Annotated in this window: 56 protein-coding genes and 2 tRNA genes (1 of these 58 only partly in view); 39 read left to right on the forward strand and 19 right to left on the reverse strand. The window is 63.1% G+C overall.

Going from position 1 to position 56169, the window contains the following annotated elements; genetic code table 11:
* Window positions 1-236 (reverse strand): transposase (locus tag M511_RS03835; protein ID WP_139824526.1); only part of this gene is annotated, 236 nt, incomplete at its 3' end.
* 154 nt (window positions 237-390) lie between these two features.
* Between M511_RS03835 and M511_RS03840 the strand changes: the two genes are divergently transcribed.
* Window positions 391-2106, forward strand: a complete 1716-nt coding sequence (locus M511_RS03840) for a DUF4365 domain-containing protein (protein ID WP_217809571.1) — start codon at window positions 391-393, stop codon at window positions 2104-2106.
* Complete coding sequence (locus M511_RS03845) at window positions 2103-2363, forward strand: tetratricopeptide repeat protein (protein WP_217809572.1); 261 nt, start codon at window positions 2103-2105, stop codon at window positions 2361-2363. The genes M511_RS03840 and M511_RS03845 overlap by 4 nt, the downstream gene beginning before the upstream one ends.
* 173 nt (window positions 2364-2536) lie before the next feature.
* Here the strand turns inward: M511_RS03845 and M511_RS03850 are convergent.
* The 4 genes from M511_RS03850 to M511_RS03865 all read right to left on the reverse strand — a co-directional run bounded on the left by M511_RS03850 (window position 2537) and on the right by M511_RS03865 (window position 5133).
* A tRNA-Ser gene (locus M511_RS03850) sits at window positions 2537-2624 on the reverse strand.
* A gap of 123 nt (window positions 2625-2747) precedes the next feature.
* Entirely contained in the window at window positions 2748-4076 is a 1329-nt protein-coding gene (locus M511_RS03855) for an ATP-binding protein (RefSeq protein WP_010398400.1), read from the reverse strand.
* On the reverse strand, window positions 4076-4738 hold the full coding sequence (locus M511_RS03860) for a response regulator transcription factor (RefSeq protein ID WP_085501412.1): 663 nt from the start codon (window positions 4736-4738) through the stop codon (window positions 4076-4078). Before M511_RS03860 ends, M511_RS03855 begins: the two co-directional genes overlap by 1 nt.
* Window positions 4735-5133, reverse strand: a complete 399-nt coding sequence (locus M511_RS03865) for a PepSY domain-containing protein (RefSeq protein ID WP_010398394.1) — start codon at window positions 5131-5133, stop codon at window positions 4735-4737. Before M511_RS03865 ends, M511_RS03860 begins: the two co-directional genes overlap by 4 nt.
* Before the next feature lie 129 nt (window positions 5134-5262).
* Between M511_RS03865 and M511_RS03870 the strand changes: the two genes are divergently transcribed.
* The 7 genes from M511_RS03870 (at window position 5263) to M511_RS03900 (ending at window position 14961) form a co-directional block, all read left to right on the forward strand.
* On the forward strand, window positions 5263-6108 hold the full coding sequence (locus M511_RS03870; protein WP_010398390.1) for a hypothetical protein: 846 nt from the start codon (window positions 5263-5265) through the stop codon (window positions 6106-6108).
* 222 nt (window positions 6109-6330) lie between these two features.
* Complete coding sequence (locus tag M511_RS03875) at window positions 6331-7851, forward strand: OpgD/OpgG family glucan biosynthesis protein (protein WP_010398387.1); 1521 nt, start codon at window positions 6331-6333, stop codon at window positions 7849-7851.
* A 5-nt stretch (window positions 7852-7856) separates the two neighbouring features.
* Window positions 7857-10025, forward strand: coding sequence for a glucans biosynthesis glucosyltransferase MdoH (gene mdoH, locus M511_RS03880; protein WP_237701534.1), 2169 nt, complete (start codon window positions 7857-7859; stop codon window positions 10023-10025).
* Window positions 10022-11155: an OpgC domain-containing protein gene (locus tag M511_RS03885; protein ID WP_085501413.1), complete on the forward strand. Its 1134-nt coding sequence runs from the start codon at window positions 10022-10024 to the stop codon at window positions 11153-11155. The genes mdoH and M511_RS03885 overlap by 4 nt, the downstream gene beginning before the upstream one ends.
* Before the next feature lie 69 nt (window positions 11156-11224).
* The gene (locus tag M511_RS03890) at window positions 11225-12898 is read left to right on the forward strand and encodes a formate--tetrahydrofolate ligase (protein ID WP_029372400.1); all 1674 of its coding nucleotides are present in this window, start codon (window positions 11225-11227) and stop codon (window positions 12896-12898) included.
* 3 nt (window positions 12899-12901) lie between these two features.
* Window positions 12902-13504, forward strand: coding sequence for a nicotinate-nucleotide adenylyltransferase (locus M511_RS03895; protein ID WP_010398379.1), 603 nt, complete (start codon window positions 12902-12904; stop codon window positions 13502-13504).
* Window positions 13504-14961, forward strand: coding sequence for a D-alanyl-D-alanine carboxypeptidase/D-alanyl-D-alanine-endopeptidase (locus M511_RS03900; RefSeq protein WP_085501414.1), 1458 nt, complete (start codon window positions 13504-13506; stop codon window positions 14959-14961). The genes M511_RS03895 and M511_RS03900 overlap by 1 nt, the downstream gene beginning before the upstream one ends.
* A 33-nt stretch (window positions 14962-14994) precedes the next feature.
* Here the strand turns inward: M511_RS03900 and M511_RS03905 are convergent, their stop codons facing one another.
* On the reverse strand, window positions 14995-15417 hold the full coding sequence (locus M511_RS03905) for a tellurite resistance TerB family protein (protein ID WP_010398374.1): 423 nt from the start codon (window positions 15415-15417) through the stop codon (window positions 14995-14997).
* Window positions 15418-15506: 89 nt separating this feature from the next.
* Here M511_RS03905 and M511_RS03910 point away from each other — a divergent pair, with 89 nt between their 5' ends.
* Both M511_RS03910 and M511_RS03915 read left to right on the forward strand, forming a co-directional pair.
* Complete coding sequence (locus M511_RS03910; protein ID WP_085501415.1) at window positions 15507-17099, forward strand: lysine--tRNA ligase; 1593 nt, start codon at window positions 15507-15509, stop codon at window positions 17097-17099.
* 138 nt (window positions 17100-17237) lie between these two features.
* A complete protein-coding gene (locus M511_RS03915; RefSeq protein WP_085501416.1) occupies window positions 17238-19532 on the forward strand; it encodes a glycosyl hydrolase family 28-related protein in 2295 nt (764 codons plus the stop codon).
* Between the two features lie 38 nt (window positions 19533-19570).
* Here the strand turns inward: M511_RS03915 and M511_RS03920 are convergent, their stop codons facing one another.
* The 6 genes from M511_RS03920 to M511_RS03945 all read right to left on the reverse strand — a co-directional run bounded on the left by M511_RS03920 (window position 19571) and on the right by M511_RS03945 (window position 25644).
* Window positions 19571-20056 (reverse strand): HugZ family pyridoxamine 5'-phosphate oxidase, encoded by a 486-nt coding sequence (locus M511_RS03920; protein ID WP_085501417.1) that lies wholly within the window; start codon window positions 20054-20056, stop codon window positions 19571-19573.
* A gap of 56 nt (window positions 20057-20112) precedes the next feature.
* A complete protein-coding gene (locus tag M511_RS03925) occupies window positions 20113-21126 on the reverse strand; it encodes an oligopeptide/dipeptide ABC transporter ATP-binding protein (protein WP_085501418.1) in 1014 nt (337 codons plus the stop codon).
* Window positions 21123-22127 carry an oligopeptide/dipeptide ABC transporter ATP-binding protein gene (locus tag M511_RS03930; protein WP_085501419.1) on the reverse strand — a complete coding sequence of 335 codons (1005 nt, stop codon included), beginning with the start codon at window positions 22125-22127 and terminating at the stop codon, window positions 21123-21125. The genes M511_RS03925 and M511_RS03930 overlap by 4 nt, the downstream gene beginning before the upstream one ends.
* Window position 22128: 1 nt before the next feature.
* Entirely contained in the window at window positions 22129-23052 is a 924-nt protein-coding gene (locus M511_RS03935; protein ID WP_010398362.1) for an ABC transporter permease subunit, read from the reverse strand.
* 3 nt (window positions 23053-23055) lie between these two features.
* Window positions 23056-23973 (reverse strand): oligopeptide ABC transporter permease OppB, encoded by a 918-nt coding sequence (gene oppB, locus M511_RS03940; protein ID WP_010398359.1) that lies wholly within the window; start codon window positions 23971-23973, stop codon window positions 23056-23058.
* A gap of 66 nt (window positions 23974-24039) precedes the next feature.
* Entirely contained in the window at window positions 24040-25644 is a 1605-nt protein-coding gene (locus tag M511_RS03945; RefSeq protein WP_010398357.1) for a peptide ABC transporter substrate-binding protein, read from the reverse strand.
* A gap of 140 nt (window positions 25645-25784) precedes the next feature.
* Between M511_RS03945 and cobU the strand changes: the two genes are divergently transcribed.
* The 5 genes from cobU (at window position 25785) to M511_RS03970 (ending at window position 30655) form a co-directional block, all read left to right on the forward strand.
* The gene (gene cobU / locus M511_RS03950; RefSeq protein WP_029372396.1) at window positions 25785-26303 is read left to right on the forward strand and encodes a bifunctional adenosylcobinamide kinase/adenosylcobinamide-phosphate guanylyltransferase; all 519 of its coding nucleotides are present in this window, start codon (window positions 25785-25787) and stop codon (window positions 26301-26303) included.
* Window positions 26300-27268: a nicotinate-nucleotide--dimethylbenzimidazole phosphoribosyltransferase gene (cobT, locus tag M511_RS03955; RefSeq protein WP_085501420.1), complete on the forward strand. Its 969-nt coding sequence runs from the start codon at window positions 26300-26302 to the stop codon at window positions 27266-27268. Before cobU ends, cobT begins: the two co-directional genes overlap by 4 nt.
* The gene (gene cobS, locus M511_RS03960) at window positions 27261-28028 is read left to right on the forward strand and encodes an adenosylcobinamide-GDP ribazoletransferase (RefSeq protein ID WP_085501421.1); all 768 of its coding nucleotides are present in this window, start codon (window positions 27261-27263) and stop codon (window positions 28026-28028) included. The genes cobT and cobS overlap by 8 nt, the downstream gene beginning before the upstream one ends.
* Before the next feature lie 129 nt (window positions 28029-28157).
* Window positions 28158-28781 carry a TRAP transporter small permease subunit gene (locus tag M511_RS03965; RefSeq protein WP_010398348.1) on the forward strand — a complete coding sequence of 208 codons (624 nt, stop codon included), beginning with the start codon at window positions 28158-28160 and terminating at the stop codon, window positions 28779-28781.
* Window positions 28778-30655 (forward strand): TRAP transporter large permease, encoded by a 1878-nt coding sequence (locus tag M511_RS03970; protein WP_085501422.1) that lies wholly within the window; start codon window positions 28778-28780, stop codon window positions 30653-30655. Before M511_RS03965 ends, M511_RS03970 begins: the two co-directional genes overlap by 4 nt.
* A 102-nt stretch (window positions 30656-30757) precedes the next feature.
* Here M511_RS03970 and M511_RS03975 read toward each other — a convergent pair whose 3' ends face one another.
* Complete coding sequence (locus M511_RS03975) at window positions 30758-31864, reverse strand: TRAP transporter substrate-binding protein (protein WP_176224510.1); 1107 nt, start codon at window positions 31862-31864, stop codon at window positions 30758-30760.
* 260 nt (window positions 31865-32124) lie between these two features.
* On the opposite strand from M511_RS03975, the gene nrdR reads away from it, so the two are divergent.
* Window positions 32125-32589, forward strand: a complete 465-nt coding sequence (gene nrdR, locus M511_RS03980) for a transcriptional regulator NrdR (protein WP_010398342.1) — start codon at window positions 32125-32127, stop codon at window positions 32587-32589.
* A 14-nt stretch (window positions 32590-32603) separates the two neighbouring features.
* Window positions 32604-33581, forward strand: coding sequence for a bifunctional diaminohydroxyphosphoribosylaminopyrimidine deaminase/5-amino-6-(5-phosphoribosylamino)uracil reductase RibD (gene ribD / locus M511_RS03985; protein WP_085501504.1), 978 nt, complete (start codon window positions 32604-32606; stop codon window positions 33579-33581).
* Here the strand turns inward: ribD and M511_RS03990 are convergent.
* The 3 genes from M511_RS03990 to M511_RS04000 form a co-directional block, all read right to left on the reverse strand.
* Window positions 33578-35569: a capsular polysaccharide biosynthesis protein gene (locus M511_RS03990; protein ID WP_085501424.1), complete on the reverse strand. Its 1992-nt coding sequence runs from the start codon at window positions 35567-35569 to the stop codon at window positions 33578-33580. The genes ribD and M511_RS03990 overlap by 4 nt on opposite strands.
* A 5-nt stretch (window positions 35570-35574) precedes the next feature.
* On the reverse strand, window positions 35575-36681 hold the full coding sequence (locus M511_RS03995) for a polysaccharide biosynthesis/export family protein (RefSeq protein WP_010398336.1): 1107 nt from the start codon (window positions 36679-36681) through the stop codon (window positions 35575-35577).
* A gap of 170 nt (window positions 36682-36851) precedes the next feature.
* Window positions 36852-38279, reverse strand: coding sequence for a capsule biosynthesis protein (locus tag M511_RS04000; protein ID WP_085501425.1), 1428 nt, complete (start codon window positions 38277-38279; stop codon window positions 36852-36854).
* A gap of 265 nt (window positions 38280-38544) precedes the next feature.
* Here M511_RS04000 and M511_RS04005 point away from each other — a divergent pair, with 265 nt between their 5' ends.
* The 8 genes from M511_RS04005 to M511_RS04040 all read left to right on the forward strand — a co-directional run bounded on the left by M511_RS04005 (window position 38545) and on the right by M511_RS04040 (window position 44449).
* A complete protein-coding gene (locus M511_RS04005; protein ID WP_010398332.1) occupies window positions 38545-39138 on the forward strand; it encodes a riboflavin synthase in 594 nt (197 codons plus the stop codon).
* The gene (locus M511_RS04010) at window positions 39138-39704 is read left to right on the forward strand and encodes a hypothetical protein (RefSeq protein WP_085501426.1); all 567 of its coding nucleotides are present in this window, start codon (window positions 39138-39140) and stop codon (window positions 39702-39704) included. Before M511_RS04005 ends, M511_RS04010 begins: the two co-directional genes overlap by 1 nt.
* Window positions 39694-40812, forward strand: coding sequence for a 3,4-dihydroxy-2-butanone-4-phosphate synthase (ribB, locus tag M511_RS04015; RefSeq protein ID WP_010398328.1), 1119 nt, complete (start codon window positions 39694-39696; stop codon window positions 40810-40812). The genes M511_RS04010 and ribB overlap by 11 nt, the downstream gene beginning before the upstream one ends.
* Window positions 40813-40815: 3 nt before the next feature.
* Window positions 40816-41370 carry a 6,7-dimethyl-8-ribityllumazine synthase gene (locus tag M511_RS04020; RefSeq protein ID WP_010398325.1) on the forward strand — a complete coding sequence of 185 codons (555 nt, stop codon included), beginning with the start codon at window positions 40816-40818 and terminating at the stop codon, window positions 41368-41370.
* Complete coding sequence (gene nusB / locus M511_RS04025) at window positions 41367-41861, forward strand: transcription antitermination factor NusB (protein ID WP_010398323.1); 495 nt, start codon at window positions 41367-41369, stop codon at window positions 41859-41861. The genes M511_RS04020 and nusB overlap by 4 nt, the downstream gene beginning before the upstream one ends.
* 106 nt (window positions 41862-41967) lie before the next feature.
* Window positions 41968-42273 (forward strand): hypothetical protein, encoded by a 306-nt coding sequence (locus M511_RS04030; RefSeq protein ID WP_085501427.1) that lies wholly within the window; start codon window positions 41968-41970, stop codon window positions 42271-42273.
* A gap of 410 nt (window positions 42274-42683) precedes the next feature.
* A complete protein-coding gene (locus M511_RS04035; protein WP_085501428.1) occupies window positions 42684-43619 on the forward strand; it encodes a DUF481 domain-containing protein in 936 nt (311 codons plus the stop codon).
* 353 nt (window positions 43620-43972) lie between these two features.
* Window positions 43973-44449, forward strand: a complete 477-nt coding sequence (locus tag M511_RS04040; protein WP_029372386.1) for an MmcB family DNA repair protein — start codon at window positions 43973-43975, stop codon at window positions 44447-44449.
* Here the strand turns inward: M511_RS04040 and M511_RS04045 are convergent.
* A complete protein-coding gene (locus tag M511_RS04045; RefSeq protein ID WP_010398313.1) occupies window positions 44430-44660 on the reverse strand; it encodes a DUF6324 family protein in 231 nt (76 codons plus the stop codon). The genes M511_RS04040 and M511_RS04045 overlap by 20 nt on opposite strands.
* Window positions 44661-44774: 114 nt before the next feature.
* Between M511_RS04045 and M511_RS04050 the strand changes: the two genes are divergently transcribed.
* Together M511_RS04050 and dusA are read left to right on the forward strand one after the other, a co-directional pair.
* Window positions 44775-44851 (forward strand) — tRNA-His (locus M511_RS04050).
* 149 nt (window positions 44852-45000) lie between these two features.
* Window positions 45001-46008 (forward strand): tRNA dihydrouridine(20/20a) synthase DusA, encoded by a 1008-nt coding sequence (gene dusA, locus M511_RS04055; RefSeq protein WP_085501429.1) that lies wholly within the window; start codon window positions 45001-45003, stop codon window positions 46006-46008.
* On the opposite strand, the gene M511_RS04060 is transcribed toward dusA, so the two are convergent.
* Window positions 45992-46939, reverse strand: a complete 948-nt coding sequence (locus tag M511_RS04060; protein ID WP_010393845.1) for a phosphotransferase family protein — start codon at window positions 46937-46939, stop codon at window positions 45992-45994. The two genes, dusA and M511_RS04060, sit on opposite strands and share 17 nt — an antisense overlap.
* Entirely contained in the window at window positions 46911-47714 is an 804-nt protein-coding gene (mazG, locus tag M511_RS04065) for a nucleoside triphosphate pyrophosphohydrolase (RefSeq protein WP_085501505.1), read from the reverse strand. Before mazG ends, M511_RS04060 begins: the two co-directional genes overlap by 29 nt.
* Window positions 47715-47926: 212 nt before the next feature.
* Here mazG and yajC point away from each other — a divergent pair, with 212 nt between their 5' ends.
* The 11 genes from yajC to M511_RS04120 all read left to right on the forward strand — a co-directional run.
* On the forward strand, window positions 47927-48259 hold the full coding sequence (gene yajC, locus M511_RS04070) for a preprotein translocase subunit YajC (protein ID WP_010393850.1): 333 nt from the start codon (window positions 47927-47929) through the stop codon (window positions 48257-48259).
* A gap of 16 nt (window positions 48260-48275) precedes the next feature.
* Window positions 48276-49940, forward strand: a complete 1665-nt coding sequence (gene secD / locus M511_RS04075; RefSeq protein WP_085501430.1) for a protein translocase subunit SecD — start codon at window positions 48276-48278, stop codon at window positions 49938-49940.
* A gap of 12 nt (window positions 49941-49952) precedes the next feature.
* Window positions 49953-50945, forward strand: coding sequence for a protein translocase subunit SecF (gene secF / locus M511_RS04080; RefSeq protein WP_010393856.1), 993 nt, complete (start codon window positions 49953-49955; stop codon window positions 50943-50945).
* Window positions 50945-51301 carry an Mth938-like domain-containing protein gene (locus M511_RS04085; RefSeq protein ID WP_010393858.1) on the forward strand — a complete coding sequence of 119 codons (357 nt, stop codon included), beginning with the start codon at window positions 50945-50947 and terminating at the stop codon, window positions 51299-51301. Before secF ends, M511_RS04085 begins: the two co-directional genes overlap by 1 nt.
* Window positions 51298-51930: a heme ABC exporter ATP-binding protein CcmA gene (ccmA, locus tag M511_RS04090; RefSeq protein WP_085501431.1), complete on the forward strand. Its 633-nt coding sequence runs from the start codon at window positions 51298-51300 to the stop codon at window positions 51928-51930. Before M511_RS04085 ends, ccmA begins: the two co-directional genes overlap by 4 nt.
* Before the next feature lie 10 nt (window positions 51931-51940).
* On the forward strand, window positions 51941-52597 hold the full coding sequence (gene ccmB / locus M511_RS04095) for a heme exporter protein CcmB (RefSeq protein ID WP_010393862.1): 657 nt from the start codon (window positions 51941-51943) through the stop codon (window positions 52595-52597).
* A gap of 63 nt (window positions 52598-52660) precedes the next feature.
* Window positions 52661-53386 carry a heme ABC transporter permease gene (locus M511_RS04100; RefSeq protein WP_010393865.1) on the forward strand — a complete coding sequence of 242 codons (726 nt, stop codon included), beginning with the start codon at window positions 52661-52663 and terminating at the stop codon, window positions 53384-53386.
* Complete coding sequence (ccmD, locus tag M511_RS04105; protein WP_010393867.1) at window positions 53383-53526, forward strand: heme exporter protein CcmD; 144 nt, start codon at window positions 53383-53385, stop codon at window positions 53524-53526. Before M511_RS04100 ends, ccmD begins: the two co-directional genes overlap by 4 nt.
* 13 nt (window positions 53527-53539) lie before the next feature.
* Window positions 53540-54058, forward strand: coding sequence for a DsbE family thiol:disulfide interchange protein (locus M511_RS04110; RefSeq protein ID WP_085501432.1), 519 nt, complete (start codon window positions 53540-53542; stop codon window positions 54056-54058).
* A 150-nt stretch (window positions 54059-54208) separates the two neighbouring features.
* Window positions 54209-55312: a histidinol-phosphate transaminase gene (gene hisC, locus M511_RS04115; protein ID WP_085501433.1), complete on the forward strand. Its 1104-nt coding sequence runs from the start codon at window positions 54209-54211 to the stop codon at window positions 55310-55312.
* Window positions 55312-56169 carry the 5' portion of a prephenate/arogenate dehydrogenase family protein gene (locus tag M511_RS04120; RefSeq protein WP_085501434.1) on the forward strand. 78 nt of this gene lie beyond the right edge of the window, so the window shows 858 of its 936 coding nt (coding positions 1-858); the start codon lies at window positions 55312-55314; the stop codon falls past the right edge of the window. The genes hisC and M511_RS04120 overlap by 1 nt, the downstream gene beginning before the upstream one ends.

Here is a 56169-nt window from a genome sequence, read left to right on the forward strand (position 1 = left end):
CCCGCCATCATCTTCGCGAAGATGCCTTTGTCGCTCCAACGCTTCCAGCGGTTGTAGAGCGTCTTATGTGGGCCGTACGCACTTGGTGCGTCGCGCCACCTTAAACCATTGCGATTGACGAAGATAATGCCACTCAGCACGCGTCGATCGTCAACGCGAGGTTTGCCATGGGACTTCGGGAAGAAGGGCTCCAGGCGCGCCATCTGCGCATCCGTCAGCCAGAAAAGATCAGACATGTTCACCGCTCGATTTTCGAACCGTGAATCACGCCGACAAGCGTAAATCAATGGGTCCTGACCCTAACCTGCCCGACTTCAACGAGAGCTGGCGGGAATTGTCCGCGAAAGCAGGCGCCACAGACTTCGCTTTCATTACGCGCAGGTGATAGGGATGGCTGACGATATGGGCCATCTCGACGACCTGCCGAAGCGTGACGCTAATCATGTCGCAGAAGAGAAGGCGGAAGCGGCCTTACAGGCACGCCTAGCGGCGAGCGGTCGCTTCATCCTCCAACGCTCTGACCGCAAGGACTATGGAACGGACTGTGAGATCGAAGTTGTCGATCAGGAGCAGGCGACCAATGTCAGAGTCCACGTGCAGCTCAAAGGGACCGAACGCCCGCTCAACGCAGATGCCTCGCTCAGCATTGAGGTCAGCCGCTCGAATCTGAATTACCTACTGATGCACCCGCACAGCTTCTACGCCGCTTATCATATCCCGACGTCGTCGCTGCGCATCTGCCCAGCGGAGACTGTTCTCCACCAATACGAGCATGCGGGAAAAAACTGGACCCACCAGCAATCGCTCACCGTCAATTTCACTGACGAGCTGACAAACGAGCGGCTGAATCGGCTGGCCACGTTGGCTAGATCCGCGGCGCGGGCGGCGCGCGATCGTCGGGTCGAGCAGACCCGGGCGGCGCCTGGCAACGTCGCTGGTCTCGTTCGGCGCGGTATTCCGGACATCCATATTCCGGACGATCCGGCCCTGGCCGGCCAACTCCTTGCGCTCCTCTACAATCAGGACGCCGACGTAGCTATCAGCGCAGCCTTCGATCGGTTTGCGGCAGTGCTCGGGGTAGACAGCGAAGCCATGGGCCCCGCTTACATGGCTGAGGTCAATCTCGGGATGGCGGGATTAAGTCGGTCGCGCGCACGGATCGAAGCCGCGGTGAACTTTTTCAGGAATCAGCTCGACCTAGGCCGCTACGAGCGGGGCAGCCTTCAATACACGGTCGGCAATGCCTTCTCGGCGCTCGGCCAAGAGGAAGACGCCAAGGCCGCTTATGAGGCGGCTCTTGCCGATCCCGCGTTTGCCCACACGCCGGATCTAGCATCCCAAGGCCATAAGAACCTCGGGACGAGCTTTGAGCGGCTCGGAGATGAGAAGCGAGCAGTCGAGCACTACCGCGAAGCCTTGCGGCTGAACCCGCACCTTCCTGAAGCCCACAATGCCATAGCCCAATTCTACGTGCGCCATGGCGAGTGGAAGCACGCCCTCGCGCATCTGGATCAGGCCGTCTTCACCGACCCTGCGCGCGCCAAAGCGGCCGGAGTCGCGGGGTGGAGAGCCAACGTCCTTTTCAACATGGGAGAGGGAAGCGCGGCGTTCCGCGAGATCAATAGCCTCCTAGTCCAAGCTGACTCCGAGCCATGGATCTGGCCGTTTTCGCACGGCTGGTGGCGAGCTTCGGTCGTACAACGACGGAGAATGCGCGCCAAGCGCTGGGCTTCTGGCACCGCTATGTCAGCGCCCACCCCGAGACCTCCGGAGGTCGTCGCGAGCTGCTGTTGGCCACTTTGTACCTGCGAGCGGAGGGAGAGGATGTTAGCCGCGCCTACGCGGAATTCCGTGCCGAGTTCGATCGCCAAATCGAGCACGTCGACGACAAGGATGAAGTCGCCTTCTTATGGGATCGCCTTGGGCACTGGGCGCAAGATGAAGCGGACTGGGCCGAGGCTGAGCACTGTTTTCGGAAGGCCTACGATCTGGCGGGCGGTCACTACGGCTACTGCCTTGGGACCGCCCTCAACTTTCTCGGTCGGTTTGAAGAGAGCCTGCCAATCTTGCGCGAACAGGCCGAGTGCATCCAGCCTGACGCCATGAGCTGGTTTCAGCTCGGCGCGGCCTACGGCGACCTTGGCCAGTCCGCGCAGGCCATTGACGGCTATGAGAAGGCGCTCGCGCTGGATCCCGATTACGATTTGGCGATGTTCAATCTCGGCGGCGCTCACTGGAACAGCGGGGAGAAGATTGAGGCTTTGGCAATTTGGACGACGGCCATCGACCGCTTCCCAGATCACGAGCTCGCCGCGAAACTCCGACGTAATATGCCGGCCTTCTTTCCACCTCACCAAGATTAACGAGGCCTATCTGCATAGGAGCCTGTGGCGTAGAATCGGCGGCGTACCGGCAAGGTGGCCCAACTGGTTGGGCATGCGAAAACCATTCCCCGTAACTCAAACGCCTCGTAATTAGCTATCCGATTGATAATAAAAGAAATAACTCGCCATTTTGTGCGGCAATCGGCGGCCAATGGCGGATGGAGTGGGATTCGAACCCACGGAACCTTTCAGTTCGCTGGTTTTCAAGACCAGTGCCTTAAACCACTCGGCCATCCATCCGCTGCAAGCGCCTTGCGTCCTCTGACAGCCACCGGGGAAGGAGGCCGCTTGCGCCAAGCATCACAGAACCGACACAGACGGCGAAGTCAAGCGGTCCTGTGCTCTTATCCCACTCGTCTGCTGTCACGACCCTGCGACCACAATTCCAGGCAGCAGCAGACCCGCGCGCAGCCCGCCCAGTTCCGAACTGTCGAGCGTCAGTTTGCCGCCATGCAGCGCCGCAAGATCGGCGACGATGGCAAGGCCAAGACCGCTGCCGGGCGGGCCGGTTTCGTCAAGACGTGCGCCTCGGGTAAGGGCCAGCGCGTGATCCTCATCCGACATGCCGGGACCGTCGTCCTCGATCAGGATATGCAGCTGACCACCCTTGGGACGGGCCGAGATGCGCAGACAGGTCGAGGCCCATTTCACCGCGTTTTCGACCAGATTGCCGATCATTTCCTCAAGATCCTGCCGCTCACCTGCAAAAGCAGGGGCGGTCTCGGCCTGCGTTTCGACCTGCAGACCCGAATCACGGATCGGGCTGCGGAGCACCATCAGGATGTCGCCGATAACCGGGGCAACCGGGGTAAATTGTCCCAGCAGTCGCGGTGCGGCCGAACTGCGGGCACGGCGCAGGTGCCAGCCGATCTGGCGGTCCATGCGCGTGATCAACGCGTGGCCGGGATGATCGGGCGGCAGTGCGTTCCCAAGCGCAGCCAACGGCGTCTTTAACGAATGGGCCAGATTGCCGACATGTTCACGCGACCGGGCAAGCACGGCGCGGTTCTGTTCAAGCAGCGCGTTGATCTCGGCCGCGACGGGGCGCAACTCGGCCACAGCGGGCAGGGGCAGGGCCTCGGCTTGCCCCGCACGGATGCGCCGCAGGTCGCGGCCAAGCCGGTCAAGGCTGCGCAGCCCCGCCGCGACCTGCACCAGACTGGCAAGCGCAAGCACCAGCCCCAGAACGGCAAGCGAAATCCCAAGAGGCCGGCGAAGGCGGGACATCGCGGTGTCGATCTCGGCCCGGGGGGCGGTCACGGTCACAGCCAGGGTCGAAGTGGAATCGGGCAGGGTAAAAACATGGCGCGTGACCCTTAGCGGCTCGGCCGCCGGACCAAGGCCACGTCCCCCCTGAAAATCAGCCTCGGGCGGGTTCAGCACATTGTCAAACAACGAGGAGGACTTTGCCACCACCCTGCCATCCTGCGTCAACTGCCAGAACCAGCCTGACAGCGGCATCTGAAACCGCGGATCGGCGGGTTCGGGACCGGCGATCAACCGGCCGTCACCGTCAATGGCAGCGCCTGCGATCAGCGCATCGGCGACCGCTTCGGCTTCGGCATCGAAGCGGCCGGTGATGAAATCCTCAAGGATAGAGGCGATGACCAGATAACCCGCGATCAGCGCCACGCCAATCAGCAGCGCCGCCAGCCCGATCAGTCGTGCCCGTATCGAATCTCGGGGCAGCATCAGGCCCCGCCGCGCAGCACATAGCCTTCGCCGCGCCGGGTTTCGATCAGACCCTCGCCAATTTTGCGGCGCAGACGCCCGATGACCACCTCGATCGACTTGAAGTCTCGGTCGGCAGCGGAATCGTAAAGATGATCCGACAGCTCGCTGCGGCTGACCACGCGGTTCTGGTGGTGGATGAGATAGGAAAGGATGCGGGTTTCGAACGCCGTCAGTTTCAGCGCCAGCCCGTTTCGGGTGATGACGCCAAGCTGGGTATCAAGCTGAAGCGGCCCGGCCTTGATCACCGCCTGAGCATGGCCGGCCGCGCGACGCACAAGGGTCTGGGCCCGCAGCACGACCTCTTCCAGGCGGAAAGGTTTGACGGCGTAGTCATCAGCTCCGGCGCGGAAACCGGCGACCTTGTCGGTCCAGTCGCCGCGCGCGGTCAGGATCAGCACCGGCATGGTCACGCCCGTCTCGCGCCAGCGCGTCAGCACCTCGATTCCCGGCATCCCCGGCAGGCCCAGATCGAGAATCGCCAGATCATAGGTCTCGGTCGAGCCCAAAAACTCGCCCTTGGTGCCATCGGCGGCGATGTCAGAGGCAAAGCCGCCGTCGCGCATCGCCTCGGCAAGCTGACTGGACAAAAGAGGGTCGTCCTCGACGATCAGGCATTTCATCGGTCTTCGTCCTTCCGGCGGGCTTTGGTCAGACCCTTGCCCGCCACCTCAAGAAACTTGCCATCATGCGCGTCAAGCCTGACCACCAGTACATCCCGCGATGGGGTAAGCAGGCGCAGCTCATGCACCAGGACAACGCCGCGCGCGCGCTCATCCGGGCGGGGTGGCATCAGGCGCGCGGCGATCAGCCGGCCGCGAAAACGGCTCTGGACGATCTCGGCCGCGCGACGCAGGGGCAGGATGCGCAGATCGCGCTGGGTCAGGCTTTCGAACTCGGGGGCCCAATCCTCGGGCCAGGGGTGGCTGTCGTGCCCCTTGTGATTATCGGCCGACGCGGGCAGGGCCAGCGCCAGCGCGGTCAGACAGCCAAGGATCGGGATGCGCAAACGGTTCATCACACTAACCTAATGCGCGAAATCCAAACGAAAGCCAAACGTGTCGTTGGCTTTTGGTTGGTTCGCGGCAGGCTATTGACCGATTCGTCAGGGGCCGATCAGGATGCCCCGCGAAGGAAGGAACCAGAGATGAGCAGAAAACTCTCGACCTCGATCGCAGTCTCCGCCCTGCTGGCAGTGCTGGCGGCGCCGGTGCTGGCGCAGGAGGCACAGCCCGCACAGCCCCCCGCCGCCGAGGCGCAGGCGCCGGTCACGCTGCCCAAGGTCCTGCAGGACGCCGGGCTGACCGATGTGAAAAGCAAACGCGGCCCGCGTGGCAGCAGCCGCGTCGAGGGCAAGCTGGCCGATGGCACGCAGATCGACGCCATGCTCGACGACAAAGGCGAGCTGCGCGGCCTGCGCGCCCGGGGCGAGGCCGTTCTGCCCGAAACGCTGACCACCCAGCTTGTCCCCCAATCGGTGCGCGACAATGCCGTGTTCGGCGAGCTGGGCAAGCTCAAGGCCGTGTTCTCGGGCGAGCGAGGGGTAGCACTCGCGGGGCAGGATGACGAAGGCAACAAGATCCGCGCCGCTTTCGCCCAGGACGGCACCCTGCTGCGATTTGGCAGGGGCGAGGCGGAACGCGACAAGGGCTGGCACGGCAAGCGCCATCATCACCACTGGAAAGGCGGCCATGACCGTCACCGCGGCGATTGGGGGCCAGGTCCGCGTCACGGCCGCGGGGGACCAGAGGGCGACATGCCTCCGCCTCCGCCGCCCGCAGGTGACGCGCCCGAGCGTCAGGGCGCACTCTCGCCCGAGCAGATCAACCACGACGGCCTGCGCCGCGAACTTGCCTCGGCCGGCTACAGCCGCATCGGCGAAATCATGCAGGACGGGCCGCGACTCGCGGCACGCGCCGTCAACCCTGAGGGTGAGCCGGTAACGGTCGAGCTAAGCCCGAAAGGCGAAGTGATGCGGGAAATCAATCAATAGGCGGGATTTACCGTCGAGCAGGCCGCGCGGGTTATGCGCCCGCGCGGCTCATTTATCGGACGAATGCGATCAACTCTTGGCAAGAGCTTGCCTTTCGGCGCGAAAAGGCTTGCCTGATCGGCGCGGCAATGCGAAATCCGCTCGAAATTTCCGGGCCTTTCTGCCCGAAACTGGGGTTGGTCAATGCGTCGTCGAGAATTTGTTCTTTGTGCCGGTGCAGCTATGACGGCAGTCAACGCGCTGTCTTCCTCGCTGGGGGCGGCAGTCGCGCAAGAGCTGCCTGAAGAGGCGCAGGCAGCAGCCGAGCCCAAGCCCTTTGGCTTTGAGGATGTGGCAGAGATGGCCAGAGAGTTGGCCGCCAATCCGTACCAGCAACCGGGAACCGAGCTGGTCGGCAGTTTCGCCAATCTGAGTTATGATCAGTATCGCGGCATCCGCTTTCGCCGCGACCGCGATCCATGGGCCGGCAGCCGCGATTTCGCGCTGGACCTGTTGCCCCCGGGGGCGATCTACCGCGAGCCGGTCGATATCAATCTGGTCGACGAAGGCGTGGTGATTCCGCTGAAGTTCGACCCGCACATGTTCGATTTCGACCCTGCGCAATTCCCCGATGGCGTCGATTACGAAACGATCGGCAGCATGGGCTGGTCGGGTTTCCGCCTGCGCGCGCCGCTGAACCGTCCCGATGTCATGGACGAGATCGCGGTCTTTCAGGGCGCAAGCTATTTCCGCGCAGTGTCGCGGGGCACGCTGTACGGCCTTTCTGCGCGCGGCCTTGCCATCGGCACTGGCAGCGCCGAAGGCGAGGAATTCCCGCTGTTTCGGGCGTTCTGGATCCACAAGCCCAGCGAACAGGACCGTTCGGTCCTGATCTACGCGCTGCTCGACAGCCGCTCGGTGTCGGGCGCTTACGAATTCCGCATCACTCCCGGTGCCGAGACGATCTTTGACACGCGCGTCGCATTGTTCCCGCGGCAAGAGATGCGCAATATCGGCATCGCGCCGCTGACCTCGATGTATTGGTTCGGCCCGACCGACCGTTCACGCGTCGACGATTACCGCACCGCCGTTCATGACAGCGACGGGCTGCAGATGCTGACAGGCGGCGAACAGCGGCTGTGGCGCGTGCTTTCCGGCCACGGCACGCTGCAAATCTCGGCCTTTATGGACCATGATCCGCTGGGCTTTGGCCTGGCGCAGCGGGCGCGCGACTTTGAATCCTATAAGGATGCCGAGGCGCGTTACGAAAAGCGCCCCTCGGCCTGGATCGCACCACAGGACAGCTGGGGCAAGGGCACCGTCACGCTGGTCGAAATTCCGGTCGATAACGAATTCAACGACAATGTCGTCGCGTTCTGGCAGCCATCGGACCCGCTGCTGGGCGGCAGTCGATATGACTTCAACTATATCCTGACATTCTCATCAGAAGTTCCTGATAGTGCACCAATTTCGCGGGTCGTCGAGACCATGTCGGGTCGGGCGGTGAACAATTCCAACGCCCGCTCGTATATCGTCGATTTCGACCTGGGCCTGTTTGGTGCCGAGGATCCTGTGCCGCAGATCCGCGCCTCGGCAGGGCGGATCGGGCACAGCTACCTGCTGCGACTGCCCGAACAGGGGCGGATGCGGCTGGCCTTTGAATACCTGCCCGAAGGGGCCAAATTCGCTGACCTTTCGGCAGTGCTGAACGGCCCTGGCGGGGCGCTTAGCGAAACCTGGATTGCCCGTTGGACCCGCGAGTGAGCGACGTGAGCAGCATATCAAGCCCGCCGGGATCGTCCCCGGCCAGCGAGATCCGCAACCTGCCGCTTTCCGCCGAAGAAAGCTGGGAAACACTTGGACTGTCGCAGTCCAGAGGCCCCGCAACCCCGCCCGAGGCTCCGCTGGAGATGCCCGAGCAGGACTTTCGCGCCCGCCCGCCACAAGGCCCAGACAGTGGCTGGCCCTCGCCAGGCACAATCCTTGCCCGACTGGTTGCCTTTGGCGGCGCGGCTGTGATCGCGTGGATCGGCTGGCGTCAGATGGTGCTGAGCTTTGGCGCCAATATGACCTGGCTGCAATCGGTGCTGCTGGTGCTTTTTGCACTGACCTTTACCTGGGTCGGGTTCTCGTTCACCTCGATGATCTCGGGGCTTTTCGCGCGGCCCTTGCGCACGCCCGAAGGGCCTAATGATGCAAAAATCGCCGTGATCATGCCGGTCTATCACGAAGACGCTGCAGCCACGGCGGGGCTGCTGGCTGCTCTGGCGCGGGATCTTTATCGCGTGGGTCTGGGCGAACGCGCCGAGATCTTTGTGCTGTCTGACAGCCGTGAGCCGGATTCCGTTTTAGAGGAAATGGCTGCAATCAGCCGTCTTCGCGATATTTCCCCGGTGCCGGTCTGGTATCGCCGTCGGCGCAGCAACAAGGGTCGCAAGGCCGGCAATGTGGGCGAATTCGTCAGTCGCTGGGGCGGGCGCTATGACCAGATGGTCGTGCTTGATGCCGATAGCATCGTGGGGGCCGAGACGATCCGGGCGCTGTCCGCGCGGATGAACGCCGATCCGGCCATCGGGCTTATCCAGACCATGCCGATGCTGGTCGGCGGCCAGACCATTTTTGCGCGGCTGACCCAGTTCGCCGGTCGTATCTATGGTCCCGCGATTGCCCGCGGGGTTGCGGCTTGGTCGGGCAACAGCGGCAATTTCTGGGGCCACAATGCCATGATCCGGGTCAGCGCCTTTGCGCAATGCTGCGGCCTGCCGGAACTGCCGGGCAAGCCCCCATTTGGCGGCACCATCCTGAGCCATGACTTTGTCGAGGCCGCGCTGCTGCGCCGGGCGGGCTGGAAGGTACGGCTGGACCACGACCTGCGCCAAAGCTTTGAAGGCTGTCCGCCCACACTGCTGGACATGGCTGTGCGCGAACGTCGCTGGGCGCAGGGCAATCTGCAGCACGCGCGCCTGATCTTTTCGCGCGGCTTTGCCTGGATCAGCCGCGTGCATTTTGTCATCGGCATCCTCGGCTTTCTGATGTCGCCGATCTGGCTGGCGATGATCCTTGTCGGGCTGGCGCTGTCGGCCAATGTGCTGTTGTCGCGGCCGGATTATTTCCCGCAGACCTATCAGCTGTTCCCGACCTGGCCGACCTTTGACCCGGTACGGATGCTGTGGCTGTTCATCGCCGCCATGTCCTTTCTGCTGGTGCCGAAATTCATCGCCATCCTTCGCGCATGGCTGCGGCCTTTGGCACGGAATTCGGGCGGCAATGTACGGCTTTTGGCCTCGGCCATTTTCGAGATCGTACTGTCCGCCCTGATCGCGCCGGTGCAGATGCTGATCCAGACCCGACAGATCCTTGAGATCCTGCGTGGCCGTGATTCCGGATGGGAGGCACAGGTCCGCGCGGGCCAGATGCCGCCTTGGGGGGTGGTGCTGCGCCGCCACGCCATCCATGTCATCACCGGCACCGCGACACTGGTGGTGCTGGCTTTCCTGGCCCCCTGGCAGCTGATCTGGCTGTCGCCGATTCTTGCCGGGCTGATCCTGTCGCCCATGACCTCGCGCTGGTCCGCCAGCCCGGTCTTTGGCCGCTGGGCACGTCGCCAAGGTCTGCTCGTCACCCCCGAAGAGCGAGAGGCGCCCGAGATGCTGACCGCCGCCCATGCGCTTGAGTTCCGCATCAGCGGCACTCTGCCACGAGAAGGGGGACTGACCCTTCTTGGGCGTAATCCGGCCCTGAGGTCGCGGATCATGGCGCTTTTGCCTGAAAACCCGGACAGCCCGGTCAAAGACCGCCTGAACGCCATCGCGGCCGAGGCCAAGATCGCCCATGCTACCTCACAGGCCGAGGCGCTGAATTTCCTTAGCCCCGCCGAACAGCTGGCGCTGTTGGAAAGCCGGGCACTGATAGAAACATTCGCAAAGCTGCCGCAATGAGACGGATCCCCGCCCTTGATATGCTGCGCGGCTATGCGCTGGTCTGCATCATGCTGGATCATATGCCCATCGGCGTGCTGCGCAACGTGACGCTGACCAATTTCGCCGTCTTTGACGCAGCCGAGCTTTTCGTGCTGCTGTCGGGTTTCCTCGTCGGCCTGGTCTGGGTCAAGATCGAGGCACGTGAGGGGCGATGGGCGGCCCAGATCCGCTTTCTGCGTCGCGCCGCGCAGGTCTGGCTGGCGCTGATCGCCGGGGCGATCCTGCTGGCGCTGTTCTCGGCTTTGCTCTTCAAGCTGCAGATGAACCATACAGCAGTATGGTTCCAGTATGCGCGCTGGATCTTTGAACATCCCATCGGCTATGTCGCCACCGTCGCGCTGATGTGGATGCAGCCGAACCTGCTGGATGTGCTGGCGCTTTACGTGCTGCTGATCGCAACCGTACCGGTTACCGTGCCATTCCTGCTGCGCTGGCCCTTTCCTGCCATGGCCGTGTCGGTCGCGGTCTGGCTGTTTGCCGAACCGTTGAACGCGCTGATTCCAAACCAGCGGCCGGGGCCGGGGCTGCTTTTCAACCCCTTTGGCTGGCAGATGCTGTTCTTTTCCGGCATCGCTATGGGGGCATTCCGTGACCGCATCATGCCGGTGCTGCGCCGCCATTCGGCGATCCTGACCACGATCTCGGTCGCGATCCTGCTTTTCAGCCTGACCATTGTCATCAGCTGGAAGATAGGCGCCCCGGCAAAGCCGATTACCGAGACCCTGCGCCAGGTCACTGGCAAGATCGACAAATGGTCGTTGGATTTCATGCGCTTCATCGCCATTCTTGCTGCAAGCTGGGTGGTGGCTGTGCCGCTGGCGCGGCCCTTTGCCTGGCTTGCCGCTACCCGTTTTGGCGAAGTGCTGGCCGAAATCGGGCGTGGCGGGCTTTATTCTTTTGTCGTCTGCGTCATGCTGTCGATCTGGGGCGACGCGCTTGACATGACCGTGCCGCCCGGTCCGGCCAATATCTGGTTGCGTCTGGCCATTGATCTGTGGCTGATCACCGCTTTCTGGGCCCTTGCTGCTGTCTGGATGCGGCGCGGGAAATGGCTGCCACGCTTGCGGTCACAGCTGGGCTTGCGCTAGGGGCTGAGATCATGGCGGGGCTTGCCTTGGCCCGCGCAAGCCGCTCAACTGTCCGCCTCAAGCCAGGGAGTGATGATGAAGTCGGATATCCAGATCGCCCGCGAGGCGCGCAAACTGCCGATCGCGCAGATCGCCGCCAAACTGGGGCTGAGCGAGGCCGATTTCCTGCCCTATGGTCATGACAAGGCCAAGATCACCCATGACTGTATCGCGGGGCTCGGGGGCAGGCCACAGGGCCGGCTGATTCTTGTCACCGCCATCAACCCGACGCCTGCGGGCGAGGGCAAGACCACCACTACCGTTGGTCTGGGCGATGCCCTGAACCGGATCGGCAAGCGGGCGACCATCTGCATCCGCGAGGCCTCACTGGGGCCGAATTTCGGGATGAAGGGCGGTGCCGCCGGTGGCGGGCGTGCGCAGGTCGTGCCGATGGAGGACATGAACCTACACTTCACCGGCGATTTCCACGCCATTACCACCGCGCACAATCTGCTGGCCGCGATGATCGACAACCACATTCATTGGGGCAATGCGCTGCGCATCGACCCGCGCCGGGTAACATGGCGGCGGGTGATGGACATGAACGACCGGGTGTTGCGGCAAGTGGTGGTGGCACTTGGCGGCCCGGCGAACGGCGTGCCGCGCGAATGCGGCTTTGACATTACCGTCGCCTCTGAGGTGATGGCGATCCTGTGCCTCGCCTCGGATCTGGCCGATTTGCAAGAGCGTCTTGGCCGCATCATCATCGGCCAGACCTTCGACCGCCAGCCAGTGACGGCACGCGATCTGGGTGCCGATGGGGCGATGACCGTCCTGCTGCGCGACGCGCTGCAACCCAACCTTGTCCAGACCATCGAGAACAACCCGGCGCTGGTTCATGGCGGGCCCTTTGCCAATATCGCCCATGGCTGCAACTCGGTCATGGCGACGCGCACGGCGTTGGCGCTGTCAGATTACGTTGTGACCGAAGCGGGGTTCGGCGCCGATCTGGGGGCCGAAAAGTTTCTTGACATCAAATGCCGTCTGGCGGGGCTGCGCCCCGATGCGGCGGTGCTGGTGGCAACGGTGCGCGCGCTCAAGATGAACGGAGGGGTGGCGCGCGCCGATCTGGGGGCCGAAAACGTCGCCGCCCTGCGCACGGGCTGTGCCAACCTTGGCCGCCATATCGAGAACCTGCGCCAATTCGGCTTGCCGGTGGTGGTGGCGATAAACCATTTCGCCACGGACACTCAGGCCGAGATCGGGGCATTGACCGCCTATTGCCGTGGTCATGGCGTGCAGGCGGTGCTGTGCCGTCACTGGGCCGAAGGCGGCAAAGGGGCCGAGGATCTGGCCCGCACCGTGGTCGATCTGGCCGAAGGTGGCGCAGATTTCGCCCCGATCTATCCTGACGGGATGCCTCTGGCCGAAAAGATCCAGACCATCTGCCGCCGCATATATCGCGCCGATCATGTCGACTTCGCCCCCCATATCCTTGAACGCCTTGCCGAATGGGAGGCAGCGGGCCACGGCAATCTGCCTGTCTGCATGGCCAAGACGCAGTATTCCTTTTCCGCGGATCCCCATGCGCTTGGTGCGCCCGAGGGGTTCTCGGTCCCGGTGCGCGAGGTGCGGCTTTCGGCCGGCGCGGGCTTTGTGGTGGCGATCTGCGGCGATATCATGACCATGCCTGGTCTGCCGCGCGAACCGGCGGCGCTGCGCGTGGGGCTGGATGCCGACGGTCACGTGCAGGGCCTGTTCTAGACGATGCGCGCAGGTCTTCCCGTCGCCCGGCCCGGCATGACGGTCGGGCTGCTGGGCGGGTCCTTTGATCCCGCACATGAAGGTCACGTCCACATCACCGAAGAGGCGCTGCGGCGCTTTGGTCTTGACCGGATCTGGTGGCTGGTCAGTCCGGGCAATCCGCTTAAGGCGCATGGCCCCGCACCTCTGGCCGAGCGGATCGCTGGCGCGAGGAGGATCATGCAGCACCCGCGTGTCGAAATCACCGGGATCGAGGCACAGCTTGGTACCCGCATGACCGCCGACACCATCGCGGCGCTGCAGCGGCTTTATCCCGGCGTGCGCTTTGTCTGGCTGATGGGTGCTGACAATCTGGTGCAATTCGACCGCTGGGACCGCTGGCAAGAGATCGCCGCGCGCGTGCCCATTGGCGTTGTAGCCCGGCCGGGCTGGAGGATGCCCGCCCGCTTTTCCCGGGCGGCGCGCCTGATGTGGCGCGCACGTCTGCCCGGGTTGCGCGCGCGGCAGCTGGCCCGCTCTGGGACTCCGGCATGGGTGATGATAAACCTGCCGCTGAACAAGCTGAGCTCCAGCGCCATTCGGGCGCGGCGGCCGAAAGGAAACTGATGAACCGATTGTCGCGGCGTGGCTTCATGGCAGGCCTCGGGCTGTTGGCCCTGACGCCCCGCATGGCTGTGGCGCAACAGCCGCCTGCTCCCCGGCCCTCGCACCTTGGGCCTGAAAAGCTGATCACCGAGGCCAAGCTGGGCGGGGTGGTGGCCTTTGCGGTGATCGACCCCATCTCGGGGCAGGTCCTGGCTGAACGTCAGGCAGATCAGCCCATGGCCCCGGCAAGCACGCTGAAGGCGGTGACGGCGCTTTATGCCCTTGACCGGCTGGGCGAGGGGCACCGTTTCCCAACCCGCGTCATCCGCGCCGGAAATACGCTGATCCTCGCAGGTGGCGGAGATCCGGTGCTTGATACCGATGCACTGGATGAACTTGCTGCTGCTGCGGTGGCTGATGAAAAGGCAGCGGGGCGCACGCCGCCGACCACCTTTGCTGTCTGGGGCGGGGCGCTGCCACGTATCGAGCGGCTGGACCCGGCGCAGGATGTCCATCTGCCCTATAATCCGTCGATTTCCGGGATAATCCTGAACTTTAACCGCGTTCATCTGGACTGGCGGCGCGGTGAAAAGGGCTATCGGCTGTCGCTTGAGGCACGGGGCCGCAAACTGTCGCCCCGCGCCTATACCACTGCAATCACAGCGGTCGACCGATCCCTGCCGCTGTTTACCTATGACGCCGACAAGCTGGAGAGCTGGACTATCGCGCGGCGCAGCCTGGGCCGCTCGGGCAGCCGCTGGCTGCCGGTTCGCCGACCCGAGCTTTATGCCGGGGACGTGTTCCAGACGCTTTGCCGCGCGCGGGGGCTGGCTTTGCCTAATCCCGAGGTGATCGAGATCCTGCCCGAAGGGGTTGAGATCGCCCGTCACGAAAGCCCTCCTCTGCATCAGATCGTGCAGGATATGCTGGAATATTCCACCAACCTGACAGCCGAGGTGATTGGCCTTGCTGCGAGCCGCGCAGGCGATGCGCCAAGCTCGGCCCATGCTATGGCGGACTGGCTACGCGGTCAGGGGATCAACAGCGAGTTTGCCTTTCACGACCATTCGGGCCTGTCGCCCCTAAACCGGGTCAATGCCCGCATGCTTGCCGCGCTGATGGCCGGGCCGGGCCAGTCGCGCAACCTGCGCCGGCTGATGAAGCTGATCCCGCTGCGGGATGCGCAGGGCAAACGCAAGGAAAGCGACATCCGTGTCGAGGCCAAGACCGGGACACTGAACTTTGTCTCGAACCTTGCTGGCTATGCACAGGCGGCAGAGGGGCGGGCACTGGCCTTTGCCATCCTGACCGGAGACGAGCCGCGTCGCGCCGCGACCGAGGGGCAAGAACTGCCCGAGGGCGTGCAGGGCTGGACAAAACGCTCAAAGGCGCTGCAGCAGGCGCTGATCGAGGATTGGCTGGCTGAATTCGCCGCCTCGGCCCCAATCGCCGCGGCGCCCGACGGGGTCAATCTCTAAACGGGATTAAAAACAAGATATAAGGCGCTGATATCAAAGAACCCTGTGGCGGGCGCGGGCGGCAAGCTCAATTGCCGCGGCGTGCAGGCGGTCGATGTCGAACTGGTCCCGGATCTCGGCCAGCATCTCGGCTTCGATCTCGCCCAGACGGCCGTCCGAGGCAGCCACGTCGCAGGCCAGCACATAGGCGGTGTCGAACATCTTTTCCGGCAGCGCCTGACGAACGAGGCCGAAAAGGGCGTCAAGCCCGTCCTCTTCTTCGAACAGTGTCACGACAGTCTGGGATACGGCCCGGACCCGGTCGATGTCGTAATCGGCAAAGACCGGGGTGTGGTTCACCGCGCGCTCAATGGCGACCAGCTCAGCCGTGCGGGGGTTCTGATCCGAGGCCGAGACTGCCACCATGACCGCAACCAGCGCGTCGCAGGGCGAGAAAGAGGGCAGAGTGTCAGGCATCACTTCTCTCCGTCGGTTTGCGGGCGTAATTATTGACCAATCCGCCTCATTTCAATACGGGGAAAAGCCTGTGAAATGGAGAACTCCCGATGACCGCCCTGCGTGATGCCGCGATGAAATCCAAGGCCTGGCCCTTTGAAGAGGCCCGCCGCGTGCTGAAACGCTATGAAAAGAAGGATCCCGAAAAGGGTTACGTGCTGTTCCAGACCGGCTATGGCCCCTCGGGTTTGCCCCATATCGGCACCTTTGGCGAGGTGGCGCGCACGACGATGATCCGTCGCGCCTTTGAGATCATCTCGGATATTCCGACACGGCTTTTCTGTTTTTCGGACGACATGGACGGCATGCGCAAAGTGCCCGACAACGTGCCGAACACCGACATGCTGCGCCAGCACCTGCAAAAGCCGCTGACCTCGGTGCCCGATCCCTTTGGCGAATACGACAGCTTTGGCGCCCATAACAACGCCATGCTGCGCCGGTTTCTTGACACTTTCGGCTTTGAGTATGAGTTCATCAGCGCCACCGAGTTTTACAAATCGGGGCAGTTCGATGCGACCCTGCTGAAAGCGGCCGAGAAATACGACGCGATCATGGAGGTCATGCTTGCCTCGCTGCGCGAAGAGCGCCAGCAAACCTATTCCTGCTTCCTGCCGATCAGCCCCAAATCGGGTCGGGTGCTGTATGTGCCGATCAAGCATGTCGATGCCAAGGGCGGCACCATCACCTTTGACGACGAGGATGGCGACGAACTGACGCTGCCCATCACCGGCGGTCATGTGAAATTGCAGTGGAAGCCGGACTTCGGTGCCCGCTGGGCCGCGCTTGACGTCGATTTCGAGATGTATGGCAAAGACCACTCGACCAACACACCGATCTACGACAGCATTTGCGAGATCCTGGGCGGGCGTAAGCCAGAGCATTTCACCTATGAGCTGTTCCTTGACCAGCACGGGCAAAAGATCAGCAAATCCAAAGGGAACGGCCTGTCGATCGACGAATGGCTGACCTATGCGGCGACCGAAAGCCTGTCCTATTTCATGTATCAGAAGCCCAAGACGGCAAAGCGGATGTATTTCGACGTGATCCCCAAGGCGGTGGACGAATATCATCAGCAGCTGCGGGCCTATCCCGATCAAACGCTGGATCAGCAGCTGGCCAACCCGGTCTGGCACATCCATGGCGGCAACGTGCCTGAAACGAGCATGGTCGTGCCGTTCCAGATGCTGCTGAATCTGGCCTCGGTCGCGGGGGCAAAGGACAAGCACGGGCTTTGGGGCTTTATCCGCCGCTATGCGCCCGAGGCCAGCCCCGAGACGCATCCGGCGCTGGACCAGGCTGCCGAATTCGCAGTTCGCTATTTTAACGACTTTGTCGCGCCGGCCCGTGTTTACCGGGCGCCGACCGAAGTCGAGCGTCGCGCGCTTGAGGATCTGGCCGGCCGACTGGCAAGCTGGGATCAGCCCGTTGATGCCGAAGCGTTGCAAACCATGGTCTTTGCCATCGGCCGCGAGCATGGGTTCGAGCCGATGCGGGACTGGTTCCAGGCGCTTTATCAGGTCCTGCTGGGTGCCGATCAGGGGCCACGTTTCGGCGGTTTCATTGCGCTTTACGGCGTCAATGAAACCCGCGCGCTGATCGAGCGCGCCCTGGCCGGAGAGCTGACGGACGGTCCGGCCGCCTGATTCAGCCAGACACTGATGTTGCGCGCGGCCCTGTTGCCGCGCGCGCATGGTTAACGACTGGTTAACGCGGCATTGCCAAATTCCAGCCAGACCGCGCGGGCAAACGCCTCGCAAGTTCTGGAACAGGAGAGAATTGGCATGACCTTTGCGATCATCGGAAACCAGTCGCTGATGCCGCGCGCATTTCGGCAGGGGTTGAATCTGTGGTCCCGGACCGATGGCCGGCCGGGGTCGCCGACCTGGGCGGGGGCCGCAAACGCCGCCATCGTCCCTGCTGACGAAGATTTCGGCAGTTGTCTTGAGATCCTTAAGCAAGACACCGAAACCCGCATCCGCTACATGAAACGCACCCCGATCAATCCGGGCAGCTATTTGCGCATCTCGGCCCGGGTCAAGGCAATCGCGGGGAACCTGCCGCAGGTGCGTATTGCGGGCTTTGCCGGCAATGCCGCGGGAAACAATGTCGGCGGCGTGCCTCAGACCGGCCCGGCTGTTACGCTGCCGGGCTATGGCGAGGTCGTCGAGATCGCAGCCATCGTCGGCACCGGCCAACGCGAGGGCGTGGACATGCCCTGGGGGCGCAACGCCACTTTTGGCCATTTTGGTCTGGACCTGATCGGCGACAATAACGGCTCGATCCGTATTGAAAGCATCGTGATCGAGGATGTCACTGCCGCTTTTGTGCCGGGTATGCTTGACTGGGTCGATGTGCGCGATTTCGGCGCCGTGGGCGATGGCAAGACGAACGACCGCGCCGCGTTCCTTGCAGCCGATCAGGCCGCCGCAGGAAGGCAGGTCCTCGTGCCCGAAGGGAGCTATTTTATCGGCTCGGATCTTAGCCTGACCTCTCCCACCCGTTTCGTCGGCACCCTGCGTATGCCGCGCAGCGCGCGTCTGGCATTGCTGCGCAGCTTTGACTATCCGACCTATGCAGCGGCTTTCGGCGATGAAACCGAGGGGCTGAGGCGCGCGCTACAGGCGCTGTTCGGCTATACTGACCATTCCGTGCTGGATCTGTGCGGCCGTAACGTGAACCTGACCGCGCCGATCACCATGGCCGATGCCGCGCCGGGCCTGACCAGCTTTTCCAACCGCCGGGTGATCTCGAACGGGCAGATCAGCATCGTGCCCGGCCCGGCATGGGACAGCCGGACGGTGACTTCAACCGCGACCTTTAACCCGGCCCGGTCGCTGAACCTGACTGCCGTCGCCAATGTCGCGAATATCGAGATCGGCTCTCGCATCATCGGGAGCGGTGTCGGGCGCGAGGTCTATGTGCTGGACAAGAACGTGGCCGCGGGCACGCTGACCCTTTCACAGCCGCTTTATGGCGGGGCGGGGACGCGCAACTATACCTTTGTGCGCTACCGCTATGCGCTCGACTTTTCGGATATGGAGCATCTGAGCCGACTGAATTTCGACGATATCGAATTCCTGCTCGACGGAAATGCAAGCGGCGTCATGCTGGCAAAAAGTGGTTCGCTGAACTGTTTCCGCGACTGCTATTTCACCCGGCCCAAGGATCGCGGCATCACCTCGATCGGGTCATCCTGTCAAGGTATGCTGGTTGACCGCTGTGAGTTTCTGTCAAACGAGATGGGCGATCTGGCGCAGAACCGTTCGACCATTGCACTGAACGTCAACAACAACGACACCAAGATCCGTCACAGCCGCTTTATTCGCTTTGCGCATTTTGCGGTGATGAACGGGGGCGGCCATATCATCGAGGGCAACCATTGGTTTCAGGGTGACAACGCCCAGAACGGCCTGCGTTTTGGCGGGCTGGTGCTAACGCAGACCAACGCGCAGACCACGGTGACCGGCAACTATATCGACAACTGCTCGATCGAGTGGACGAATGAGCACGACCCCAGTCCGAAGTTTGAGGGGGATGAATATTCATTCGGCGGCCTGACCATAACCGGCAACACCTTTCTTGCCTCGAACACGACCGAGGGTTTTAACTGGCTGGTCGTCAAACCTTATGGTGCGGGGCATTTCATCCACGGCCTTGCCGTGATGGGCAATGTGTTCAAGTCGCTGTACAATAAGGTCAACCGTATCGACAGCGTCGATACCAGTTTCGCCGACCTTAACTATCAGCGCATGCGCAACATCCAGTTTCAGGGTAACATGTTCAACGGCGTGAACACCTATGTTGCGAACCCGGTCGATGTCGCCTTTACCCAAGGGACGGCTTCAAACCGTTGGGTGATTACGGTGGATACGGCGTTGCCCTTTAACGGATGGGTGCGCAACGTTCAGTCGGTCGTGGCGACCAGCCAGATCACCAATGCCGCGAACAAGCCTGTTTTCGAAATGCCATGGGTGCAGTCCGCACTGGGATCGACCCGCCGGCAGGTGGCGTTGCATTGGAGCACAGCGGCCCGTGGATCGGTCAGCCTGCGTCTGCGCATGGACAACCCGGACTGACCGTCACCCTGCGCGACCACCGTACTTTCCCCGGCGGATCACTCTGCCGGGGGGTTCAGCATGTCTGATGGCAGCAGGCGGAAAGCCTGACCAAACCCGCCATTCAGCAGACCCGAGACCGGCTCGATCCGCCAGAAGCGAAAGTCTGGCAGGTCGAAATAGACCTTGGCCTTGGGGTCACGGGTAAGCCAGCGCGCACGACGCTCTGTATCCGCAGGGGCGGGAACGGCGCGGCCAAGGATCGACAGTCGCGCGTGGGTCATGGCATCACCCTTGGCGACATCGGCCACGATCAACAGACCGGCACGCGGATCCGCAGCCAGCGCCCGCGTATGCGCCGCAAGCCCGGACAAAAGCGCAAGCGGCGCACCATCGGCATCGGTCTGCAAGGCGATGCGGGTAACAAGCGGCACTCCCGTTTCAGGGTCAATCGTACCAAGGCTGGCATGCCGCGCCTGAGCCAGCAATTGCCGGGCAAGGTCGCGGGCCTCATCGGTGGTTTCGCGAATCGGATCCTTTTTCATGGCGGCATGTTGCGCCAGGCGCCACCCCGGCAGCAACCGGATTCCGACTATATTTGTCAGATGCTCACCGTCAGCTCTTCGGGACTAAGCGCGCCGGGATAATGGCAGGCGGTCAGATGTGCCCCACCCGTAAGATCAGGGCGATCCATGGCACAACGCTCCTGCGCGCGCGGACACCGGGTGCGGAATACGCAGCCCGAGGGCGGGTTCATGGGCGAGGGCAGCTCTCCGCTAAGCGGGATGATGCGCTTGTCCCGCTCAAGCTCCGGATCGGGGATCGGCACGGCTGACAGCAGCGCCTGCGTATAGGGGTGCTGGGGATCGGCATACAGCTGGTCTGCGCCGGCAAGCTCCATCACCCGGCCCAGATACATCACCAGAACCCGGTCGCTGATATGTTTCACCACCGACAGATCATGCGCGATAAAGATCAGCGCCAGCCCCAGATCGCGCTGCAACTCGGCCAGCAGGTTGATGACCTGCGCCTGAATCGAGACATCCAATGCCGAGACCGGTTCATCGCAGATCACCAGTTTCGGCTGCACGATCAACGCCCGGGCAATGCCGATGCGCTGACATTGACCGCCGCTGAATTCATGCGGATAGCGGTTGATCTGGTTCGGCAACAGGCCGACCCGGTCCATCATGTCTTTGACCCGGCGGCGGACCTCGTCACGGCCAAGGCCCTTGTGATGGGTGGTCAAAGGTTCGGCGATGATCTGGCCTACGGTCATGCGCGGGTTAAGGCTGGCCAACGGGTCCTGAAATACCATCTGGATCTGGCTGCGATAGCGCATCATCCGACGCGGAGACAGGCCGATCAGATTGGTGCCATCCTGCCAGATCGCCTTTCCATCTGCCGGGGCAAGACCGATCAGCGCCCGCGCCAGCGTGGACTTGCCCGAACCGGATTCGCCGACAACCCCCAAAGTCTCGCCCGGCATCAGGGTGAAATCGACACCCCCGACCGCATGAAGCAGGCGCGGCTTGGCCCAGGGCAGGGCCCCTTGTCCGGGAAGCTGGAACGTGACGCGCAGATCGCGCGCCTCTAGCAAGGGCTGGTCGGTCACGGCTTGGCCTCCTGCAACAGATCGGAATGCGGGGTACTGCGCAGCACGGCCAGGTTTGCGTGGCAGGCGCGCTCGCGACCGGGGGCGAAAGCCTCAAGCGGCGGCATGGCCTCGCAGGCTGGCATGACATAGGCGCAGCGCGGCGCAAAGGGACAGCCGGGCGGCGGGTTGGTCATGTTCGGCGGGCTGCCGGGGATGGCGGCCAGCTGTTCACCCTGCTGATCAACGCGCGGGATGGCGGCAAGCAGCCCCCGGGTATAGGGATGGGCAGGGTCGGCAAATAGCGGCGCGACCGCCGCTCGCTCCATCACCCGGCCGCCATACATGACCATCACCCGTTCGCAAGCGCCCGCAACGACGCCAAGGTCATGGGTGATCAGGATCATCGCCATGCCGAATTCGCGGCGCAGTTCGGCCAAAAGCTCCATGATCTGCGCCTGAACGGTCACATCCAGCGCCGTCGTCGGCTCATCCGCGATCAGCAGATCGGGGCGGCAAAGCAGCGCCATCGCGATCATCACCCGCTGCCGCATCCCGCCCGAGAACTCATGCGGATAAAGCCTGATGCGGCCTTGCGCGTCAGGGATGCGGACCGCGTCCAGCATCCGCGCAGCCTCGGCAACTGCCTCGCGCTTGCCCATGCCCTTATGCAGCATCAGCACCTCGGCCATCTGGTCCGAGACACGCATATAGGGATTCAGGCTTGTCATCGGGTCCTGAAACACCATGGCAATGCGGCGGGCGCGAATGCTGTTCAGCACCTTTGGCGGAGCGTTCAGGATCTCGGCCCCTTCGAACCGCACAGAACCCGAGGCACGCCCGTTTCGCGCCAGCAGCCCCATCACCGAAAAGGCCAGCTGCGATTTGCCCGAGCCGGATTCGCCGACGATGCCCAGCACCTCGCTGCGCTCAAGATCAAGGTCGATGCCGTTGACGGCGGCAACCTCGCCCTCGACGGTCGAAAAGCGCACCTTCAGATCACGGATTTCCAGCAATGCCATGTCAGCGATCCTTCGGGTCCAGAGCGTCGCGCAAGCCATCCCCGACAAAGAAAAAGGCAAATAGCGTGACGCAAAAGAAAAACAGCGGAAAAACAAGCTGCCAGAGCGTGCCGTAATTCATCGTCCCCGCCCCCTCGGAAATCAGCGCGCCCCAGGAGGTCAGTGGCTCTTGCACGCCAAGGCCAAGGAAACTGATAAAGCTTTCGGTCAGGATCATCAGCGGCACCAGCAGCGTCGCATAGACCGCCACCACGCCCATCAGGTTCGGCACGATATGGCGCAGGATGATGCGCCAGGCAGGAACTCCGGTCGCGCGGGCGGCCTCGATGAACTCTCGGTTCTTCAGGCTCAGGGTCTGGCCGCGCACGATCCGCGACATGTCGAGCCATGAGATCAGCCCGATGCCCAGAAACAGCATCAGCATCGACCGGCCAAAGATCACCAGCAGCAGGATCAGCACGAACATATAGGGAATGGACATCAGCACATCGACCGTACGCATCATCACCGCGTCGATACGGCCGCCAAGATAGCCCGCGGTCGCGCCATAAAGCGTGCCCACAAGAACGGCGATCCCCGCACCGATCAGACCGACCATCAGGCTGATCTGCGTGCCCTGCACCGTGCGGGCAAACAGGTCGCGGCCCAGATCGTCAGTGCCGAACCAATGCCCGTTTTCAAGGCTGGGCGCGCCAAGCTGCGCAGCCTGACCCATGATCGAAAAGTCCATCTCTTCGTTCGACCATGCAGCTATATGATTACCAAACAGGGCAAACAGCCCGACAAGGATCAGCACCAGCAGGCTGACCATGGCGGCCTTGTTGCGGCGAAAGCGGCGGCGCGCGTCAGCCCATGGGCTGCGGCCCTTGACCTCGGGCTGGGCCAGGCGCGTGGCCAGTGACTGCATTTTCTGGCTGTCAATCATGGCTCAATACCGGATCTTGGGGTCGATCCAGGCGTAAAGCACATCGACCACGAGGCTGAAGAAAATGGTCAGCGCACCGACAAGAATGGTGATTCCCATCATCACCGCATAGTCGCGGTTCAGCGCCGAATCGACAAAGCTGCGGCCGATGCCTCCGGTCGAGAAATACATGTCGATCACCACCGAACCGGTGATCATGGTGACAAAGGCCGGGCCAAGATAGCTGATGACCGGCAACAACGCGGGGCGGAGCGCATGGCGCAGGATCACCGCGCGTTCGGGCAGGCCCTTGGCACGCGCGGTGCGGATATGGTTTGAACCCAGTACCTCCAGCATCGAACTGCGGGTGATACGGGCAATAGAGGCCATGAAGCTGGTCGACAGCGCCACGACCGGCATGATCCAATAGGTGGGACCGCCCCAGCCTCCGCCCGGCAGCCAGCCAAGCCACAGCGTAAAGACCAGCACCAGCAAAGGCGCCATGACGAAGTTCGGCAACACCTGCGCGCCGATCGAGATACCGACCGCAAGGTGATCAAGCCAGGAGTTCTGCCGGATCGCCGCCGCCACGCCAAGGCTGATGCCCACCGCCACCGCAACGGCAAAGGCGATGCCGCCATAGGTCAGCGTCACCGGAAAACCAGCGGCGATGATCTGGTTCACCGAACGGTCGGGATAGACAAAGCTGGGGCCGAAGTCGAAATGTGCGACAATGCCCCAGACATAGCCCACGATCTGCCGCCACAGCGGCTGATCAAGCCCGTATTTGGCATTCAGGTTGGCCAGCACTTGCGGCGGCAGGGCGCGTTCCTGCGTGAAGGGACCGCCTGGCGCGGCATACATCAGCAGGAACGAAACGACGATCAGCAAAAGCAGCGTCGGGATGGCGACCGCGAGCCGCCGCAAGATAAAGCCAAACATGTGCAGGTTCCCGAATTCAGGTGCCGGACAGGATCAGGGCCGGGTGCGGGCGGTCGCCTCCATGGCTTATTTCTGGATGCGATAGATGTTCCTGGCGTACCAGTTGTTCATCACGTTCATGGTCGGCAGGCCCTTGATGTCATCGCGGATCATATCAACCTTGGCATAGTGATAGATCGGGACCAGCGGCATGTCCTCGGCCAGGATCTGCTCGGCCGCGGTATATTGCTGGTTGGGGTCCTCAGAGGTCTTGGACTGATCCATCACCTTGTCGAACTCGGGGTTCGAATAGCCGCCGTAGTTCATCCCGGTCGAACGGAAAAAGTCGAGGAAGGTCGAGGCCTCGTTGAAATCGGCGCACCACGCATAGCGGGCCATCTGGAAATCGCCCGATTGCATCCGGTCGGTATGTACCTTCCATTCGACGTTGTTCAGCGTCAGCTCGATGCCAAGCGGTTTATAGAACTGCTGGGCGGCAACGGCGATCCTCTTGTGGCTTTCGTCGGTGTTGTACTGCAGTGTCAGCTTTAGCGGCTTGTCCGGCCCATAGCCCGCCTCGGCAAGCAGCGCCTTGGCCTTTTCCAGCCGCTCGGCCTGCGACCACGAGGCGTAGTCAATCTGCGGCATCTGAAAGCCTTCGATCGCCCAATGGGTCCAGTTATAGGCGGGCTTCTGGCCGCCCTGCAGGATCTGGTTCACCACCACATCACGCTGCATGGCATAACTCAGCGCCTTGCGCACCCGCGCGTCCTTGAGCGCCTCGGGGCCTTTCTCGCCCACATTCATCAGATAGCCGTAGGTGCAGGAAAAGGGGATCGAGGTCGCCTGATCGGGGAACTGTTCCTTAAGCCGGGGATACTGACCGGCAGGGATCTGCACCCGGTCCAGCTCACCCGCCTGATAGCGGGTCAGTGCTACGTTGTTGTCATTCACCGTCAGGCCCTTGATATGCTCCATGACGACATTGGCGGCGTCCCAGTATTCGGGGTTCTTGTCCATGCTGATCTGCACGCCGAGGTCATGGCTTTTCAGCACGAAAGCGCCGTTGCCGACCAGCTTGCCCGGCTGCGTCCAGTTGTCGCCCCCGGCCTCGACCACCTTCTGGTTGACCGGGAAGGTCGAGGGATGCGTGACCATTTTCGGAAAATAGGGGGTGGGGGTGGTCAGCCGCACCTCAAGCGTGTGGTCATCGACGGCCTTGACGCCCAGTTCGTCGGGCTTTTTCTCGCCCTTGACGATGGCGGTGGCGTTTTCGACGTTCATCAGCTCCATGTACCACGCGTATTCCGCTGCGGTCGCCGGATCGGCCAGCCGCCGCCAGGCATAGACGAAATCATGCGCCGTGACCGGATCGCCGTTTGACCATTTCGCCTCGGGGCGCAGGTGGAACGTATAGGTCAGCTTGTCCTCGGACAGATCAAAACCCGTCGCCACACCGGGTACAGGGGCGCCATGGCCGTCCTCGTTCATCAGCCCCTCGAACAGCTGACGCAGGACATCCGAACCTTCGACATCGGTGTTCTTCTGCGGGTCGGTCGTCTTGATCGCGTCCAGCAGCCAGAAGGTATAGCTCTGATTCTCGGCCAGCTTTTCACCTTCGGCGGGCTGGACGGCAAAAGCGGGCAGGGCAAGCCCTGCAACCAGTGCGGTAGTGAGGAACAGACGGGTCATAGGGCACCTCTCTGATATCTTGCGGCGCGGCTGCTTGCCGGCTCGGCCGTGATGATTAGAGAAATAGTGCCCAAAAGCTGTAAGACAGCAAGAGCGATTTCCGGCTTTCGCAACGTCAGGCCATGTGAAACAACAAGGGCATGAGTTCTGATACACGCATCACCATGGTTACGGGCGGTGCCCGGTCGGGAAAGTCGGCGCTGGCCGAATCCCTTGCCGCCCGCCAGCCCGGCCCGCGGATCTATATCGCCACAGCCGAGGCATGGGATGACGAGATGACCGCCCGTATCGCCCGTCACCGCGACCAGCGTGGTCCCGGCTGGCAAACGGTCGAAGAGCCGTGCGACCTTGCCGGTGCGCTTGCGCGTACCGACGGGCAGGGGGTGCGGCTGGTCGATTGCCTGACGCTGTGGCTGTCGAACATGATGGCCGAGGGTGATCCCGGCCCACATGTAAACGCGCTTTGTCAGACGCTTGGCACCCAGCACAGCCCGGTGGTGCTGGTGACAAATGAGCTGGGCCTTGGCATCGTGCCCGAAAATCCGCTTGCCCGCCGCTTCCGGGATGAGCATGGCTGGATGAATCAGGCAATCGCGCGCGTTGCGGACGAAGTCTGGATGGCCGTCAGCGGCCTGCCGCTGTGCCTGAAATCGCAATGAGGGATATAGTGAAACAGTTCGACGAGACCGCCGCCGCTGCCGCCCGTGACCGTCAGGATCAGCTGACAAAGCCGCCGGGATCGCTGGGCCGGTTAGAAGAGCTGGCGGTCTTCATGGCAGGCTGGCAGGGTACGGATCGGCCTGTGATCGACCGCGCGCAGGCACTGGTCTTTGCCGGCAATCATGGCGTGACCAATCAGGGCGTGAACCCTTTCCCGGTCGAGGTCACCGCCCAGATGGTCGGGAATTTCCGCAACGGCGGCGCGGCGATCAACCAGCTTTGCCGGCTGGCGGGCGCCGATCTGCAGGTGATCGCGCTGGAGCTTGACCGTCCCACCGCTGATTTCACCCAAGGCATGGCGATGGAGACCGAGGATCTGATCACCGCCATCCAGACCGGCAAGAACGCCATTGACCCCGAAGCCGATGTCATCCTGCTTGGCGAAATGGGGATCGGCAATTCGACCGTCGCGGCGGCGCTGGCAGCAGCAACCTTTGGTGGCACGGCCGAGGATTGGGTCGGACCGGGCACCGGTGCCGATGACGGGGTCATGGCCAACAAGCTGCGGGCTGTCGAGACCGGGCTGAAACGTCACAAGGGCGCGGCAACCTCGGCCTCGATCCTTGGCTCATATGGCGGGCGCGAACAGGCGGCAATATGTGGCGCGGTGATTCGGGCGCGCGAACTGGGCATTCCGGTGATCCTTGACGGCTTTATCTGCTCGGCGGCTGCCGGGGTCCTGATGGTGAACGACCGCAATGCGCTGGATCACTGCCTGATCGGCCATGAAAGCGCCGAGCCGGGGCATCGCCGGCTGATCGCCGTCCTTGGCAAAAAGCCGGTGGTGACGCTTGACATGCGGCTGGGCGAGGGGTCGGGCGCAGCCGTGGCGCTGATGGTTCTGCGCGCGGCGCTGGAATGCCACAACGGTATGGCCACTTTCGCCGAGGCCGGGATTGGCTAGGCGCCTGACCGAGGCGGCGCTGGCGCTTGTCTGGCTGACCCGCCTGCCGGTGGGACGGTTTCTGCCTGCCGCGCCTCCGACACTTGCCCAGGCCGCCTGGGCATTTCCGCTGGTCGGGCTGGTGGTCGGCCTGATCGCGGCGGCCGTGCTGGGCCTGGCGGCACTTGCCGGGCTGCCGGGGGGCATCGCCGCGCTGCTTGCCATCGGCACGGTCATGCTTGTAACCGGAGGGTTGCACGAAGACGGCCTGGCCGATTGCGCGGATGGCAGCGGGGGCGCAGACCGGGAAAGACGGCTTGAAATCATGCGCGATTCCCGTGTTGGCAGCTATGGCGTGCTGGCGCTGATCGTAACCGTCGGGCTGCGCGTCTTTGCCATCGCAGCGCTCATGCCCGAACCATGGACCGCGGCAGCGGCGGTGGTCGGGCTGGGCGCAGCATCCCGCGCCGGGATGGCCGCGGGGCTGGGGCTGATGCCTGCCGCGCGCCTTGATGGGTTGGGCCATGCCGCAGGACGGCCCGGGAAAGGGACAATCCGGGCGGCGATGATCCTTGGCGGTGCGTCGCTCATCCTGCCCGCGCTTGCCTTGCCCAGTCCGGTGCCCGCCTGGCTTGTCCTGATCGCGGCGGTTGCGCTGGCGCAGCTGTGGCTTGCGCGATGGGCGATGCGCAGACTTGGCGGCCAGACCGGCGACGTCCTGGGCGCAATGCAGCAGATCGGTGAGGCGGCGGGCCTTGTCGCAATGGTTGCGCTGGCCTGAACCCCCGCGCGTCGCCTTTTTCTTGACGCATACCTGCGGTTCACTCATACCAGACCGCCACATGAGAAAGTCAGGGACAATCCGGGGCCCGTCACGCATGGGCTGCCATTGAACGAGGGAGGTTTTCATATGGGTGCCCTGCTGGGCCTGTCGCGCGGCATAGACCGCATCAACTCGATCATCGGCCGCGGCATGAGCTGGATGATCCTGGTCGCCGTTCTGGTCAGCGCCGGGAATGCTGTCGTCCGCAAGGTGCTGAACACCTCGTCCAACGCCTGGCTTGAACTGCAATGGTACCTCTTTGGGGCCGCGTTCCTTGGCGCGGCGGCGTATACGCTCAAAGAGAACGAGCATATCCGCATCGACATCATCTACGGGATGTGGAGCCGACGCCGTCAGCACTGGATCGACCTGATCGGGCATGTCCTGTTTCTGATGCCCTTTGTCACGCTGATGATCTGGTATCTCTACCCTTGGGTGATGCGCTCTTATGCGCGGGGCGAGGTCTCGAACAACGCTGGGGGGCTGGTGCTGTGGCCTGCCAAGATGATGTTGCTCATCGCCTTTATCATGCTGTTCTTTCAGGGCATTTCCGAGATCATCAAAAAGATCGCCGTCATGCGTGGCGTCATCGAAGACCCCACCCCCTTCGTCTCGGCCCATGAGGCCGCGGCCGTGGAAAGCGAGATGATGGCGCGCGAGATGCAGGCCGTACTGGAACAGGACACCGAGGACGGAGACAGCCGCAAATGATGGTCTTCATCGCGCAGAACATGGCGCCGATCATGTTCGCCTCGCTGGTGCTCTTTCTGCTCTTTGGCTATCCGGTCGCGTTCGCGCTGGCGGCAAACGGGCTGCTGTTCTTTGTCATCGGGGTCGAGCTCGCTCCGCTGTCGGGCGGTAGTATCAACCTTAGCTGGCCCCTGCTGAACGCCATGCCAGAAAGGTTATGGGGGGTACTGTCAAACGAGACATTGCTTGCCATTCCATTCTTTACCTTCATGGGCATCGTGCTGGAGAAATCCGGCATGGCCGAAGACCTGCTTGACACCATCGGTCAGCTTTTCGGTCCGATCCGGGGTGGTCTGGCCTATGCGGTCATCATTGTCGGCGCGCTTCTTGCTGCGACGACCGGGGTTGTTGCTGCATCGGTCATTGCCATGGGGCTGATCTCGCTGCCGATCATGCTGCGCTATGGCTATGATCGCAGCATCTCTGCCGGCACCATCGCCGCAGCCGGTACGCTGGCGCAGATCATCCCGCCGTCGCTGGTGCTGATCGTGCTTGCCGACCAGCTTGGCCGGTCGGTCGGTGACATGTACAAGGGCGCGCTGATCCCCGGCCTGGTGCTGACCGGGATCTACATCCTTTACATCTTTGTCATGTCGATCATCCGCCCGAACAGCCTGCCGGCCCTGCCGAAAGAGGCGCGGACGCTTGGCTCGGGCGTTACCTCGCTGCTGGTGGCGCTGGCACTGACGCTTGGGATGGCGTGGCTTGCATTCCGCTGGCTTTACCCGACGCAGGGACGCGATGCCGACATCCTGGCTCCGGCTCTGGCGGTGATCGTGATCTATGTGCTGGCGCTTTTGGACCGGGCGATGAACACCAACCTGATGTCGCGCCTTGCGCAACAGGTCATCATCGTGCTGATCCCGCCAATGGCACTGATCTTTCTGGTGCTGGGCACGATCTTTCTGGGCATCGCCACGCCCTCTGAAGGGGGTGCGATGGGCGCGGTCGGCGCGCTGTTCCTTGCCGGGATCAAGAACCGGCTGAACTATGACGTGATCCGACAGGCGCTGCTGGCCACGACGCGGTTGTCGGCTTTTGTCATGTTCATCCTGATCGGGGCGCGGGTGTTCTCGCTGACCTTCTATGGCGTGAACGGGCATCTGTGGGTCGAACATCTGCTGACCTCGCTGCCCGGGGGCGAGTACGGCTTCCTGATCGCGGTGTCGCTGCTGGTCTTTCTGCTGGCGTTCTTTCTGGACTTCTTCGAACTGGCCTTCATCATCGTGCCGCTGCTTGCCCCCGCGGCCGAGGCCATGGGCATCGACCTGATCTGGTTCGGCGTCCTGCTGGGCGTGAACATGCAGACCAGCTTTATGCATCCACCCTTTGGCTTTGCGCTGTTCTTCCTGCGATCGGTCGCACCGCGGGCACCCTATCAGGACAAGGTGACGGGGCGGACGATGCAGCCAGTGACCACCGGGCAGATCTATTGGGGCGCGGTGCCCTATGTCTGTATCCAGCTGGTCATGGTGGCGATCGTGATGATCTTCCCCGGGCTGGTCATGCATTACAAAGGCGCGCCGATCGACACCTCGAACGTCCGTATCGAGATCCCCTCGGGCGGCGGCGAGTTGGGGGGCCTTGGCGGCTTTGGCGGGCTTGGGGGAGGAGATCCCTTTGGCCAGCAAGGCACGACCGCGCCCGCTGCCCCCTCGCTGGATGGGCCGGGCGGTCTTGGCGGGGCACCGGATTTCGGCGCGAGCACCAGCCCTGCACCGGAAACGCCAGCGCCCGAAGCTGCCGCCCCCGCTGCGCCGGCGGACGGGCTGGGTGGACCGCTGTCGGGCCCGCCACCCGGTCTGACCGCACCAGCGCAGCCTCAGGGCAACTGATAGCAAAGGCGGCCTCCGGGCCGCCTTTTTCATGAGTGCCGCCACAGAAAAGGGCCGCCGCGATATACTCGCAGCGGCCCATCTTGTCGGTCTGAAGATGGCTCAGAGCGTGCCGTTACGCTGCTGGATCATCATGAAGGTGTCGTAGGTATATTCCGAGGTCTGGTTATACAGGTACCAGTCCGCGCGGGCGACCTTGAGCGAATCCCAGATTTTCTTGAACGGCGCGTTCGATGCCTCAAGCTCGGCATAGACTTCGTTCGCGGCCTTATAGCAGGCGTCCAGAATCTCGGCGCTGAACGAACGCAGCTGAGCACCCGAAGCGACCAGTTCTTTTAGCGCAACAGGGTTCAGGTGGTCGTATTTTTGCAGCATGTCGGCATCGACCGCCTGACATGCCGTACGCAGCAGCGACTTGTAGTTGTCGGGCAGCGATTCGTATTTCTCTTTGCTGAAGAAGAAATGGACGGTCGGGCCGCCTTCCCACCAGCCGGGGTAGTAGTAATAGGGCGCGACCTTATAGAAGCCGAGCTTGAGGTCGTCATAGGGGCCGACCCATTCCGAGGCGTCGATGGTGCCCTTTTCCAGCGCCGGGTAAATGTCGCCGCCAGCGATCTGCTGAGGCACGGCACCCAGCCGCTCAAGCACCTTGCCGGCAAAGCCGCCGACCCGGATCTTGAGCCCCTTGAGATCGTCCACCGAGGCGATTTCTTTGCGGAACCAGCCGCCCATCTGCGCGCCGGTGTTGCCGCCCGGCAGGCCGAAAATATTATGCGTGGCAAGGAATTCATTATAAAGATCAATGCCACCGCCGTGGTATTGCCAGGCGTTCATCGCCCGCGCCGACAGCGCAAAAGGCACCGCAGATCCCAACGCAAAGGTCGGGTCCTTGCCCCAGCTGTAATAGCCGACCGAATGGCAGGCCTCGACCGTGCCGTCGGTCACAGCATCCTGTGCCTGAAGGCCCGGGACGATCTCGCCACCCGCAAAGACCTGCAGCTGGAATTTGCCGCCCGTCGCCTCGGACAGATATTTCGACAGCACTTCGGCGCCGCCATAGATCGTGTCCAGCGACTTGGGAAAGGCCGAGGTCAGACGCCATTTCACCTCGGGCATTTCCTGCGCGATGGCGGGCGCAGCCAAAGCGGCCCCGGTCGCTGCCACTGTACCGCCAACCGTGGCGCGGGTCAGAAAGGCGCGCCGGTCGATCTGGTTGGTTTTTTTCATTGGGTTCCTCCGCATTGATCGGCCCCCTTCTGGCGGCCGATAGTGGGGGAAATGTTGCACGCGCCCGCAAGCCTGTCGAGATATCAGCGCAAATTCCCGTCCCGCTCCCGGGCCAGACCCGATTGCCGCAGCGTCAACCAGCCACAGATCCATCCCCTATCTGGTATGATGATCAATGGGCTACCCAAGTGGTTTGGGCTTGCCTATACTGACTGGGGTCCGGGGCTTTGGGGGAACAAGGGATGCGCTGTCCTTTCTGTGGAAATGTCGATACGCAGGTCAAGGATTCGCGTCCTGCCGAAGACAACGTGGCCATCCGCCGCCGCCGCTTTTGTCCGGCCTGCGGCGGGCGGTTTACCACCTATGAACGGGTGCAGCTGCGCGATCTGGTGGTCGTCAAATCAAACGGCCGGCGCGAGGATTTCGACCGCAGCAAGCTTGAGCGTTCGATCCGCATCGCCATGCAGAAACGCCCGATTGAGCCGGAGCGTATCGACCAGATGATTTCGGGCATCGTGCGACGGCTGGAAAGCCTTGGCGACACCGACATTCCCTCGAAGGTCATAGGCGAGATCGTGATGGAGACTCTGGCCCGGATCGACACCGTCGCCTATGTCCGTTTCGCCAGCGTTTACAAAAACTTCCAGGCAGCGGACGATTTCGACAAATTCGTGTCCGAATTGCGGCCGCAAGCGGTCGAAGAGTGAACGACCTGCGCCACATGCGGCACGCGCTGGCGCTGGCGCGGCGCGGGCTTGGCAATGTCTGGCCTAATCCTGCCGTCGGCTGCGTGCTGGTGCGCGACGGTGTCATCGTCGGGCGCGGCTGGACTCAGCCCGGCGGGCGCCCCCATGCCGAAGTCAGGGCGCTGATGCAGGCGGGCGAGGCCGCGCGTGGCGCCACGGCCTATGTCACGCTTGAGCCCTGCGCCCATCACGGCAAAACCCCTCCTTGTGCCGAGGCGCTGATCCGGGCAGGGGTAAGCCGCGTCGTCTCGGCGCTGACAGACCCAGATCCACGCGTCGCCGGGCGCGGCCATGCCATGCTGCGTGAGGCGGGCATCACTGTGACCGAAGATGTGTGCGAGGCCGAGGCACGCGAGTTGCAGCGGGGGTTTTTAAACCGCATCCAGCTTGGCCGGCCCATGCTGACCCTGAAACTGGCCGTCAGTTTCGATGGTCGCATCGCCACCGCCTCGGGTGAAAGCCAATGGATCACCGGTCCCGATTCACGTCGCCATGTCCATGCGCTGCGTCTTGCGCATGACGCGGTGATGGTCGGGGGCGAAACCGCCCGCACTGACCGGCCCGGTCTGAACGTGCGCGGCTTTGGCGCGGTGCGCCAGCCGGTGCGGGTCGTCGTCTCGTCTCGCCCCTTGCCCGAACTGCCGCCGGAGGGGGCCGAACATGGGCCGCTATGGCAGGTTTCGGGCGCACCTGAGGGCTTTATGGCCGAGCTTGGAGGCCGTGGCCTGACGCGGATCTTTTGCGAGGGGGGCGGGGTGCTGGCCGCCAGCCTGCTGCGCGCCGGACTGGTTGATCAGCTGATCGGTTATAGCGCCGGGGTCGTTCTGGGCGGTGATGCACGCAGCGGGATCGGAGCCCTTGCGCTGGATCACCTGGCCGATGCCCCACGCTTTCACCTGGCTGAGACCCGGCGCATCGGCCCTGATCTTATGCATCGCTGGCTGCGCGACTAGCGCCGCCACAACCAGGCATAGCTGGAAAGTACACCCTGCGCCTTGGCAAGCCAGCGCAAGGCTGGACCGCCCGATACGAATGTCGGGTTCGAAAGCCGCTCAACCGCGACTTCGGGCGGGCAGGGCAGGCGGCTGACCGGATCGAAATAGCGCGGATAGGCGATCAGCGCGCAATAGATCAGTTGCTCAAGATCGGCCCGCACCTGCCGGCGGGCGGGAACCGGCCCCAGATCGCGGGTCAGACCCCAGCCTGCATAGAAGGGTGCGCCCAGCGTCGTGACCGGAACGCCGCGCAACAGTGCCTCGAAGCCAAGGGTTGAGGTCATGGTCCAGACCTCATCAACCTTGCCCAGCAGCGCATCCGCCGGAGCACCGTGGGCAACGACATCGGCTAACGCATCAAGCACAGCCGCGGGGATCAGCCCGGGGCGCAGGCCAGCCTCGACATCGGGATGGGGCTTATAGATCAGCACGGCATCGGGGTTCTCGGCCCGCACCCATTGCAGCAGGGCAAGATTGCTGCGCACCTCGCCCGCGCCGAGACGGATCGAGGCGTCATCCTCGACCTGTCCGGGCACAAGGATGCGGCGTCCGGGGGGCAGATCAGGCAGCTGTCCGGTCAGATTGTATTTGGTGATCCCGGCCCTGGTCAGCTGCCGCGCCAGTCGCGACGCCCGCTCGCGCCCACCGGGGGGCAGGGGCTGGGCCATCAGCCGCTCAAACCGGCTTTCGCGGCTGGGATCGTAATAGATGCCAAGATCGTCAGCGACCAGCGACAGCGGCGGAACCAGCGCCGCACCCAAACCGCGCGAGCGCAGAAACCCATCCTCGACCCGCAGCGCGCCGGGTGTCTCGTCCGCGCGATTGGCCCAGGCCATGGTGACCTGTGGCCCCGGCTTGTCGCTGAACCGCACCCCCCGGCCGCTGCCAAAAAAGCGCGCCATAAAGGGCCGCTTCCACAGCCGCATACCATAGGCCAGATGCCCGTCATGATCCTGACGCCATGCCCGGGCCTCGGCCTCGATCTGGTCCATCGCGCCCTCAAAATCGGTCAGCCGGTCCCGGCAGGGATCATACCAGACCGGGGCAAGCAGATGACTGGCGGCAAAGAGCTGTTCGATACTGGCAGGGCGGCGGCGCGGGACGGGATGCTGATCCTCGGACAAGCCCCAACCGGCATAGAACGGCTGGCCAAAGACCCGCGGCCTGTGGCCGGCAAGCATAGCTTCATACCCCAGCTGCGAAGACAGGACATAGACCCCCGCCGCACCGCGCAATAGCGCCCAGGGAGAGACCGGGCTATCGCAGAACTCATCCCCCGGACGCAGGTCCTGCGGGGTAAAGTGGCCGGGACGCAGACCCCGCGCTGTCTCGGGGTGGCTACGAATGACGACAGGCTGGCCTGGATTTTCATCCCGCGCCGCCTGAAGCATCCGCAGGAAATCATCCCGCGTCGCCCCCATCAGTGAGGCATCGCCGCGCGTCTGGTCGATCACCAGAACATAGCCGGGGGTCGGCGGCGCAACAGCGGGCAGATGGGCATTGTATTTCGACAGATCAGCCGCAATCAGCCGCTCGATCCCCTGACGGGCGCGATCAAGCTGCGCCTGCGTTTCAGGCGCATGGACCAGAGTTTCGATAAGCGACGGCGCACGGGGATCAAAATGCAACCCGATAGGGTCGATCATCAGACCAACGGGGCCGCGCCGCGCCACTGTGCCCCGCGCCCGCCCGGGCAGGACTGAGCGAAGGAACGCGTCTTCGACGCGCACCAGCCGGGCACCAGTCCGACCGGCCAGCGCCTTGCCGCGCCATGCAGTCGGACTGTCGCCCCAGATGCCTACGTAATCACTGCGTCCCGGCATCCCGACCCGCACCGACCATCCGGCAAGGGCAAGAATACGACGAAGTCGCGGGCGGGTAAGAAAACCGCCGTTACATATGAAAAGCCGCCGAGACCCCCCGGCGGCTTTATCAGTCTGCACCATTCGACCTAGTTGAAGGCGTTGTCGACGCTGCCGACCTCGGTCGCAGTGCCAAGGATCGATTGCAGGGTCTTGCGCCATTGGACGAACGGGGCCTCAGTCACATAGACAGTGTCGCCATCGCGGATGACAAAGTCACGAGCCAGGAACATGCCGTCCGGCTTGGTCAGGTCCAGAACATAGGCGAATCGCTGGGTGCCATAGATGTCGTTGCGGCCCAGCACGGCGCGCGCCACCGATTGCGGCTCATCGCGCAGGATGAACACGCCCTTGGGATCGGCAAGCTGGGTGCTAAGTCCGCCGACCATGGCCACCGCTTCGATCGCGCTGATCTGTTCATTGCCAAGCGGCACCTTGGTCTGGCCGCCAAGCGCCCCAAGCGCGGTAAAGCTGCGCTGGTCCTCTTCGACCAGGATCACGTCGCCGGGGCGCAGCGCGATATCGTTGCGGGCGTTTGAATACAGATCGCGCAGCCAGACCTTGCCGCTGGAGTTGCCACGTTTGACGGTTACCACGGCAATTTCCGGCTCGATCGCGACACCGCCAGCCCGCGACAACATCGAAGACAAGGTACGGGTCGGACGCTCGATCGGATAGACGCCTTGCGCGTTCACCTTGCCCATGACCGAGACGGTCGCGCCGTCACCGGCCACGCGGGTTACCATAACCTGCGGGTCGGGGGTCTGGGTTTCCAGCTTTTGGGTGATAAGGCGACGCAGCTCCTCGGGGCTGTTACCAGCGGCACGAACCCGGCCCGCATAGGGCACAAAGATATAGCCCTGGCTGTCCACCTGAAGTTCGGTCAGCTGGGTCGAGCTTTGTCCCATCGAGGCCAGCAGCCCGTCATCGACGTTTTCCCAGATCGACAGGCCCAGCACGTCGCCGGGGCGGATTTCATCGGCACCGACGGTGCCGGCGGCGCGGAAATCGGCCGAGAAACCATAGGCGGGGGTAAAGTTCGCAGCACGGTTCACCCGGTTATCGACATTGATGATATGGGTGCTGCCGCCTTTTTCCACCGAACCCGAAAGGATCTCGCCCTTGGTCGGGCCCGAACGGGGCAGTCCGCAGGCCGAGACCAGAAGCATTGCCCCCACCAGGGCAACCTGGGCCATGCGGGCGGCAAGGGACTGTCTCCGGCCACCGAGCGCGCCGGATCCAAAGCGCGAAAAACCTGCTTGCGTCAAACTGTTACTCCTGTCCTCTCGCGCGATTCCCGGATCGCAATGCTTGTTTTGCCGCACGTTAGCGCAGCATGTCCGGGTTTTCCATAATTCTTGGCAATCTAGTCGTCGCTAACGCCCATTTGTTGCCGATATTTGCCCCGGCCGGCAAAAAGTGCCTGATAAGGATCCTCGGGCGCCAACATCATATCAACGACCAGCCGCAGCGCATGAGCCCGCGAATGCGAGGCATAGAACCCGCCGGGCACCTGGCTGCTTTCCAGCAGAAAGTCGCGATAACGACGATAGGAAAGGGCATGCGGCGGGCGCGGATCGCTAAGGAACTCGGCAAGGCTCTGGTCCGAAACAAGACCCGGCTTGCCAAAGACCGCCTGTCCCATCGCCTTGACCGGCAGACCGCGCCACAGGGCCTGCTGCGCCGCGGTCGAGTTCACGGTCACCGCTGCCCGCGCCTGATTAAGCAGGCGCGCAAGCTTGCCGCCCCGCACGAAATGGACCCGCTCTTCGATTCCCAGCATCCGCGCCCTGTCCAGGATCGCCCGGCGGACGCCGCCGCGCCCATCTTCAAGCGGATGCGCCTTGAAGACGATGTGATGATGACGCGGGGCCGAGCGGGCGAATTCCGTCAGCACCTCATCAGTAAATTCGGACATGCGCTGATAGGGCGAATGAGCGACAAAGTTCGAATCATGCTCAAGCTGCATGAGTACCAGAACATAAGGAAAGCCGCCGCGACGAACTGAGCGCGTCTCGCGCATCTGCGCCAATGTGTCAAAGGGCGTCAGCAGAAAGCGGCGCAGGTTCAGCCGGAACTCCTGGAACACGCCGATCTGGCGATGGGTGCGATAACCGGGATAACGCCGGTTCGCCGCCAGCACGAGGAAATGGTAAAGCGCGCCATAGAATTTGTGCTGACGCATATCGCCCCAGCGCGCCGGGGGGCGGTTCATCTCATTCATGCGATTGCGCAGAGCATTGCGCATCTCGCGCACGGGGATGCGCATCAGCGCCGAATGCCCGTTCGAGCCGCCGCGTTCATAGGTGATCCAGAACGGGCGCAGATAACCTTCTTCGAAAACATGCAGCACCAGATCGTGGCGCTGCGCAGCCTCGCGCGCAACGGCATGGATCGGACGGACATCGCCATAAAGCACGATGTCGGTCACGCCCTTCTCGCTGATGATCTGTTCCAGATGCTCGGGCCAGTCCTCGGGACCTGAGGCATGACGGATGAACCGCGGCTTGTCCGACCAAAAGAACTCATCGCCTGCGTTAAAGCCCACGCGCCAGACCTGCGCCCCGGTAGCGCGCAGCAGCAGGCCCACCCGATCAAAGAACGGGCCATGCGGCCCCTGAAGCATCAGAAAGACCCGCTTGGTGGCAGGTAAAGCCGCACTGGCACCCACCACCGACAGCGCAGCCGTGGCCGCGCGCACCGCGCCACCGGCTTTGCGTCGGGGGTGGTTCTGGATCTCCGGCACCAATGGTGCGGGATCGGATGAAGGCGTTTCCGTCTTGGCTTTCAGCATTCGGTGGATCTGGCGTCAGTGATGAGCAAAATTGAGCGGGCGTTTCGCTACAGGCGGCGCCCTGCCACCGGCGTCATGGCTATTCGCTACAGGCAGCGTCCGGCCACCGAAGTCATGTCTACACCTGATTGCCCCAATTTTCACAGCCTGTCACGGGTTTTTACGATTTATTAACTGATGAACGTTGCGCCACAGCTTCACGTTTGCTTGCAGTAGCGCCCCCGAAGTTCTAGTTCTCAGCCTGAAAAGCAAAAGGGGTATGCGCATGTTTACCGGCATCATCACCGATATCGGCGAGGTTTCCAGCGTCGAGATGCGCGGTGACATGCGGGCGCGGATCTCGTGCCGTTACGATATGTCGGGGGTCGATCTGGGGGCCTCGATTGCCTGCGACGGCATCTGCCTGACCGTGATCGAAAAGGGTGCGGACTGGTTTGACGTCGATATCTCGGCCGAGACGATCTCAAAGACCAATATCGGCGCGAACGGCTGGGCGCGCGGCAAGCGGCTGAACCTTGAACGTGCGCTGCGGGTCGGGGATGAACTTGGCGGGCATATCGTCTCGGGCCATGTCGACGGCGTCGCATTGATCGAAGAGATGCGCACCGAGGGCGACAGCACCCGCATCACCCTGCGCGCCCCGAAAGAGCTGGCGCGTTTCATTGCTCCCAAGGGGTCAGTGGCGCTGAACGGCACATCTTTGACCGTCAATGAGGTCGAAGGCGAACTTTTCGGCATCAACCTTATCCCCCATACTCAGGCGGTGACGACCTGGGGCACGGCAAAAGTCGGCGATCAGGTGAACCTCGAAATCGACACTCTGGCGCGCTATGTGGCGCGGCTGGCCGAGGCGGGCTGATGGCAGGCATCGGCCACAATCGCGGCCCCGGCTCTGGCAGCGGCTTTCGTGCCCATTGCTGGAGCGTGGCACGGCGCGAGCTTTTGGGCGCGCGCCTGCCGGTCGAAGTGGTGCGCCTGCAACTGCGCCGGGCCAAAGAGCTGGGGCTTGACTACCGCACCTATGCGGGCGTCCGGGCAACGACAGGCCGCGATCTGGTGGCCTTTCTTTATTCGACGAATGCGCTGGGGGCGTTTCGCAGCGACCGCCCGGTTCTCCCGGCCAAGCGCCAGCGCATCTGCGAAAGCGCCGCCGCCGCACATCTGGGATACGGGCCGGGCCTGGCGCCTCAGCCGGTTGCCAAGCAGATCGGCGCAGTCTCGGCGCTGGCGCTGCCGCAATTTGGCGCAAGCTGGTCAGCCATGCGCGAGCGGATGAAGGATTGGCTGCGCGCGCAGGGCCTGCCGGGCGACGCGGTGCTGATGATCGGAGAGACCGACCATGAGCGCGAAATCATGATGGCAGGAGGGCTGGCGGCTTTCGTCACCGGCCAGAAGTTCTTTGCAGGAGCGGCGGATGCAATATGACAAGCCTGGCCCGGTCGAGATCGACTGGTCCGATGCGATCTCTCCCACCGAAGAGATCATCAATGAGGCCCGCAACGGCCGCATGTTCATCCTGGTCGATCACGAGGACCGCGAGAACGAGGGCGACCTGATCATCCCCGCCCAGATGGCCACGCCCGAGGCGATCAACTTCATGGCCACACATGGCCGCGGCCTGATCTGTCTGGCACTGACCGCCGGGCGCATCGACGCATTGGGGCTGACACTGATGAGCCCCAAGAACTCCAGCCGGCACGAGACCGCCTTTACCATGTCGATCGAAGCGCGCGAGGGCGTGACGACCGGCATCTCGGCCCATGACCGCGCCCATACGGTGGCGGTGGCCATAGATCCCAGCAAGGGACCGACTGATATCGCAACCCCCGGCCATGTCTTTCCGCTGCGCGCCCGCGACGGTGGTGTTCTGGTCCGTGCAGGCCATACCGAGGCCGCAGTTGATATCTCGCGGCTGGCCGGGCTGAACCCTTCGGGCGTGATCTGCGAGATCATGAACGAGGACGGCACCATGGCACGGCTGCCGGACCTTATCGGCTTTGCCCAGAAGCACGGGCTGAAGATCGGCACGATCAGCGACCTGATCGCCTACCGCCGCCGCCACGACAACCTGATTGCCGAACGCGGCCAGCGCGCGGTGCAATCCGTCCATGGCGGCGAATGGATGATGCGCATCTTTGCGGATGAGATCTCTGGCGCGGAGCATATCGTGCTGACAAAGGGCGACCTGAGCGAACCCGGTCCGGTTCCGGTCCGCATGCATGTGCTGGACCCGCTGCATGATGTTCTGGGAATCGGGCGCGAGAATGCGGGCACGCTGGGCGCCGCCATGCGTATCATTGCCGAAGAGGGCAGGGGCGTCGTAGTGCTGTTCCGCGACCTTGAGCCGCGCTTGCCGCGTCAGGACGAGGTTTCCTCGCACGTGCTGCGCCAATACGGGCTTGGGGCGCAGATTCTGTCTGCGCTTGGCCTGTCAGAACTGGTGGTGCTGACCAATTCGGCCCCTGTCAGGGCTATCGGGCTTGACGCCTACGGACTTTCCATCCATTCCACCCGTCCAATTCCCGAAGAGTAAGTCATGGCCGCCAGCATTGAACATTACCAACTGCCGCTGCCCCGGATCGAGGGCAGTGTGCGCCTGCTGATCGTGGTCGCGCCTTATTACCGCCAGATCGCGGATGCGCTGATCGCCGGCGCGCGTGGCGTCGCCGAATCGGCCGGCGCTGCCGTCGATCTGGTCGAGGTGCCCGGGGCGCTGGAAATTCCCACTGCCATCGCGCTTGCCGCCAGCCGCAACCTCTATGACGGCTATGTCGCGCTTGGCTGCGTGATCCGGGGTGAGACGACGCATTACGACACCGTCTGCAACGACAGCTCGCGCGGGCTGACGCTGCTGGGGTTGCAGGGCCATTGCATCGGCAACGGCATCCTGACAGTCGAAAATTTTGCTCAGGCCGAGGTCCGCGCAAACCCGGACGACCAGAACAAGGGTGGCGGTGCGGCGGCAGCGGCGCTGCACCTGATCGCGCTCAAGCGCGGCTGGGAAGGTCAGACGCCGCGGGACAAGGCAGCGGCGACGCCCCGTGACGTTATCCGACTGGCAGGTGAAATCGACGGGCCGGGCAGCGCATGAGCGGGACGAGCAACAAATCGCACGGCAACAGGCAAGAACGGCAGGCCCGCGCCTCGGCCGCCCGGATCTATGCCGTGCAGGCACTTTTCCAGATGGAAGCCGCCGGTCAGTCGGCCGACCGCGTCCAGCGCGAATTCCTGAACTGGCGTATCGGCCGCGACAACGAAGACGCGGACGTCCCCTCGGATGACGCCGACCAAGAGCTTTTTGCCCGGATCGTCGACGACGCGGTCACCTGGCAGACCCGCATCGACCAGATGACTGACCGTGCGCTGGTCGAGAAATGGCCGATCGGGCGCATCGATCCGGTTCTGCGCTCGGTCTTTCGGGCAGCGGGGGCCGAACTTGTGACGCCCAAGACCCCGCCCAAGGTGGTCATCACTGAATATGTCCGCGTCGCTCAGGCATTTTTTGCCGAGGGGCGGGAAGCAAAGTTCGTCAATGCGGTTCTTGACCACATGGCGCGCGAGGCCCGGCCCGAGGCCTTTTGATTCCCGGCCCGCGAACGAGACATTCTGCCGCGGGCCTGTTTTTCCCTTCGCGATCAGACACTGCCGCATTAGAATGCCCGGACACCACCATGCCCCGGGAAGTTCAATGCCGCAGCTTGTCCGCCTTTATATCGTCAGCATCGCCATTGGCTTTGCGCTGGCGCTGGCATTCACAACGCTACTGCTGGTTTTGGATGTAGCAGGGCTGCGCCATTTGATCTCTGCCACACGTGGCGGATGGATCGCGGTGCTTATGCTAATTGTCTTTCACACCATTCTTTTTTCGGGCACGCAGTTCGGAATTCGCGTCATGCTGATGGCCAATCAGGGTGGACCGGGCGGTGGATTGCGCCAGTGTATTCACCTGCAGCGCGCAAAAGCTTCGGCAGCCGCCCGACCCGATCCGCGTTGAACGTGGCAAGCCCCGCACGCTTTTACGCCACCAGTGTGGGTCTTTCGCAACAATTTCACGCGCGCAAAATCCGCCATCGCCTGCCCAATTTTTAGGCAAAGCCATCTCGGGCTTTAAGTATTACCGCTTCTTTACAATTCGTGAGCAATTGGACTTGCCGTTAGCGGCTGATCTGGGGCGAAAAATTTTGTTACCGCCCTTCGAAGAAAGGGTTTCATCACAAATTCAAACGGTCAATTTTCCGCCGATATTAAAAATCTCACAAAATTTCACTTTTTTGAGAGTCAGTCTGCAATCTCCGGGCCTCTTTAACGCTTCAGAGCAGCGTTTTACCTCTGTCCCAGCAGAGATGCTCGTGGCCCGGAAGATCGGTGCCACGGACACGAAACGGTTCGAAAAAGGACTGAAAAATGAAAACGCTTGCTTATCTTGCTGGTGCCACTGTTCTGGCCACCGCCTTCGCGGCTCCCGCTTTCGCGCAATCCGAGATCGCAACCGGTGCTAACGCGACCGGCATCTCGCAGGTCAACGAACGGCTGAACGACGTCGAGGAAGCGGTCCGCGACGACTTCAACCGCTCGGCCGACGCCTATCGCTACGGCACCCCGCAACAGCGTCAGGGCGTGTTCGGCTCGGTCGCGCTGACCTATGCCGGCCGCACCGGCAACAGCGACAGCCAGGATTTTACGCTGGCTGGCCGTCTGTCGCACAACCAGGGCCCGTTCTCGCAATCGGTCGGCCTGCTGCTTGAGTATGGCGAAAACAACTCGGGCGACAAAGACACCGAAAAGACCTACGTGATCTATGAAGGGATGTATAACTTCAACGATCGCTTCTATGCCTTTGCTCTGGGCCGTCTGACCACCGATGCGCTGGCCAGCGATCCGGTCAGCCTGGCCGGCGATCAGGACTTTGGCGCACTGGATGGCCGCCTGAAGCGTGACGCCTACTTCGGTGTTGGTCCGGGTTACCGCGTGATCAACAACGACACCACCGCATGGCGCGTGCAGGCCGCCGTCGGCGTGCGCTACACCAAGGCTGTGGACGTGCTGTCCGTCGATGCGGTCGATCCGAAGACCGGTACCTTCGAATATGTCTCGGATACCGAAGTTGGTTACCTGCTGTCGTCGCGGTTCTATCACAAGATCAACGACCAGTTCTTTATCACCAACGACACCGACTATCTGACCTCGGACACCAACGACACGGCGACGAACGAGTTGGGTCTGAACTTCAAGATGACGGACGCCTTTGCTACCCGCGTGTCCTACAAGACCGAATACGTCTCGGACCGCGCGATCCGTACCGACAACACGCTGGGCGTGTCGCTGGTCTACGGCTTCTGATCGCAAAGAAGATCCCTCCTCTCTCTGGGCGGCCTGCGGGCCGCCCTTTTTTCTTGGGTACCAGCAGAAAAAAAGGGAGAGCGCGGGGGAGAGTGGCGGGAACCGCAGCAACCGTGGCAGCGCAGGTTTCCCCGAAAGCCTGGATATCCAGGTGGGCGCCAGATAACGGGACCAAGGCCCCGACAGAGCCAGCCCCCTCGGTGAAATTATAGGCCAGTGAGAAAAATGGCCACGCACGAGAAGAGCAGAAACCCGCCAGCCCCCTAGATAGGACGAGGGCCAGCCTGCCGCAAGTGCCGGACCCGTTGCGCACGACGCTTGCAAGATGTTTCCGTTTCGTTCATGTTTGGCTCATGACCTCTCAAACCGACCCCACAGCAGATCTGCTGCCCGCCCAGCCGGGGCAGCGGCTGGCGCGTGGAGTGGCGCGGATGCTGACCGGGTTGGGCCATGCAGCACTGGCAGAGTTCACGCCAACCGGCGGGTTGCGGGTCGATGTGATCTCGGTCTCGCCCAAGGGCGAAATCTGGGTGGTCGAATGCAAAAGCTGTCGTGCCGATTTTGTCTCGGACCGCAAATGGCAGGGTTATCTTGAGTTCTGCGACCGCTTCTTCTGGGCGGTAGACGCCGATTTTCCCGAAGATCTGCTGCCTCAGGGCTCGGGCCTGATCCGCGCTGACTCATGGGGGGCCGAACTGGTCCGCATGGGGCCCGAATCGCGGCTGGCCGGAGCACGGCGCAGCCGGCTTTTACGTGACATCGCCCGGGTCTCGACCACCCGGCTGATGGCGCTGACCGATCCGATGGGAATCAGCGGCGGGGCTTCTTGACATTGCCCTTGGCCGGTTTGCCACCAGAGCCCATGCTGCGCGCAGCCTCGGCAGCAGCAAGCAGCTCTTCGGCAATCTCTTCGGCCTCTTCGGGATCGAAATCCAGCGGTAGATCGACGCCCTCGGCCTCGACATAGATCCTGACCATGCCGCGATCAGTAGGCCCGATTTGCAGATTCGCGGCAATATCGCTTTCGCTGTTGATGCTCATGCTGGTTCTCCTGGCGCGTGGCCTGTGGATCTGAACATTTTCCTTAACCTGCATGCGAAAAACCGGCAAGACGGGCTTGCGCCGGGACCGTGCTGGGGCTAGATAGCCGCCTGTGCCGCCTTAGCTCAGTTGGTTAGAGCACCAGATTGTGGATCTGGGGGTCCCCCGTTCGAGCCGGGGAGGCGGTACCACCGCAATCTGACAGCCGAAACCCTGCCACGACGGTCCAGCCAGGTTCTGGATAGGCGCGGGGTTTGTCAAACGGGCGCAAGCGGCTGACCGGGTTTTCCGGTTCGCGATCAGAAACAAGGCGGAGCCGCAAGCGGCGGTCGGTGCCAGAATGGCTGAAACGAATGTAATCTCTCTTGACGCCTGCGCCCGGCTTTCGGTCGCGCCGATGATGGACTGGACCGACAGCCTGTGCCGGCGCATCCATCGGCGGCTGTCGCGTCACACGCTGCTTTATACCGAGATGGTGACCGCTCCGGCGCTGGTTTACGGCGACCGGGCAAAGCTTTTGGATTTTGACGTTGCCGAACATCCGGTTGCGCTGCAACTTGGCGGATCAGACCCTGCCCAACTGGCCGAGGCCGCGCGCATCGGTGCTGAATGGGGTTATGATGAGATCAACCTGAATGTCGGCTGCCCCAGCGACCGGGTGCAATCGGGCTGTTTCGGTGCGGTTCTGATGACGCGTCCCGAACTTGTCGCGGAATGTGTCGCGGCGATGATCGCGGCAAGCCCGGTCGAGGTGACAGTGAAATGCCGTATCGGCGTCGATAATCAAGCGCCCGAGGCGGTGCTGCCCGATTTCATCGCCCGCGTGCGCGACGCCGGTGTACGCCGCCTGACCATTCACGCCCGCAAAGCCTGGTTGCAAGGTCTGTCCCCGCGTGAAAATCGTGAAGTCCCGCCACTGGATTATCCCCTGGTTCATCGCATGAAGCAGCAGTTTCCTGAACTGCATCTGTCGATCAACGGTGGCATTGCGACGCTTGATGCAACGCGCGAGCATCTGGCGGTGATGGATGGGGTGATGATCGGCCGCGCCGCATATCACCAGCCGTGGGAGGTTCTGGGTCAGGCCGACCGGCTGTGGGGCACAGAGCCGCCATTCTCTGATCCGCTGGCGGCGGCACAGGCGCTGCGCGAACTGGTCGAGACGCATCTGGATCGTGGCGGGCGGCTGCATCAGGTGACACGTCATATGCTTGGCCTGTTTCACGGCCGCCCCGGGGCGCGAGGCTGGCGGCGGCAATTGTCGGAAGGCGCCTCTCGCGCCTGTAACCGGGCCGAGGCGCTTGCCGTCTATGACGCGGCGCTGGCCGAGGTCATGGCTCCGGCCTGAGCAGCCCGTCCGTCTCTGCCCATGCCCGCATGGCCCGCATCAGGGTCTCGCGCCGCGATGACTGGCGGGTCGTATCAAGATAATGCGCCAGGATCAGATCCCCGATCAGAAAGCGCAGAATGGGCAACTGATCGGCAGGCAGCAAACCCGGCACACGGGTCAGGGCGCGCCAGTCGGGCAGGGCGATCCCGTCCCGGACCCGCGCCGCGGGCCGCTTGCGTCGGCTTTCCAGCCAGACCAACAACCGGGCCATATCACGGGCCAGCGCCATCTCTGCCGCGCCCTCCATATCAATGCCGGTCAGGCGCAGGACGCCGGGGCGCAGCTCTTCGGCAAAGATATTATCCGCAGTCAGATCGCCATGGCTCAGCCCGCGCTCGACCGGAAGACCGCGCAGCCCTGGCACCTCGGCACGCATCCGGCCCAGATGGGCTTCAACCAAAGCGCGATCTATCCAGCCGCCCCAGGCGACCTCTGCCTGCGCCTCGGCCCTGCCAAGCCAGAAGCGCGGGCCAAACCTGCCACGGCTGCGGCTTGTCCGGGCAAGCGCACGCAGCCATTCCCCCATACGGGTGATCAGGGTTGCGCGCCGCGCCGGCCCGGCCTGAGCCAGCATCTCGGCCAGGGGACGGCCCGGCGCAGGGGCCGTGATCAGAATGCCATGCTCGGGCAAGGCAAGCAGGGGCGACACGACACAATCAAGCGGCCCGTCCAGAACCTGCGCCACCTGCTTCAACCGTGTCTCTGCCCGTTGCACGCGGTCAGCGGGATCGGCGCCGCGAAACAGCTTCAGCCACGCCGGGCGACCGTCCAGCCGGATTTCAAGCACCATGCGGTCGGGCCGGTCGCGCACAAGCCGCAACGGCTCGACCCCTGGCAGGGCCGCAAGCGCGGCCAGCGGATCAGACCCGCTCGGCAGCCTTGGCCTCATTCCACAGTGCATCCATCTCGGCCAGGTCGCTATCCTCGGGACGTCGGCCCTGAGCGGCAAGCGCAGTTTCGATCGACTGGAAGCGGCGCGTGAACTTGGCATTGGCCAGGCGCAACGCCTCTTCGGGGTCAATCTTCAGGTGGCGGGCAAGATTCGCCATGACAAACAGCAGATCGCCGAATTCTTCGGTCAAATGGGCGTGATCGGCACTGTCGCGCGCCTCGACCAGTTCGCGGGTTTCTTCGGCGATCTTGTCCAGCACTTCGGCGGGGCCGGGCCAGTCAAAGCCGACACGGGCGGCGCGGTTTTGCAGCTTGATCGCCCGGGTCAACGCGGGCAGGCCAAGCGCCACGCCATCAAGCACGCCCTTTTCCGCCTTGGCGGCGCGTTCGCGTGCCTTGATCTCTTCCCAGTCCTTGATCTGTTGCTCGGCCGATTTATCGCGGGATTCGTCGCCAAAGACATGAGGATGGCGAAAGATCAGCTTGTCCGAAACCGCGCGCACCACGTCGGTAAAGTCGAACATTCCGGCCTCGGACGCCATCTGCGCGTGAAAAACGACCTGCAAAAGCAGATCGCCCAGCTCTCCCGGCAGCTCATCCCAGGCCTCGCGCGCGATGGCATCGGCGACCTCATGCGCCTCTTCTATCGTATAGGGCGCGATCGAGGCAAAATCCTGCTCGATATCCCAGGGGCAGCCAGCCTGCGGGTCGCGCAGCGCCGCCATGATCGCAAGAAGGCGGCGGATGCCGGTCTTGTCCGCCGTCTCGCGCATCAGCGCGGGATGGGTGGCCTTGTCCTCTGTCATGATCGAACCCCTTTGCTCGGCGCAGGCTGCATTGACCTGCCATATGCGCGGCCCCATGTCCACGCCATCGCACCAAAGCGCGCGTTCGGCTTTCTTGCCATCGCCTGCCGCCGCAGATAGGGTGCGCGCCAATTCCGCCGGGGGATTGCCCGGAGAACGACAGCACAGGGATAGACTTAATGCTCGTGACCCCCGCCTATGCTCAGGCCGCAGGAGGCGCCGGTGGCGCCGCCGGACTTGCCTCGTTCCTTCCGCTGATCCTGATTTTTGTGATCATGTATTTCCTGATGATCCGCCCGCAGCAAAAGCGGATGAAGGAACATCGCGCCATGATCGAGGCCCTGAAAAAGGGGGATGAGATCGTGACCCAGGGCGGCCTTGTCGGCAAGATCACCTCGGTGCGCGACAATGAGCTTGAGGTCGAGATCGCCGCGGGCGTCAAGGTTCGTGTCATCCGCTCGACCGTGACCGGGCTTGTAAACCGCACCCAACCTGCCGCCGCCAACAGCTGAGACCCCGTCAGACACCATGCTGGACATCCCCCTCTGGAAGCGTCTGCTGATCCTGGGCATCATTGCCCTGGGTCTGCTCTGCGCGATGCCGAACCTGTTTTACAGCCGGGTCGAGCAGCATAACGACGCCATTGCCGCCGTTGAACGTAACGGGTTCGAGACCCCCGAAGAGGCCGAGGCCCGCGCCGGCTGGCCGGACTGGCTGCCATCAGGGCTGGTCAACCTTGGCCTCGACCTGCGCGGCGGAGCCCATCTCCTGGGCGAGGTGCATGTCCAGGATGTCTATAAGGCGCGCATGGACGCACTCTGGCCCGAGCTGCGCGACGCGCTGGTTGCTCAGCGCGAAGTCGTCGGTGCAGTCCGCCGCGTGCAGGCCCCCGACGGGCAACTCGCAGTCGAGATCGGCAACCCCGATCAGATGGCCAAGGCGGTCGAGATCGCCCGCGGCCTTGCCACGCCCGTCACCTCTCTGTCAGGGGCTGGGCAAAGCGATCTTGCGGTTTCGGCAAATGGCAGCCGCCTGATCGTGCAGCTGTCGGATGCCGAAAAGGCTGCGACCGATGATCGCACCGTCCAGCAATCGCTGGAAATCGTCCGCCGCCGCATCGACGAGGTCGGCACGCGCGAGCCGACGATCCAGCGTCAGGGCAAGGATCGCATCCTGATCCAGGTGCCCGGCATCGGCTCGGCCGAAGAGCTGAAGGAGCTGATCGGCACCACGGCGCGGCTGACCTTTAACCCGGTGATCAGCCGTACCAGCGACGCCAATGCGCGCCCGGGCATGGGCAATGTCCTGTTGCCCTCGATGGATGAGCCCGGCGTCTACTACATCATCGAGGAAAGCCCCGTCGTCACCGGCGAGGACCTGACCGACGCGCGACCAAGCTTTGACCAGAACGGCCAGCCTTCGGTCGATTTCCGCTTTGGCCCGTCGGGTGCCAAACGGTTTGGTGCCTATACCTCGGCCAATATCGGTCAGCCCTTTGCCATCGTTCTGGACGATCAGGTAATTTCGGCCCCGGTAATCCGGCAGGCCATCACGACCGGTTCGGGTCAGATCTCGGGTTCCATGAATGTCGAGGATTCGACCCGGCTTGCGGTGCTGTTGCGCGCTGGCGCCCTGCCGGCCGAGATGACCTTCCTGGAAGAGCGCACGATCGGCCCGGAACTGGGGCAGGACTCGATCGACGCGGGCAGGCTTTCCTCGGTCATCGCCACGGTCGCGGTCGTGGCCTATATGATCGCAAGCTACGGGTTCTTTGGCGCCATCGCCTCAATTGCGGTGATCATCAACGTCGTCCTGATCCTTGCGGTCATGTCGATGATGGGCGCGACGCTGACCCTGCCGGGCATCGCCGGCATCGTGCTGACCGTCGGCACCGCCGTTGACGCCAACGTCATCATCTATGAGCGTATCCGCGAAGAACTGCGCGCCGGCAAGCGGGTGGTCAAGGCCATCGACGACGGCTTTAACGAGGCCATGAGTGCGATCATCGACGCCAACGTGACCAGTTTCATCGCGGCGATGGTGATGTTCTTCCTTGGCTCGGGACCGGTCAAAGGCTTTGCGGTCACGCTGACCATCGGCCTTGTCACCTCGGTCTTTACCGCAATCTACCTGACGCGGCTGATGATCGTGTTCTGGCTGCAGTGGCGCAAGCCCAAAGAACTGATCCTGTAAGGGAGCAAGACCATGGCATTTCGTCTGAAACTCGTTCCCGACAACACCAGCTATAACTTCTTTCGCTGGCAGTGGCTGACCTTTGGTATCTCGGCGCTGGCAATGGTCGCCTCGGTGGTGATCGTTCTGGTCATGGGGCTGAACTTTGGCATCGACTTCAAGGGCGGCACCACCATCCGCACCGAAAGCCCGACCGCATTCGAGGTCGGGGATTATCGCCAGGCACTGAACAATCTGGACCTTGGCGATGTCTCGATCACCGAGGTCTTTGACCCCAGCTTTGGCGAAACAAAGCATGTGGCAATGGTTCGCATCGGCTCCACCGACAAGACCGGATCGGTCACGCCGGAACAGCTGAACGAGATCAAGGCGGCGCTGAAAACCGTCGATCCCGAGGTCGCCTTTCCCGCTGTGGAATCGGTCGGACCCAAGGTCTCGGGCGAGCTGGTCATGACGGCCTTCTACGCCGTGGGCGCAGCGACGCTTGGCATCATGCTGTATATCTGGCTGCGCTTTGAATGGCAGTTCGCGCTTGGCGCGGTCGTCTCGATCCTGCATGACGTGCTGCTGACCGTCGGGATCTTTTCGCTGTTCCAGCTCAAGTTCGACCTGACCACCATCGCGGCGCTGCTGACCACGCTTGGCTATTCGGTCAACGACACCGTGGTCGTCTTTGACCGGCTGCGAGAGAACCTGATCAAGTTCAAGACCATGCCGCTGATCGACGTCATGAACCTGACGGTGAACGAGACGCTGTCGCGTACCATCATGACCGCCGTCACCACTGCGCTGGCGCTTGGCGCGATGATGATCTTTGGCGGCGACGTGATCCGCGGCTTTGTGTTTGCGATGCTTTGGGGCGTGTTCGTCGGCTGCTATTCGACGATCTATGTCGCCAAGAACATCGTGCTGTGGCTGGGCGTCAAGCGTGACTGGACCAAGCCCGGTCCCAAAGAGAAATCCGACGTCGAGGATATCCCCGCCGCATTCCGGGATGCCCCCTGATGCCGACGATGGTGCCGACCGAGTTTTCCGGGGCCGTTCCGATTGACGGCTATGGTCCCGGCTTTTTCCGCGTCGGCGGCACCATCCATCATGGCGCGGTGATCGTCACCCCCGAAGGCGCGCAGCCCTGGGGCGGGCTGACCGATCATGCCGCACTACTGGCGCTCGCCGGACGGGTTGATGTCCTTTTCCTTGGTATGGGCGCAGATATTGCCTTTCCCCCGGCCGGACTCAGCGCCGCGCTGGAAGAGGTGGGGATCATGGCCGAACCAATGAGCTCCCCCTCAGCCGCGCGCAGCTATAACGTCACGCTGTCCGAAGGTCGGCGCGTGGCCTGTGCCCTGATCCCGCTATGAGCCTGCTTGCCGTCCGCGACCTAGCCGTGGCGCGCGGCGGATTGCGGGCTGTCGAGGGCGTTTCCTTTCAGCTTGCTGCCGGGCGCGCGTTGGTGTTGCGTGGCCCGAACGGTATCGGCAAAACCACGCTTTTGCGTACGCTCGCCGGGCTACAGCCCGCGGTCGAGGGTGTGATCGAGGCCGCGCCCGACAGCATGGCCTATTCCGGCCATGCCGACGGGCTGAAATCGACCCTGACCGTGGCCGAAAACCTGCGCTTCTGGGCCCAGATCTTTGGGCGGCAGGACATCGACCCGGCGCTGGATGCCATGAACCTGCGCGAACTTGCATCCCGCCCGGCGCAGGCGCTTTCAGCGGGACAAAAGCGGCGGCTTGGGCTGGCGCGGATGATGGTGACGGGCCGTCCGGTCTGGCTGCTGGATGAGCCGACTGTTTCGCTTGACCACGATTCGGTGGCGCTTTTTGCCGCCATGCTGCGCACCCATCTGGGGCAGGGGGGTGGCGCAATCATCGCGACCCATATCGACCTTGGCCTGCCCGAGGCCGAGATCCTGGACCTTGGCCCGTGGCGCGCAACAAACAGCCGCCGCGAATCGCGTCCCGCCGGGTTCAATGAGGCTTTTGCATGAGGACCGGGCGATGATGGCGCTGTTGATCCGCGATCTGCGGCTGGCCACCCGCGCCGGTGGGGGCTTTGGCCTTGCGCTTGCGTTCTTTCTGATCGTCTGCACGTTGGTCCCCTTTGGGGTCGGACCCGAGGGCGGGCAGCTGTCCCGGATCGCCCCGGGGATCCTGTGGGTGGGGGCGCTGCTGTCATGCCTTCTGTCGCTGGACCGTATCTTTGCGCTTGATCACGATGATGGCAGCCTTGATCTGCTTGCCACGGCCCCCCTGCCGATGGAGGGGATGGTCGCGATCAAGGCGCTGGCGCATTGGCTGGTTACCGGCCTGCCGCTTGCGCTGTCGGCACCGGTCTTTGGCCTGCTGTTGCACCTGCCCGGGCCGGCCTATCCCTGGCTGGTCGCGTCCCTGATCCTCGGCACTCCGGCGCTGTCGATGCTGGGCGTCTTTGGCGCAGCGGTGACGGTCGGGCTGCGGCGCGGTGGGCTGCTTCTGTCACTGCTGGTCCTGCCCCTTTATGTACCGACACTGATATTCGGCGCCGAAGCGGTGCGGCGCGGTGTCGCAGGGGCAGACCCGATGACGGCTCTGGTCTTTCTGGCCGCGATTACGCTTTTCGTGCTGGCACTGGTGCCTTTCGCCGCTGCTGCCGCATTGCGCGTCAACCTGCGGTAAGAGCGGCGTGACTGCGACCTAAGCGCACTTGAGCGAAAACCGAGCACGGGCTAGGGAGAAGCCATGTCGATCTGGGAATATGCCAACCCTGTCAAGTTCATGCGCACTTCGGGCGCAGCCCTGCCATGGGTGGTGGCCGGGGCAGCGATCTGCACCATTGCCGGGCTGATCTGGGGCTTTCTGACGCCGCAGGATTACAAGCAGGGCGCGACGGTCAAAATCATCTTCCTGCACGTGCCGGCAGCACTGATGGCGATCAACATCTGGCTGATGATGCTGGTCACCTCGCTGATCTGGCTGATCCGCCGCCATCATGTCAGTGCGCTTGCCGCCAAGGCGGCCGCACCGGTTGGCGCGGTAATGACATTGATCGCACTGATCACCGGGGCGGTCTGGGGCCAGCCCATGTGGGGAACCTGGTGGGAATGGGACCCGCGCCTGACCTCGTTCCTGATCCTCTTTCTGTTCTATCTGGGCTATATGGCCCTGTGGGAGGCGGTCGAGAATCCCGACAGCGCCGCCGACCTGACCGGAGTTCTGTGCCTTGTCGGTTCGGTCTTTGCGCTGCTTTCACGCTATGCGGTCAACTTCTGGAATCAGGGTCTGCATCAGGGCGCTTCACTGTCCCTCGCGCCGGGCGAACGGATGTCGGCGGTCTATCGCTACCCGCTTTATCTGACCATGGCAGGGTTTTTCCTGCTGTTTCTGGCGCTTTTGCTGATCCGCACCCGGACCGAGATCCGCCGCCGCCGGCTGGCCGCGCTGCTGGCAAGGGAGAACCGTACATGACCGAACTTGGCAAATACGCCTCGACTGTGCTGACCGCCTATGGTGCCAGCCTCGTGTTGCTGGCCGCACTTATCGTCCAGACCGTGCTGGCCAATGCCCGAGCCCGCCGCGCGCTTGAGGAGCATGAACGCCGTGGCTAAGTTTTCTCCGTTGATGCTGGTTCCGGTGGTGGTTTTCGCCGGCTTTGCTGCCTTGGCCGGATGGTCGCTGATGCGCGACAACCCAAATGTGCTGCCCACAGCCCTTGCCGGACGCGAGGCTCCGTCGGTCGGAGAAACGACGCTGCCCGGCAAGACCCGGCTGACTGACGAAATGCTGCGTCAGCCGGGGGTCAAGATTGTGAACTTCTGGGCAAGCTGGTGCCCCCCTTGCCGCGCCGAACACCCGACCCTGACCGAGCTTTCCAAGCGCCTGCCGGTCTATGGCGTCGACCTTAAGGATCCCGAGCGGGCCGCGCTTGGCTTTCTGTCCGAACATGGCGATCCCTATAAGGCGCTTGCCACTGATCCACGCGGGCGGGTGGCAATCGACTGGGGTGTGACCGCACCACCCGAGACCTTTATCATCGACGGCAACGGTCGCATCCTTTACCGCCACGCTGGCCCTCTGGTGCGTGAGGATTACGCCAACCGCTTCCTGCCCGAGCTTGAAAAGGCGCTTGCCGCCGAGTGACGGCAGCCGATTGCACCTTTCCAGGACCGGACCGGGCAAAGCCGCCGCCTTGCGCATATATTTCCAGGACGTCGTCGCCCGACCGTCGCGGTAAGCCTTTCCAAGCCCTGCGCCGGGCGCTAAGACACCCGGGCTTGCAAGAGGGCCGTCATGTCGCAGAACCAGCCGACCATCGCTCCGCAACCCGGCATCATGGAGATCTCGCTTTACGAAGGCGGGGCCTCAAAGGTGGCGGGGGTCGAGAATGTCGTGAAGCTTTCCTCGAACGAAAACCCCTTTGGCCCGTCCGAAAAGGCGCGCGAGGCGGTGATCCGCGCCGCCCATTCGCTGCACCGTTACCCAAACACCGATCACGCCGGGCTGCGCGCCGCAATCGGCGAGGTTCACGGGCTTGATCCCGACCGCATCATCTGCGGCGTCGGGTCAGACGAGATCATCCATTTCCTTTGCCAGGCATATGCCGGGCCCGGAACCGAGGTTCTGTTCACCGAACATGGGTTCCTGATGTATCGCATTTCGGCCCACGCGGCGGGCGCGGCACCGGTGCAGGTGCGCGAACGCGACCGGGTCACCGATGTCGACGCGCTGATCGCCGGCGCGACCGAGCGCACGCGGCTGATCTTTATCGCAAACCCGAACAACCCCACCGGCACGATGATCGGCCTGCCGGAACTTGAGCGGCTGGCCCGCGCGGTACCACATGCGATCCTGGTGATCGACGCTGCATATGCTGAGTATGTCGAGGGTTATGACGGCGGCGCCGAACTGGCGACCCGCTTGCCCAACGTTTTCATGACCCGGACGTTTTCCAAAATCTACGGTCTGGGCGGACTGCGGGTTGGCTGGGGCTATGGCCCACGCGAAATCATCGACGTGCTCAATCGCATTCGCGGTCCCTTCAACCTTTCGAATGTTGCGCTGGAAGGGGCCGAGGCGGCCGTGCGCGACCGCGAACATATCGCCCGCTGCCAGTCCGAAAACACCAGGCTGCGCGCGTGGCTGGCCGAGGCACTGGCTGAAAAAGGTGTGCCCTCGGACACCTCCTGTGCGAACTTCCTGCTCGCACGCTTTGCCGATGCCGACACCGCGGGGGCTTGCGACGAATACCTCAAGGCGCAGGGCCTGATCGTGCGCCGCGTGGCGGGCTATGGGCTGCCGCATTGCCTGCGTATCACCATCGGGGACGAGGCCTCATGCCGCCGGGTCGCCCATGTCATCGGCCAGTTCATGTCTGAACGCGCGGAGAGGGGCTGATGGGCACCGTTGTCTACGACCGCGTCGCGCTGATCGGGCTGGGGCTGATCGCCGGGTCGATGTCGCTTGCCATGCGCAAAGCCGGGCTGGCGGGCGAAATCGTCGGCCATGCCCGCAGTGCCGAAACCCGTGACATTGCGCGGGAAATCGGACTGGTTGACCGCATTACCGAAACCGCAGCCGAGGCGGTGCAGGACGCCGATCTGATCGTGCTGGCTGTGCCTGTCGGCGTGATGGGCGCTGTCGCCGCCGAAATCGCACCGCATCTGAAGCCGGGTGCGACCGTAACCGATGTCGGCTCGGTCAAGCAGGCGGTGATCGAGGCCGTCGCACCCCATATCCCCGCCGGCGTACATTTCATCCCCGGCCACCCGCTGGCAGGGACCGAACATTCCGGCCCGCGTTCGGGCTTTGCGACCCTGTTTCGCAACCGCTGGTGGCTGCTGACCCCAGTCGGGGGCAGCGAGCCGGCAGCGGTCGAACGGCTTGCGATGCTGATCCGCACCATGGGCGCCAATGTCGAGGAAATGGACGCCGCCCATCACGATCTGGTGCTGGCAGTGACCAGCCACACCCCGCACCTGATAGCCTATACGATGGTTGGTGTCGCCGATCACCTCAAGCGCATCACTGAAAGCGAAGTGATCAAATATTCCGCCGCGGGCTTTCGGGATTTCACCCGCATTGCCGCATCAGACCCGACCATGTGGCGCGATGTGTTTCTGCAAAACAAGGATGCGGTTCTGGACATCCTTGGCCGCTTTACCGAAGAGCTGTTCGTTCTGCAGCGCGCGATCCGCATGGGCGACGGGGCGCATCTGCATGACTACTTTACCCGCACCCGGGCCATTCGCCGC

Source organism: Paracoccus sp. J56 (assembly GCF_019633685.1).
Lineage (GTDB): Bacteria > Pseudomonadota > Alphaproteobacteria > Rhodobacterales > Rhodobacteraceae > Paracoccus > Paracoccus kondratievae.

Coding starts and splice junctions, on each gene's coding strand:
- cobT (WP_085501420.1), top strand. CDS start 26,300: ATGAGGGATATAGTGAAACAGTTCGACGAGACCGCCGCCGCTGCCGCC.
- M511_RS04005 (WP_010398332.1), top strand. CDS start 38,545: ATGTTTACCGGCATCATCACCGATATCGGCGAGGTTTCCAGCGTCGAG.
- M511_RS03995 (WP_010398336.1), bottom strand. CDS start 36,681: ATGGCCCAGGTTGCCCTGGTGGGGGCAATGCTTCTGGTCTCGGCCTGC.
- M511_RS03930 (WP_085501419.1), bottom strand. CDS start 22,127: ATGGCATTGCTGGAAATCCGTGATCTGAAGGTGCGCTTTTCGACCGTC.
- M511_RS04000 (WP_085501425.1), bottom strand. CDS start 38,279: ATGCTGAAAGCCAAGACGGAAACGCCTTCATCCGATCCCGCACCATTG.
- M511_RS04110 (WP_085501432.1), top strand. CDS start 53,540: ATGCTGGTTCCGGTGGTGGTTTTCGCCGGCTTTGCTGCCTTGGCCGGA.
- ccmB (WP_010393862.1), top strand. CDS start 51,941: ATGATGGCGCTGTTGATCCGCGATCTGCGGCTGGCCACCCGCGCCGGT.
- M511_RS04030 (WP_085501427.1), top strand. CDS start 41,968: ATGCCGCAGCTTGTCCGCCTTTATATCGTCAGCATCGCCATTGGCTTT.
- ccmD (WP_010393867.1), top strand. CDS start 53,383: ATGACCGAACTTGGCAAATACGCCTCGACTGTGCTGACCGCCTATGGT.
- cobU (WP_029372396.1), top strand. CDS start 25,785: ATGAGTTCTGATACACGCATCACCATGGTTACGGGCGGTGCCCGGTCG.
- nusB (WP_010398323.1), top strand. CDS start 41,367: ATGAGCGGGACGAGCAACAAATCGCACGGCAACAGGCAAGAACGGCAG.
- M511_RS03920 (WP_085501417.1), bottom strand. CDS start 20,056: ATGAAAAAGGATCCGATTCGCGAAACCACCGATGAGGCCCGCGACCTT.
- M511_RS03935 (WP_010398362.1), bottom strand. CDS start 23,052: ATGATTGACAGCCAGAAAATGCAGTCACTGGCCACGCGCCTGGCCCAG.
- ribD (WP_085501504.1), top strand. CDS start 32,604: ATGCGGCACGCGCTGGCGCTGGCGCGGCGCGGGCTTGGCAATGTCTGG.
- M511_RS03915 (WP_085501416.1), top strand. CDS start 17,238: ATGACCTTTGCGATCATCGGAAACCAGTCGCTGATGCCGCGCGCATTT.
- M511_RS03865 (WP_010398394.1), bottom strand. CDS start 5,133: ATGAACCGTTTGCGCATCCCGATCCTTGGCTGTCTGACCGCGCTGGCG.
- M511_RS04100 (WP_010393865.1), top strand. CDS start 52,661: ATGTCGATCTGGGAATATGCCAACCCTGTCAAGTTCATGCGCACTTCG.
- hisC (WP_085501433.1), top strand. CDS start 54,209: ATGTCGCAGAACCAGCCGACCATCGCTCCGCAACCCGGCATCATGGAG.
- M511_RS04035 (WP_085501428.1), top strand. CDS start 42,684: ATGAAAACGCTTGCTTATCTTGCTGGTGCCACTGTTCTGGCCACCGCC.
- secF (WP_010393856.1), top strand. CDS start 49,953: ATGGCATTTCGTCTGAAACTCGTTCCCGACAACACCAGCTATAACTTC.
- mazG (WP_085501505.1), bottom strand. CDS start 47,714: ATGCGCGAGACGGCGGACAAGACCGGCATCCGCCGCCTTCTTGCGATC.
- M511_RS03875 (WP_010398387.1), top strand. CDS start 6,331: ATGACGGCAGTCAACGCGCTGTCTTCCTCGCTGGGGGCGGCAGTCGCG.
- M511_RS03910 (WP_085501415.1), top strand. CDS start 15,507: ATGACCGCCCTGCGTGATGCCGCGATGAAATCCAAGGCCTGGCCCTTT.
- M511_RS04060 (WP_010393845.1), bottom strand. CDS start 46,939: ATGAGGCCAAGGCTGCCGAGCGGGTCTGATCCGCTGGCCGCGCTTGCG.
- M511_RS03840 (WP_217809571.1), top strand. CDS start 391: ATGGCTGACGATATGGGCCATCTCGACGACCTGCCGAAGCGTGACGCT.
- yajC (WP_010393850.1), top strand. CDS start 47,927: ATGCTCGTGACCCCCGCCTATGCTCAGGCCGCAGGAGGCGCCGGTGGC.
- M511_RS03970 (WP_085501422.1), top strand. CDS start 28,778: ATGATGGTCTTCATCGCGCAGAACATGGCGCCGATCATGTTCGCCTCG.
- M511_RS03990 (WP_085501424.1), bottom strand. CDS start 35,569: ATGGTGCAGACTGATAAAGCCGCCGGGGGGTCTCGGCGGCTTTTCATA.
- nrdR (WP_010398342.1), top strand. CDS start 32,125: ATGCGCTGTCCTTTCTGTGGAAATGTCGATACGCAGGTCAAGGATTCG.
- M511_RS03885 (WP_085501413.1), top strand. CDS start 10,022: ATGAGACGGATCCCCGCCCTTGATATGCTGCGCGGCTATGCGCTGGTC.
- M511_RS03855 (WP_010398400.1), bottom strand. CDS start 4,076: ATGCTGCCCCGAGATTCGATACGGGCACGACTGATCGGGCTGGCGGCG.
- M511_RS03895 (WP_010398379.1), top strand. CDS start 12,902: ATGCGCGCAGGTCTTCCCGTCGCCCGGCCCGGCATGACGGTCGGGCTG.
- secD (WP_085501430.1), top strand. CDS start 48,276: ATGCTGGACATCCCCCTCTGGAAGCGTCTGCTGATCCTGGGCATCATT.
- M511_RS04020 (WP_010398325.1), top strand. CDS start 40,816: ATGGCCGCCAGCATTGAACATTACCAACTGCCGCTGCCCCGGATCGAG.
- oppB (WP_010398359.1), bottom strand. CDS start 23,973: ATGTTTGGCTTTATCTTGCGGCGGCTCGCGGTCGCCATCCCGACGCTG.
- ccmA (WP_085501431.1), top strand. CDS start 51,298: ATGAGCCTGCTTGCCGTCCGCGACCTAGCCGTGGCGCGCGGCGGATTG.
- M511_RS03870 (WP_010398390.1), top strand. CDS start 5,263: ATGAGCAGAAAACTCTCGACCTCGATCGCAGTCTCCGCCCTGCTGGCA.
- M511_RS03965 (WP_010398348.1), top strand. CDS start 28,158: ATGGGTGCCCTGCTGGGCCTGTCGCGCGGCATAGACCGCATCAACTCG.
- M511_RS03905 (WP_010398374.1), bottom strand. CDS start 15,417: ATGCCTGACACTCTGCCCTCTTTCTCGCCCTGCGACGCGCTGGTTGCG.
- M511_RS03900 (WP_085501414.1), top strand. CDS start 13,504: ATGAACCGATTGTCGCGGCGTGGCTTCATGGCAGGCCTCGGGCTGTTG.
- M511_RS03860 (WP_085501412.1), bottom strand. CDS start 4,738: ATGAAATGCCTGATCGTCGAGGACGACCCTCTTTTGTCCAGTCAGCTT.
- M511_RS03845 (WP_217809572.1), top strand. CDS start 2,103: ATGAGCTGGTTTCAGCTCGGCGCGGCCTACGGCGACCTTGGCCAGTCC.
- M511_RS03945 (WP_010398357.1), bottom strand. CDS start 25,644: ATGACCCGTCTGTTCCTCACTACCGCACTGGTTGCAGGGCTTGCCCTG.
- ribB (WP_010398328.1), top strand. CDS start 39,694: ATGCAATATGACAAGCCTGGCCCGGTCGAGATCGACTGGTCCGATGCG.
- M511_RS04040 (WP_029372386.1), top strand. CDS start 43,973: ATGACCTCTCAAACCGACCCCACAGCAGATCTGCTGCCCGCCCAGCCG.
- M511_RS04045 (WP_010398313.1), bottom strand. CDS start 44,660: ATGAGCATCAACAGCGAAAGCGATATTGCCGCGAATCTGCAAATCGGG.
- M511_RS04085 (WP_010393858.1), top strand. CDS start 50,945: ATGCCGACGATGGTGCCGACCGAGTTTTCCGGGGCCGTTCCGATTGAC.
- dusA (WP_085501429.1), top strand. CDS start 45,001: ATGGCTGAAACGAATGTAATCTCTCTTGACGCCTGCGCCCGGCTTTCG.
- M511_RS04010 (WP_085501426.1), top strand. CDS start 39,138: ATGGCAGGCATCGGCCACAATCGCGGCCCCGGCTCTGGCAGCGGCTTT.